Annotated in this window: 58 protein-coding genes and 1 other RNA gene (2 of these 59 cut by a window edge); 22 read left to right on the plus strand and 37 right to left on the minus strand. The window is 44.0% G+C overall.

What is annotated here, in order from left to right:
• The 3 genes from BW947_RS14485 to BW947_RS14495 all read right to left on the minus strand — a co-directional run.
• Positions 1-782 carry the 5' portion of a branched-chain amino acid aminotransferase gene (locus tag BW947_RS14485; RefSeq protein WP_076500734.1) on the minus strand. 310 nt of this gene lie to the left of the window's left edge, so the window shows 782 of its 1,092 coding nt (coding positions 1-782); the start codon lies at positions 780-782; the stop codon falls past the left edge of the window.
• A 193-nt stretch (positions 783-975) separates the two neighbouring features.
• The gene (locus tag BW947_RS14490; RefSeq protein ID WP_076500735.1) at positions 976-1,329 is read right to left on the minus strand and encodes a RidA family protein; all 354 of its coding nucleotides are present in this window, start codon (positions 1,327-1,329) and stop codon (positions 976-978) included.
• A 78-nt stretch (positions 1,330-1,407) separates the two neighbouring features.
• A complete protein-coding gene (locus BW947_RS14495; RefSeq protein ID WP_076500736.1) occupies positions 1,408-2,901 on the minus strand; it encodes a Na+/H+ antiporter NhaC family protein in 1,494 nt (497 codons plus the stop codon).
• 179 nt (positions 2,902-3,080) lie between these two features.
• Between BW947_RS14495 and BW947_RS14500 the strand changes: the two genes are divergently transcribed.
• Positions 3,081-3,302, plus strand: a complete 222-nt coding sequence (locus BW947_RS14500) for a cell division protein ZapB (protein WP_076500738.1) — start codon at positions 3,081-3,083, stop codon at positions 3,300-3,302.
• Between the two features lie 69 nt (positions 3,303-3,371).
• Here BW947_RS14500 and BW947_RS14505 read toward each other — a convergent pair whose 3' ends face one another.
• The 7 genes from BW947_RS14505 to BW947_RS14535 form a co-directional block, all read right to left on the minus strand.
• Positions 3,372-3,584 (minus strand): DUF1107 domain-containing protein, encoded by a 213-nt coding sequence (locus tag BW947_RS14505; RefSeq protein WP_076500740.1) that lies wholly within the window; start codon positions 3,582-3,584, stop codon positions 3,372-3,374.
• 483 nt (positions 3,585-4,067) lie between these two features.
• Entirely contained in the window at positions 4,068-4,676 is a 609-nt protein-coding gene (locus BW947_RS14510; protein ID WP_076500742.1) for a thiol:disulfide interchange protein DsbA/DsbL, read from the minus strand.
• A gap of 136 nt (positions 4,677-4,812) precedes the next feature.
• Entirely contained in the window at positions 4,813-5,838 is a 1,026-nt protein-coding gene (locus BW947_RS14515; protein WP_076500744.1) for a serine/threonine protein kinase, read from the minus strand.
• 1 nt (position 5,839) lies between these two features.
• On the minus strand, positions 5,840-6,157 hold the full coding sequence (locus BW947_RS14520) for a DUF3630 family protein (RefSeq protein ID WP_076500746.1): 318 nt from the start codon (positions 6,155-6,157) through the stop codon (positions 5,840-5,842).
• A gap of 13 nt (positions 6,158-6,170) precedes the next feature.
• A complete protein-coding gene (locus tag BW947_RS14525; RefSeq protein ID WP_076500748.1) occupies positions 6,171-7,625 on the minus strand; it encodes a protein adenylyltransferase SelO in 1,455 nt (484 codons plus the stop codon).
• A gap of 10 nt (positions 7,626-7,635) precedes the next feature.
• Positions 7,636-7,947, minus strand: a complete 312-nt coding sequence (locus BW947_RS14530) for a hypothetical protein (RefSeq protein WP_076500750.1) — start codon at positions 7,945-7,947, stop codon at positions 7,636-7,638.
• A 145-nt stretch (positions 7,948-8,092) separates the two neighbouring features.
• Entirely contained in the window at positions 8,093-8,944 is an 852-nt protein-coding gene (locus BW947_RS14535; protein ID WP_076500752.1) for a hypothetical protein, read from the minus strand.
• Positions 8,945-9,217: 273 nt separating this feature from the next.
• On the opposite strand from BW947_RS14535, the gene BW947_RS14540 reads away from it, so the two are divergent.
• The 4 genes from BW947_RS14540 (at position 9,218) to BW947_RS14555 (ending at position 11,863) form a co-directional block, all read left to right on the plus strand.
• Positions 9,218-9,577 carry a DsrE/DsrF/TusD sulfur relay family protein gene (locus BW947_RS14540; RefSeq protein ID WP_076500754.1) on the plus strand — a complete coding sequence of 120 codons (360 nt, stop codon included), beginning with the start codon at positions 9,218-9,220 and terminating at the stop codon, positions 9,575-9,577.
• A 137-nt stretch (positions 9,578-9,714) separates the two neighbouring features.
• A complete protein-coding gene (locus BW947_RS14545) occupies positions 9,715-10,113 on the plus strand; it encodes a nitrous oxide-stimulated promoter family protein (RefSeq protein ID WP_076500756.1) in 399 nt (132 codons plus the stop codon).
• Between the two features lie 107 nt (positions 10,114-10,220).
• Positions 10,221-11,105 carry a hypothetical protein gene (locus BW947_RS14550; RefSeq protein WP_076500766.1) on the plus strand — a complete coding sequence of 295 codons (885 nt, stop codon included), beginning with the start codon at positions 10,221-10,223 and terminating at the stop codon, positions 11,103-11,105.
• Positions 11,106-11,278: 173 nt separating this feature from the next.
• Complete coding sequence (locus tag BW947_RS14555; protein ID WP_076500769.1) at positions 11,279-11,863, plus strand: YSC84-related protein; 585 nt, start codon at positions 11,279-11,281, stop codon at positions 11,861-11,863.
• A 174-nt stretch (positions 11,864-12,037) separates the two neighbouring features.
• Here BW947_RS14555 and BW947_RS14560 read toward each other — a convergent pair whose 3' ends face one another.
• From BW947_RS14560 to BW947_RS14585, 6 genes are all read right to left on the minus strand, one after another.
• The gene (locus BW947_RS14560) at positions 12,038-12,583 is read right to left on the minus strand and encodes a hypothetical protein (protein WP_076500772.1); all 546 of its coding nucleotides are present in this window, start codon (positions 12,581-12,583) and stop codon (positions 12,038-12,040) included.
• A 93-nt stretch (positions 12,584-12,676) separates the two neighbouring features.
• A complete protein-coding gene (locus BW947_RS14565) occupies positions 12,677-13,714 on the minus strand; it encodes an acyltransferase family protein (RefSeq protein ID WP_076500774.1) in 1,038 nt (345 codons plus the stop codon).
• Positions 13,715-13,716: 2 nt separating this feature from the next.
• Positions 13,717-15,114 carry a hypothetical protein gene (locus tag BW947_RS14570; protein ID WP_076500776.1) on the minus strand — a complete coding sequence of 466 codons (1,398 nt, stop codon included), beginning with the start codon at positions 15,112-15,114 and terminating at the stop codon, positions 13,717-13,719.
• A 193-nt stretch (positions 15,115-15,307) separates the two neighbouring features.
• Positions 15,308-15,658 carry a YkvA family protein gene (locus BW947_RS14575; protein WP_076500779.1) on the minus strand — a complete coding sequence of 117 codons (351 nt, stop codon included), beginning with the start codon at positions 15,656-15,658 and terminating at the stop codon, positions 15,308-15,310.
• Positions 15,659-15,707: 49 nt separating this feature from the next.
• Positions 15,708-16,466, minus strand: coding sequence for a helix-turn-helix transcriptional regulator (locus BW947_RS14580; RefSeq protein WP_076500782.1), 759 nt, complete (start codon positions 16,464-16,466; stop codon positions 15,708-15,710).
• Between the two features lie 24 nt (positions 16,467-16,490).
• Positions 16,491-17,030, minus strand: coding sequence for a YbhB/YbcL family Raf kinase inhibitor-like protein (locus BW947_RS14585; protein WP_076500784.1), 540 nt, complete (start codon positions 17,028-17,030; stop codon positions 16,491-16,493).
• Positions 17,031-17,549: 519 nt separating this feature from the next.
• Between BW947_RS14585 and speFL the strand changes: the two genes are divergently transcribed.
• The 3 genes from speFL to potE all read left to right on the plus strand — a co-directional run bounded on the left by speFL (position 17,550) and on the right by potE (position 21,520).
• Complete coding sequence (speFL, locus tag BW947_RS19095; protein ID WP_224022194.1) at positions 17,550-17,633, plus strand: leader peptide SpeFL; 84 nt, start codon at positions 17,550-17,552, stop codon at positions 17,631-17,633.
• Positions 17,634-17,952: 319 nt separating this feature from the next.
• Entirely contained in the window at positions 17,953-20,115 is a 2,163-nt protein-coding gene (gene speF, locus BW947_RS14595; protein WP_076500786.1) for an ornithine decarboxylase SpeF, read from the plus strand.
• Between the two features lie 85 nt (positions 20,116-20,200).
• Positions 20,201-21,520 (plus strand): putrescine-ornithine antiporter, encoded by a 1,320-nt coding sequence (potE, locus tag BW947_RS14600; RefSeq protein WP_076500788.1) that lies wholly within the window; start codon positions 20,201-20,203, stop codon positions 21,518-21,520.
• Between the two features lie 179 nt (positions 21,521-21,699).
• Here the strand turns inward: potE and BW947_RS14605 are convergent, their stop codons facing one another.
• Positions 21,700-22,224, minus strand: a complete 525-nt coding sequence (locus BW947_RS14605) for a gluconokinase (protein ID WP_083948217.1) — start codon at positions 22,222-22,224, stop codon at positions 21,700-21,702.
• A 123-nt stretch (positions 22,225-22,347) separates the two neighbouring features.
• On the opposite strand from BW947_RS14605, the gene gntU reads away from it, so the two are divergent.
• A complete protein-coding gene (gntU, locus tag BW947_RS14610) occupies positions 22,348-23,691 on the plus strand; it encodes a gluconate transporter (protein WP_076500790.1) in 1,344 nt (447 codons plus the stop codon).
• A 39-nt stretch (positions 23,692-23,730) separates the two neighbouring features.
• On the opposite strand, the gene gntR is transcribed toward gntU, so the two are convergent.
• The 3 genes from gntR to BW947_RS14625 all read right to left on the minus strand — a co-directional run bounded on the left by gntR (position 23,731) and on the right by BW947_RS14625 (position 28,177).
• Positions 23,731-24,729: a gluconate operon transcriptional repressor GntR gene (gene gntR / locus BW947_RS14615; RefSeq protein WP_076500792.1), complete on the minus strand. Its 999-nt coding sequence runs from the start codon at positions 24,727-24,729 to the stop codon at positions 23,731-23,733.
• Between the two features lie 378 nt (positions 24,730-25,107).
• Positions 25,108-27,558: a YgiQ family radical SAM protein gene (locus tag BW947_RS14620; RefSeq protein ID WP_076500794.1), complete on the minus strand. Its 2,451-nt coding sequence runs from the start codon at positions 27,556-27,558 to the stop codon at positions 25,108-25,110.
• Between the two features lie 205 nt (positions 27,559-27,763).
• Positions 27,764-28,177: an MAPEG family protein gene (locus BW947_RS14625; RefSeq protein ID WP_076500796.1), complete on the minus strand. Its 414-nt coding sequence runs from the start codon at positions 28,175-28,177 to the stop codon at positions 27,764-27,766.
• A 157-nt stretch (positions 28,178-28,334) separates the two neighbouring features.
• On the opposite strand from BW947_RS14625, the gene BW947_RS14630 reads away from it, so the two are divergent.
• The 5 genes from BW947_RS14630 to BW947_RS14650 all read left to right on the plus strand — a co-directional run bounded on the left by BW947_RS14630 (position 28,335) and on the right by BW947_RS14650 (position 32,961).
• Positions 28,335-29,555 (plus strand): threonine/serine exporter family protein, encoded by a 1,221-nt coding sequence (locus BW947_RS14630; RefSeq protein WP_076500798.1) that lies wholly within the window; start codon positions 28,335-28,337, stop codon positions 29,553-29,555.
• A 181-nt stretch (positions 29,556-29,736) separates the two neighbouring features.
• Positions 29,737-31,374: a BamA/TamA family outer membrane protein gene (locus tag BW947_RS14635; protein WP_076500800.1), complete on the plus strand. Its 1,638-nt coding sequence runs from the start codon at positions 29,737-29,739 to the stop codon at positions 31,372-31,374.
• Between the two features lie 497 nt (positions 31,375-31,871).
• On the plus strand, positions 31,872-32,201 hold the full coding sequence (locus BW947_RS14640) for a DUF883 domain-containing protein (protein WP_076500802.1): 330 nt from the start codon (positions 31,872-31,874) through the stop codon (positions 32,199-32,201).
• 9 nt (positions 32,202-32,210) lie between these two features.
• Positions 32,211-32,759: a hypothetical protein gene (locus tag BW947_RS14645; protein ID WP_076500804.1), complete on the plus strand. Its 549-nt coding sequence runs from the start codon at positions 32,211-32,213 to the stop codon at positions 32,757-32,759.
• A complete protein-coding gene (locus tag BW947_RS14650; protein ID WP_076500806.1) occupies positions 32,713-32,961 on the plus strand; it encodes a hypothetical protein in 249 nt (82 codons plus the stop codon). The genes BW947_RS14645 and BW947_RS14650 overlap by 47 nt, the downstream gene beginning before the upstream one ends.
• A 222-nt stretch (positions 32,962-33,183) precedes the next feature.
• Here BW947_RS14650 and rnpB read toward each other — a convergent pair.
• Together rnpB and rsmI are read right to left on the minus strand one after the other, a co-directional pair.
• Positions 33,184-33,535: RNase P RNA component class A (gene rnpB / locus BW947_RS14655), an RNA gene on the minus strand.
• Between the two features lie 65 nt (positions 33,536-33,600).
• The gene (gene rsmI / locus BW947_RS14660) at positions 33,601-34,443 is read right to left on the minus strand and encodes a 16S rRNA (cytidine(1402)-2'-O)-methyltransferase (protein ID WP_076500808.1); all 843 of its coding nucleotides are present in this window, start codon (positions 34,441-34,443) and stop codon (positions 33,601-33,603) included.
• 87 nt (positions 34,444-34,530) lie between these two features.
• Here rsmI and BW947_RS14665 point away from each other — a divergent pair, with 87 nt between their 5' ends.
• From BW947_RS14665 to dolP, 4 genes are all read left to right on the plus strand, one after another.
• Positions 34,531-36,438, plus strand: coding sequence for a penicillin-binding protein activator (locus BW947_RS14665; RefSeq protein ID WP_076500810.1), 1,908 nt, complete (start codon positions 34,531-34,533; stop codon positions 36,436-36,438).
• Complete coding sequence (locus BW947_RS14670; protein WP_076500812.1) at positions 36,435-36,761, plus strand: YraN family protein; 327 nt, start codon at positions 36,435-36,437, stop codon at positions 36,759-36,761. Before BW947_RS14665 ends, BW947_RS14670 begins: the two co-directional genes overlap by 4 nt.
• A 109-nt stretch (positions 36,762-36,870) precedes the next feature.
• On the plus strand, positions 36,871-37,464 hold the full coding sequence (locus BW947_RS14675; RefSeq protein WP_076500813.1) for a phosphoheptose isomerase: 594 nt from the start codon (positions 36,871-36,873) through the stop codon (positions 37,462-37,464).
• The gene (gene dolP / locus BW947_RS14680) at positions 37,461-38,027 is read left to right on the plus strand and encodes a division/outer membrane stress-associated lipid-binding lipoprotein (RefSeq protein ID WP_076500815.1); all 567 of its coding nucleotides are present in this window, start codon (positions 37,461-37,463) and stop codon (positions 38,025-38,027) included. Before BW947_RS14675 ends, dolP begins: the two co-directional genes overlap by 4 nt.
• Before the next feature lie 72 nt (positions 38,028-38,099).
• On the opposite strand, the gene BW947_RS14685 is transcribed toward dolP, so the two are convergent.
• On the minus strand, positions 38,100-39,008 hold the full coding sequence (locus BW947_RS14685; RefSeq protein WP_076500817.1) for a DMT family transporter: 909 nt from the start codon (positions 39,006-39,008) through the stop codon (positions 38,100-38,102).
• Between the two features lie 120 nt (positions 39,009-39,128).
• Between BW947_RS14685 and BW947_RS14690 the strand changes: the two genes are divergently transcribed.
• Positions 39,129-40,001 carry a LysR substrate-binding domain-containing protein gene (locus tag BW947_RS14690; RefSeq protein WP_076500819.1) on the plus strand — a complete coding sequence of 291 codons (873 nt, stop codon included), beginning with the start codon at positions 39,129-39,131 and terminating at the stop codon, positions 39,999-40,001.
• Positions 40,002-40,058: 57 nt separating this feature from the next.
• On the opposite strand, the gene trpS is transcribed toward BW947_RS14690, so the two are convergent.
• The 3 genes from trpS to rpe all read right to left on the minus strand — a co-directional run bounded on the left by trpS (position 40,059) and on the right by rpe (position 42,487).
• Complete coding sequence (gene trpS / locus BW947_RS14695) at positions 40,059-41,057, minus strand: tryptophan--tRNA ligase (RefSeq protein ID WP_076500821.1); 999 nt, start codon at positions 41,055-41,057, stop codon at positions 40,059-40,061.
• Positions 41,058-41,129: 72 nt separating this feature from the next.
• Positions 41,130-41,810 carry a phosphoglycolate phosphatase gene (locus tag BW947_RS14700; RefSeq protein ID WP_076500823.1) on the minus strand — a complete coding sequence of 227 codons (681 nt, stop codon included), beginning with the start codon at positions 41,808-41,810 and terminating at the stop codon, positions 41,130-41,132.
• 2 nt (positions 41,811-41,812) lie between these two features.
• Positions 41,813-42,487, minus strand: a complete 675-nt coding sequence (gene rpe, locus BW947_RS14705) for a ribulose-phosphate 3-epimerase (protein WP_076500824.1) — start codon at positions 42,485-42,487, stop codon at positions 41,813-41,815.
• Positions 42,488-42,762: 275 nt separating this feature from the next.
• Here rpe and BW947_RS14710 point away from each other — a divergent pair, with 275 nt between their 5' ends.
• Together BW947_RS14710 and BW947_RS14715 are read left to right on the plus strand one after the other, a co-directional pair.
• Positions 42,763-43,128, plus strand: coding sequence for a hypothetical protein (locus tag BW947_RS14710; RefSeq protein WP_076500825.1), 366 nt, complete (start codon positions 42,763-42,765; stop codon positions 43,126-43,128).
• On the plus strand, positions 43,128-43,313 hold the full coding sequence (locus tag BW947_RS14715) for a DUF2970 domain-containing protein (protein WP_076500826.1): 186 nt from the start codon (positions 43,128-43,130) through the stop codon (positions 43,311-43,313). Before BW947_RS14710 ends, BW947_RS14715 begins: the two co-directional genes overlap by 1 nt.
• A gap of 19 nt (positions 43,314-43,332) precedes the next feature.
• Here the strand turns inward: BW947_RS14715 and BW947_RS14720 are convergent, their stop codons facing one another.
• The 9 genes from BW947_RS14720 to BW947_RS14760 form a co-directional block, all read right to left on the minus strand.
• On the minus strand, positions 43,333-44,172 hold the full coding sequence (locus BW947_RS14720; RefSeq protein ID WP_076500827.1) for a Dam family site-specific DNA-(adenine-N6)-methyltransferase: 840 nt from the start codon (positions 44,170-44,172) through the stop codon (positions 43,333-43,335).
• A gap of 48 nt (positions 44,173-44,220) precedes the next feature.
• Entirely contained in the window at positions 44,221-45,660 is a 1,440-nt protein-coding gene (locus BW947_RS14725; protein WP_076500828.1) for an AAA family ATPase, read from the minus strand.
• Positions 45,661-45,678: 18 nt separating this feature from the next.
• Positions 45,679-46,755, minus strand: coding sequence for a 3-dehydroquinate synthase (aroB, locus tag BW947_RS14730; RefSeq protein WP_076500829.1), 1,077 nt, complete (start codon positions 46,753-46,755; stop codon positions 45,679-45,681).
• A 9-nt stretch (positions 46,756-46,764) separates the two neighbouring features.
• Positions 46,765-47,280 (minus strand): shikimate kinase AroK, encoded by a 516-nt coding sequence (aroK, locus tag BW947_RS14735; protein ID WP_076500830.1) that lies wholly within the window; start codon positions 47,278-47,280, stop codon positions 46,765-46,767.
• Positions 47,281-47,496: 216 nt separating this feature from the next.
• Positions 47,497-49,548 (minus strand): type IV pilus secretin PilQ, encoded by a 2,052-nt coding sequence (locus BW947_RS14740; RefSeq protein WP_076500831.1) that lies wholly within the window; start codon positions 49,546-49,548, stop codon positions 47,497-47,499.
• Positions 49,549-49,569: 21 nt separating this feature from the next.
• Positions 49,570-50,097, minus strand: coding sequence for a pilus assembly protein PilP (locus BW947_RS14745; RefSeq protein WP_076500832.1), 528 nt, complete (start codon positions 50,095-50,097; stop codon positions 49,570-49,572).
• The gene (locus BW947_RS14750; protein ID WP_076500833.1) at positions 50,097-50,720 is read right to left on the minus strand and encodes a type IV pilus inner membrane component PilO; all 624 of its coding nucleotides are present in this window, start codon (positions 50,718-50,720) and stop codon (positions 50,097-50,099) included. The genes BW947_RS14745 and BW947_RS14750 overlap by 1 nt, the downstream gene beginning before the upstream one ends.
• Complete coding sequence (locus BW947_RS14755) at positions 50,717-51,301, minus strand: PilN domain-containing protein (protein ID WP_076500834.1); 585 nt, start codon at positions 51,299-51,301, stop codon at positions 50,717-50,719. The genes BW947_RS14750 and BW947_RS14755 overlap by 4 nt, the downstream gene beginning before the upstream one ends.
• On the minus strand, positions 51,289-52,368 hold the full coding sequence (locus BW947_RS14760; protein ID WP_076500836.1) for a pilus assembly protein PilM: 1,080 nt from the start codon (positions 52,366-52,368) through the stop codon (positions 51,289-51,291). The genes BW947_RS14755 and BW947_RS14760 overlap by 13 nt, the downstream gene beginning before the upstream one ends.
• Before the next feature lie 187 nt (positions 52,369-52,555).
• Between BW947_RS14760 and BW947_RS14765 the strand changes: the two genes are divergently transcribed.
• Positions 52,556-55,081 carry a penicillin-binding protein 1A gene (locus BW947_RS14765; protein ID WP_076500838.1) on the plus strand — a complete coding sequence of 842 codons (2,526 nt, stop codon included), beginning with the start codon at positions 52,556-52,558 and terminating at the stop codon, positions 55,079-55,081.
• 107 nt (positions 55,082-55,188) lie between these two features.
• Here BW947_RS14765 and argH read toward each other — a convergent pair whose 3' ends face one another.
• Entirely contained in the window at positions 55,189-56,562 is a 1,374-nt protein-coding gene (argH, locus tag BW947_RS14770) for an argininosuccinate lyase (RefSeq protein WP_076500840.1), read from the minus strand.
• Between the two features lie 120 nt (positions 56,563-56,682).
• Positions 56,683-57,671: the 3' portion of an argininosuccinate synthase gene (locus BW947_RS14775; RefSeq protein ID WP_006083550.1), read on the minus strand. 250 nt of this gene lie beyond the right edge of the window; the window shows 989 of its 1,239 coding nt (coding positions 251-1,239); the start codon falls outside the window, past its right edge — the gene reads right to left on this strand; it ends in the stop codon at positions 56,683-56,685.

Here is a 57,671-nt window from a genome sequence, read left to right on the forward strand (position 1 = left end):
ATCGACTTAAGAATGGTATCTGTGAAGGTAGGAATAATCACAGTGCCATCTTTCAAGATATGAAAATGGTTCATCGCGCCCGCTTCTTCAATCTGTTGATTGGTCGAGTCGAGATATAACACTTGCGATGCACCAAAGGCTGCCGCAGCTTTACCCGCACGCAACGAAGCCGCATAGTTACCCGCCGCTTTTGAGGCGCCAGTGCCGCCCGATACCGCGCGATGGAAAGTTTTGCTGATCAGTAAGCGTATGCCTTTGTTGACACCCGCTGCGTAATAAGCACCACTTGGGCTTAATACCACACAGAAGGTATAACGCGTGCTTGGGCTAACAGAGAGACGGTCTTCGGTCGCAAAAATAAAGGGGCGAATATACAGACACGCACCTTCTTGCATCGGGAACCACAGGCGATCGACATCGATCAACGCATTGATCGCATCCATCTGCACTTGTTCATCGATATTAGGAATACAGACGATATCGGCGGAGCGATTCATCCGCTCGGCATTCTTATTAATACGGAAAGTATAAATCTCGCCATCTTCGTGCATAAAGGCTTTCGCGCCTTCGAAGATCGACTGGCCATAATGCAACGCCATTGCACCCGGTGCCATTTCAAATGGACCATAAGGAACGATGCGCGGATCGCACCATTGTCCGTCATGATAATCCATCAAAAACATATGATCGGTTCTGAGGCTACCAAAGCCCACATTCCCCTCGGGCTTGAATTGCTCAGTACGGCGCTCGGACGCAGATTTTAAATTGTAAGTTATTTCCATCGCATACCACCTTATTTACTGAACAAGCAGACTAGGGAGCGACAGGAATAAAGTCAATAGAAGCGCATGCGCTTCAAGGCCTAACCGATAAAAAAATATTATTATGCTCATTTTCAACCATTAATAACTGGTCATAATCTCTCGGTATTAGCTATGTCAGCGCCACCGTACACTGCCCTTTAGCGCGTATTTCTTACTCCGCAACAGCCGCAATAACCGAGACTTCAACTAAATACTCAGGTTCTGCAATCGCCGCTTGTACGCAAGCTCGAGCAGGCGCATGGCCTTTAGGAACCCAAGCATCCCATACGGCATTCATCGCATCATAATCTGCCATATCTTTCAAATAAATAGTCACTGATAATAAGTGTTCGCGTGAACTGCCCGCCTGCGCGAGCAAGGTATCCACTTCCTCGAGCATAGTGACGGTTTGTTCCGTAATATTTTGGTACTTATCTTTCGCCACTTGGCCACATAAATACACTGCACCTTGGTGGATCACTACGCTACTCATGCGAGCACCAACATCTAAACGGGTAATACTCATATTAATCATCTCTTAAATCAGTACATTTGAATAAAGGGTTCAATTCAAACCTTAGGGCATTCTAGTGATATTTAAGTTTTATGTCTGCGTGATTAACTTAGGCCAAGGCGTGTAAAAACGCGCCATCAAGATAAATAAACCCACACCACAGCTAACCACTCCCAACCACACTAATGGTGTTGGTACGGCTAAATTCACTAATTGAAATCCAATCAAGGCCGAACATGCAGCGATTAACGCAAAGGGCAGTTGAGTCACCACATGGTCATGGGGTGCGCAACCTGAACTGGTGGCACTGAGCACGCTAGTATCTGAGATGGGCGAACAGTGATCGCCAAAAACTGACCCCGCCATCACAGCGCTCAATACCGGCAATAACAGATGAGGGTCAAGGTTATGCGCAATCTCAGCGCCAATAGGGATCATAATGGCGAACGTGCCCCAACTCGAGCCCGTGGCAAAAGCCATAATTGCACAAAGTAAAAACATTCCCGCTACCAGCAAGTGCGGAGAAAGATAAGCCTTAGCCCAAGCCGCCAATAATTTTGCGACACCAAGATCTTGGATCACAGCGCCAATCATCCAAGTGCAGAGTAAAATCGCAATGGCGAAGGCGATCATGCGCACCCCGTGGCTCAAATCCCCCACTAACGCCGTTAAACGTCGACCAGATAAGCCCAACATAATCAGAGTGACCAAGGTCGCCAACAAACAAGCATCACGCATAGAAGCGCCAATATCAGCTTTAGCCAGCCATAGCGACACATCCCAACCTGCGACTTGTTGAGCCCCAGACCACAAAGTTAGGCCCACAGATGCCAATAACAGAGTCAGCATCGGGATAGCGAGTAGCCAAGGATTACCCTTGGTCTCGACTGCACTAGAGGGCTCCACCACGGTCGCAGCAACAAAAGGTCGAAACCCGACGCCATACCAAGCAACCAGCACCGACAAACCTAAGGTAACGATGGCGTAAAAGTTAAATAAGGCCACTTCAATAAATGCTTCTAACGGCGATATAGGTAAAAAACTGATCCCTGCGATAAGCGCCATCACATAAGGGCCCCAACTGGAGAAAGGGAGTAACGAACATAGAGGCGAAGCATTTGAATCAACCAAATAGGCAAGTTGTTCATGGCGAATACCATAACGCTGGCTCAGAGGCTGGCAAACATGGCCAACTGCCAAACAACTAAAGATTCCGTCAATAAACACTAACCAACCAAGAAATACGACGCCAAGGCGCGCCTGACGCTCAGTGCGGATACGGCTATATAACCAATCACCAAACTGACCAACTGCGCCACCACGAGATAACAATTGTGTCATGCTGCCGAGCAGTAACATGGCTAACAGCACATTGAGGTGCCACGCTTGCCAAGCTCCTTGTGCATAAAATTGCTTAACAGCAATATCAAACAAATACCGTCCCGTTTGCAGCAGGTCAAACTGAGCAATCAATAGCGCGCCAGAAACAATACCGACACCTAAAGCCACCAGCGTTCGACGTAGAACTAAGGCTAAAATTAAGGTCAGCAATAACGGCAGTATGGTGAGCAGACTAGATGGCATGAACCATTCCGATAAAAAATAAAACCAAGAATACTAACGAGTTAATAACAAATGCAAAAAAATTTAATTTAGAACGCCGTAATAGTACGTTTTTTAATCAAACGACAAGAATTGCTATTCCTTAAGTTCAAGGCACTGCTAGAATCACAGTCCCATCCAGAAACCATAGGACTCTCCAGATGAGCCTTGAATTACTGTCCAAACTGGAAACCAAAATCCAGGCTGCACTCGAAACTATCGAGCTTCTAAAAATGGAGCTTGAAGAAGAGAAGCAAAAAGCGTCGACCTTAAATGAACGCAATCAGCAATTGAATGACCAAAACCAACAACTACAGGAAGAACTCACTTCTTGGAACGAAAAAGTGACTGGTCTTGTTGGTTTGCTAAACAGCGAAATCTAAACTGTGCGGCGCAAAACTGATACTGATTAAATGAGATATCGGTTAAGCGAGTTCTTAATCGAACCCGCCTTAAATCGAATGAGTTTGATAATTCTGCGCTTCAATGAGTTCGTTCAGTTCTAAAATAGCCTGCTTAACCTTTGGCAGGCTTTTTCTTGGTAGTAAAAACCGTCCCCGCTCAAATTCTAGCCGCCCTAAATCTTTAACCCAAATAACACCAGTAAGAAAAATACGCGCATGTTTAACGATTAGTTTAGGGGCGTAAACGGGGAAAACTCTCATATGACCACCTATAAACATTCTGATTGTTATTGATTCCCCATTTTAGACATGAGCTTTACCGTTTGAGTTGCATCGTTGGCTGACTATTTTTCACTTTTGAGTGCTTAAAATTTCAATCACCTGATTTAATTAAACTATCAATATTGAACTTAACTACAAAAAAGCTAAAAGCCATAAAAATGACACTTGCCAATTTTTTGACTCCCTGTTAAATTAACCATGTTACTCAGGGTGAAAAAGAGCCCCTTGGCTCAAGTCCGTACTTTCTGTTACAAGAAGTACGGTTTTTTTTGCCTATTTTTTATCAATATATTCAATAAATTATGTTCTTAAACGCTTAACTCGACGCCGCCAACTCGCGCAAGTACTCAATATTGGCTATTACGGCAATAAAAAAAGGAGCCATTAGGCTCCTTTAAACAACACTATGGATACGCGACTATCATCCGCTCGTATAACGGCGAAATGATAACGTCATTAGCACTATTTCTTCGCTAGGTAGAATGCGATATCTAATAGCTCATCGTAGGATTTGATTGAACCGGTTTCAACACGATATTTACCATTAACCACTAGAGCTGGTACGCCAGTTAACTTAGCGTTTTCAGTATCACGCTTCATCTTAGCCATTTGCGCTTTTACCATGAAGGATTCTGCAGCTGCATCGAAGGTTTTACCATCCACACCGTTAGCAACAAAAAGAGCGCGAACATCATCACGACTGGTGAAATGCTGCTTCTTATCATGGATAGCTGAAAAGATTGCGCTATCGATTTTATCATCGACATTTAATTGGTGCGCCACAGCAAATGCGCGTGACATTTCTACACCCATCTCTTTACCAATAAAATCAACGTGTGCTTGGTTAAAAGCTACGCCTTCAGGTTTATCAGCAATAATTTTTGGCACAACCGTTTTAGAAAAGTTATAACAATGTGGACAATAGAAGGAGAAAAACTCAGTAATTTCTGGTTTTGCCGTCGCAGGGCCGTCATTAATTACAGTGTAATGAACACCTTCTTGATAATCTGCAGCGAATACGGCCATTGGCGCCAGTAACAAGGCCGCAGCCATAAGTAATGCTTTTTTCATGAAAATTCCTTAAATCAATCTTATAAATAGGTTCACTAGGCTGGAGACTAACACATTCTCTTTTTTGAGTGTAACTCACGCCTAAGAGTTCAATTTAATATCACTGCGACGATTGTACATGGCTAAATATTGAACATTAATAAGGTACTAAACTCAAAGGGGGTTCGCCCAGTGCATATAGCTGTTCTTTGAACGATAAAATTTGCTGCTCCCAGTATTTCTCATCCCCAAACCAAGGAAAGTTCATCGGGAAAGCTGGATCGTCCCAGCGGCGGCCAATCCAGGCGTTATAGTGCACCATTCGCAGTGCCCTCAGCGGCCCAATCAAGGCAAGCTGCCTAGTATCAAACTCACAGAACTCTTCATAGGCCTCGAGTAAGATTTCAAGCTGCATTAATTGCTGCGCTCTATCGCCAGTTAGCATCATCCATAAATCTTGAATGGCCGGCCCCATACGCGCATCGTCTAAGTCGACAAATCCAGGGCCATCGGGCGTCCACAAAATATTGCCTGGGTGTAAATCCCCATGCAAACGAATTGCCGCAAAACTTTGTCGTTCCCAAATTGCATTCGCCTTAGCTAACACTTGCTCTACCACGGTAAAAAAAGGCAAACGTAAGCTGCTAGGCACGAGATCGGATTGTTTTAACCACGCCAGCGGCTCGGCCCCTAAAATCTGTGGATTTAAGGGTTCACGCTCAGCAAATGAGGTTTGCGCAGCGTACTGATGTATGCGACCGATAAATCGACCGACTGACTCTAGTTGTTCTAAATTATCGACCTCAAAAGCTCGGCCGCCCAAAGACGGAAACAGCGTAAATCGAAAACCTTGGTACTTATGCAATGTGCGGCCTTCGATAATCACAGGCACCGCCATTGGAATGTCCTCAGCAGCGAGCGCTAACGCATAGTCATGTTCTTCTTGGATCTGTGCGTCGCTCCAACGATCGGGGCGATAAAACTTCACCACATAACGTAACCCTTCATCACTACGAAACTGATATACACGGTTCTCATAGCTATTAAGCGCGAGCAAACCCGTTTCAGGGTACACACCTAAGCTTTCAATGGCATCTAAGATCAAATCAGGCGTTAACGCTTGGAAATGGAATGCTGCACCGCTGGTATTGGTTAACGTCGGCGGCGTCATATTCTGATTCATATTAGTTCACTCTTAGATGAGGTTTAAGCACAGAGGCGAAGTATTCTAACACCTCAAAATCAGCTTCATTTTCAGTTGAAAGCCAGCAAATATTGCCGTAAAACTCATAATTGAGCCATAACAGGCTCCCTTCAAATGCTAATAACCATTGATGCCTATCGGCGCCCCACTGACGCCCACCCACAGTGCAATCGAGTATCGCTGCAAGTGGCTCGGCAAAATCGACAAAACGATCAAAATCAATATCGGCGCTAATTGATAAACTTAACGCCTCTTTATCTAAGCGAATGGCTTGTATCTGAGTGCTAGCTAATTTCATGTTTTTTATCCAATCAACTACTACATGACATAATCAAACCTTGGCCCCAGTCCGGTGGACGTTTAGCTAAGTCTTCATCTTCTGTGTGTTCTGCAAAAGGCTGGCTTAAAATTTTCTGCAATCGGTGCAATGGCGCAAGATTACCCTCTTCCACCGCAATTATCGCCTCTTGGGCTAAATAGTTACGCAAAATATATTTTGGATTCACTGCATTACGCTCAGTTTGCCATTCATCCACATCAGCCACTGTACCTAATCGCTGTTGATAGGCTTGATACCAAGTATCAAATTGCGCCACATCAATAAAATCATCCCGTAAACCGCTGTGTTGACTGGTCGGGTCGACCTTACCTAATTGACGCCATGTCTGAGTGTAATCGAGTTGATTTTTTTCCATTAACACAGTCAAACGACCAATAAGCTCAAGGTCTTGCTTATCCTGCTCTGGCGTTGGTTTAACTAATGTTGGCAGACCTAATTTTGCGCGCATCAAATGTAAATAAGGCTGAACTAGCGCCTCTTGATACTGATTAAGGATGGCAATTAAATCATCAGATGGGATAACAGGTGTCAATGCTTGCGCTAAGCGTTGTAGGTTCCATAATCCAACACCCGGCTGCTGACCAAAAGCATAACGCCCCTCTGAATCAGAGTGATTACAGATAAAATCTTCTTGGAAGGTATCTAAAAATGCAAAAGGGCCAAAATCAAAACTGTCACCCAGAATCGACATATTGTCGGTGTTCATCACCCCGTGGGCAAAACCTACCGCTTGCCAATGGGCAATCATTTTGGCCGTATCTTGCACCACCTGTAAAAACCACGCTTTATAACCTGCGGCATCACAACTCAAATGAGGATAATGCTGAGTGATCGTGAAATTGAGTAATTGAATCAGTTTATCAGCGCGGCCACGTTCGCTATGGCAAAAAAACTCAAAATGACCAAAGCGAATGTGACTACGAGCTAGACGTACAGTAATCGCTGCCGTTTCTTGGCTCTCACGCCAAACGGGTAAGTCTGAGCCGATCACGGCCAAAGCACGCGTAGTGGGAACTTGCAAAGCATACAGCGCTTCTGAGACTAAAAACTCGCGTACCGCTGAGCGCATCACCGCACGGCCGTCACCACGGCGCGAGTATGGTGTTGGGCCGCCGCCCTTAAGCGCGACATCCCACGTACCGTTTGGGCCAACCGCTTCGCCGAGGATAATTGAGCGTCCATCGCCTAAGCGCGGCGTATAACCACCAAACTGGTGGCCGCTATATACTTGGGCGTAGTAAGTTGCACCATCGATAGCAGCATTGGCAGATAAACCGAGTAATAGCTCATCGGTTGGCCGGGTTAAGCCAATTAATTGCGCAGCATCGTCACTCCACGCTAGCCACTGGGGATTGGTGATCCCCTGCGGATAAACCTGCGAGTAAAACTCTGGCAGCTGGGTAAAAAAATCCTGTTTAAATTTCATCATTACCCACCTATTGGCTCAAGGTTTTGCAAACCAGCACCGACTTATCGTCAAATTCACATAAATGCCCACACTGGTAGACGCCAAGGCCAAAACCACTCACACCAGAGCTACTTAAACGCTGCATGCCGTGTGCCTTACTTTGGCATTGCTCTAGTGTTTCATAGTAACCATTAATCGCTTCAGCCTGTAAAGGCATCACCGGAATGGCACTCGCATCGGGATAATAAAACAGTGTCCATTCTGCCGTTTTAGTGCAACCACTGAGTAGCAGTATGCCAAGCACTAATAAGACATTTGCTAAGCTATAACCTAGTTTCATTTTCCCCTACTTAAGCCCATAAAATAGGCCCATAAAAAAAGCGAACCTTGGTTCGCCTTTTGCGCATCAGTTAAGGAGGATTCTACACTGCCTAGACGAGGTAAATAACCGCTTTTCGCCTAAGGGTTTAATCCACACACTTATGTTAAGTTGTAGCTGCTTTAGTCTGAGCTTTTTCTATTCGAGCAATACGACCTTCAAAGCCCGTTACCGTGCCATCGCTCAGCCCAAATTCTAATGCTTTACGGCATAGGGCAATTGCAGCATCGAACGCTTGAGTATCATTAAGCAGCGTCGCCAAATGGAGGAAACCTGTGGATTTAAGCTCAGCAGTTTTACCTTGCTCAGCAGTTACCGCTTGGAATAATGCAATATATTCCTGTACCAACTGAGCGCCATAATTACGATAATCAGCAGATTTACGCTGCTTGTAGCACTCACCCACCATATTTTGTAATGCACTGTAACGCTCGTTTACTGAGGTTGCCGCTTGGTACTCTTTAAAAGCGCGCATTAAAGTCACATTCGCCCAATCGCCGGGGGCCTGGGCGCCAGTCGCTACTGGCGCAGCAGTTTGAATTTCAGCCTTAAGTACGTCGGCACCTGCGGCTTCGGCTTGTTCATCTACATCTGTTGAACCTAAGATGATTACCGCTTGTTCGTTATGCGTCGCGGGAATATCGACTTCAATAATATCAGTATCAATATCGACCGAAATATTAATAGCACTCTGCACATACTCGGGGTCACGTGGCATCAATTCAGCTTCAACTTCAATCACCGTTTCCACCACTGGAGTCACTACTGCTAGATCAACAGGCTCCATCTGCTCGGGTTCTGCTGCAGGTGAGCTAGGTACTTCTTCGCGAGGAACAACCGGCGTAATTGGCGCCGATTTAGGCTGCGACGCTTCTTGCTCTTCCTTCGCCAATCGCTGTGTGCGACGAAATAAAAACACACCGATTGCGATCAGTATCAATATGACTAAAATCTTCATTGTTATTCACCTTTGATGACGGCTTCTCGACAGAAGCAATGTCAATGGGTATGCCAAAGCCCGTTAACATCGGAACAATGACAACCGAATCCACCTGAAATTGAGCAGAGATTAACCGCTATTAAAGTCCATTGTGTCGGTGTAAATCAAGTATTTATACTTTTTTATACGATCTAGCACTCAAATAGTTATAGCCAATTACGTTAAACTGCTACACACCAGTTCACTTATAAATCCCATGTCACTGTGAACTACAGATTAAGGACAACCCTAATGCAACGTATTCTTATTGTCGCCCACGCTAGCCCCTACGGAACAGAAAAGTTATTTAATAGCTTACGCATCGCATTAGCACTGAAGGATCAAGATGAGCAAACTATCGATCTTAAGCTGTTTCTCATGTCCGATGCGGTGTTTGGTGCGTTAAAAAATCAAACCACACCTGATTTAAGTTACAACCTACAACAGATGTTTGAGATCCTCTTGGCGCAGCAAGTCCCTATTTTATTGTGTAAAACCTGCGCGCAAGCTCGAGGTGTGACTGCAGAGATGATGATTGACGGAGCGCACATAGGTACGCTACAAGACTTAACTCGCTGGACACTGGCTGCAGACAAAGTGATGCATATCTAAAGCTTATTTTAGGTGCACGTTTAAGGTTATTTAAAGTTTCATTTTGTGCGCATCTTCATAAATTGATGCTTCTGTTTTGTCAGCACTAACTTCACTGCTTATGATGGGATATCCGAGTAACAGACTAAGGTATTCCAATGGATGCAGCGCAACTGCTAACGGGCAAACTGCTTTACGAGCACCAAACCATAGCTGCGATGATGAAGATACACTGTAAAGCAAAGCATCAAAACCAAGATATAACCGGTCTATGCACTGATTGTATTGAGTTATTGGATTATGCCGCAACTCGTCTAGATCGCTGCCCCTATGGACAGAGTAAACCGACCTGCAATAAATGCCCGATACATTGCTATAAACCCGAGCAGAAGCAAATGGTTAAAGAAATTATGATTTTCTCTGGCCCTCGAATGCTATTGCCACACCCCATCCGAGCAATCAAACACTTACTTGCCGAACGCACACCCGTTCCGAGTGTGGTACCAGAAGCAGCATCAAATCGCCACCAGCGTATTGCTATTCAGCAAAAAAACTAACGTCGTTCTTTTATCGCGTCCAGTTCCCTGATATAACAAGTCTCAAGATATGGGGTGCATTAAATTCCAGCAGCACGCTGCATCTTCAGGTTGTTTGGATATCAAATATGAACGAATTTAATGGCTTTTTTGCTCAAGCCTATTGGTGGTTATCACTATTTGGCGGTTTACATTGCCTCGCATTAGCGATTTATATTCGCTATTTTTACCAAGCAGAGACACATCAAAATTTGCTGGCTAGTTTTTTAAGCCTTATCGCACTGTATTTTCTTACAGGTTTAATTAACCGCGATAACGCCCCGATCCCGATACATATCTTGTTTAATCTTATTAGTCCGATTTACTTTTTACTTATGCCTTTACTGTATTTGTACTGTAAAAACAGCTTAAACCAAACCAATCAACCCATTGCTTTTTCCAAACATTACTGGCCAGCATTACTCACCTTACTCTTCGCTATTATCGATATTGTTATCAAATTAACGGGATATCAAACTGGCAAATGGCCATCTGTTGTTCTGATATTTAGCGAACTAAATATCAACCACTGGAGCGCTCTACTGCCCGCATTGTTATCGATACAAACCTGTTATTACTTTATTGCATTGTGGATGCTATTTCACCGGCATAAACAAAAACAAACAAACATGACATCCTCCCAAGAGACACTCGGCACCATTCGGTTTCGTTGGTTAATAGGATTAACGCTTGCCATGCTATTAAACTGGCTGATACGTGTATTTGTAGTGATTCTGCCTTTTTATTTTGGTGATAATTTATCTTTATTACCCAATGCACTACCAAGGCTCACTTTACTGCTTAGCATGTATATGTTGGCCGTATACGGTTTAAAGCAAATCACTCGTTCAGCCTATTTAAAAGGCCGTATGGCTAAACAACCGTCACAGCCACACGTAATTCATAATGTCCTCACTCCAGAGGAATATGAGTTTTTACACCAAGTCCAGCAAGACGATGGTGACCAAAAATAAAGTTCTTGATGATCTAAGAACTAATCAGCACATCAATACTCCAACAAGTACCATCACAAGGTTCCGACAAGTGAGTCGAACGCTGAACCTAAGCTGACACATAAACGGTTTAGGCTGTCATTTATTTCAATAACGACTAATCTTGATAAACTTAAAACTGAAGAGGCACCACTATGAAATCATTTTTAACAGCCATTGCGGCATCGACATGCCTAATCGTAAGTTTATTTACCGCACCAATAGCACTCGCTGACGAGAGCTACGAGCAGGCTGTGGTTAATTTTCAAAAAGCGAAAGAAACCAGTAAATTTTTCGACACCGCCTATGGCTACGCCTTGTTCCCTACTGTTGGAAAAGGTGGCATTGGTATTGGTGCTGCCTATGGTAAGGGCCGCGTTTACAAAGGCGGCGTCTATGTGGGTGACTCGAGCCTGACTCAATTATCTATCGGGTTTCAATTAGGTGGGCAAGCCTATAGCGAAATCATCTTCTTTAAAGATGCTAAAGCGTATGAAAACTTTACCAGTGGTAGTTTCGAGTTTGATGCTCAAGCTTCAGCAGTGGCGATAAACATGGGCGCGAGCGCACAGGCAGGCACCACAGGTAACTCAGCGGGCGCAGGCCAAGCTGGCAGCAATAGCTCAGCCAAAGGCTCTTATATCAACGGTATGGCGGTATTTACCGCAGCTAAAGGCGGCTTAATGTTTGAAGCTGCACTGGCAGGACAAGCCTTTAGCTTCGAGCCTAAAACCAACTAACACAAAGCGTTAAACATTTTAATCTAACGGCGAGCCTCAGTGCTCGCCGTTTTTGTCAAAATCTATCTTACTAAAACTGCATTCGATTTTCAGCCCACACAAACCACTTTAAACTTACTCGTGCCCCCAAGGCGCTGGCGGTAATATAACCGGCTGCGTGAGATCAAAGTCGACTTAAAAATCGCGGTTGGCCCGTGTGAGTTGATAGCTAAAAGTCGTTGGCGTAATTGCAATATGCCACACATTAGTGATCGACTGAGTTAAACCATTTTTAACAAAGTTATCAATTGAATCTTTATCAATAGGAAAGGACTGCTTTTGCAATGTTCCATCAGTAATCGTATCACCACCATACATAGTTACGGCATCTTCGCTTCCATCCTGATGACGGTGATCATGTTTCAGCTTTAGCCCTTGCAACGTCTTGGTCAGTACCCAAGTTCGCGAGTGATCATCACCCACATGAAACGGAATGTTAAGCTCTGTATCGCTGCATTCTCGTACGTGCATAATCAGTGGCTTACCACTAAAATCAGCGTCGGCGGCGTCACCCGATACCACTTTTCCAGCAAAGGCTTTGCCACAATAGGATGCGATATTCGTAAAGAAAGTATCTTGGGTTTTCATCGCCTGCGGGTAGGTTTGCGTTGCTACTGAAGGAAAGGTAATAAAAGATAAACTCATAAGTCCGAGGGTGAATAAGGTAGTACGAGGTTTCATGGTATTCTCCATTTTTTAGATAGAAACACCCTAACATAAGGGAATAAATTCAAACTGAATTAACCCTTATGTTAGTTTTAAGCAAATAATGGGTTACCAGCCAATATAAATCCGTGATCGGGTGCCTAAGCGTTTCTTAATAAAGCGCGCCGTGATAATACTGCCTACCATTAAGAAGATAAAAATACCCGCTGAAAATAGTATGCTAGTTACCCAAGAGCCTGGTGGTAAACGGAAACGCATTAAAGTCGCAGTGACGTTAAACATCATGTCGAAAAGTGGATGGATAAAGAAAATTGCAAAACTCATCTCAGCAATTTCAATTAACCAAGGTAGACGACTGCGCCCAGATAACCATTCACAAAAATTGAGCACCAACACACACAAGCTTAACTTTTGAATAAACTGCCAATCAATACCATTATATTCAAACGGTGCTTTATGGTAGTTACCAATATGCTGCACGACGTAACTCTGTTCGACCAAGCTGACGATTAAAAATATCACTGCTAATGCACTGATAATAGAGCCAAAACGTCTCAAAAAATGCTCATCTTGGGAGTATAGAATACCAATTAAATAAAAAGGCATAAAATACACCATAGAGTGGATAAAGTTAATATTCCCCACCGGCCTATGCAATAAAATAGCAACAATACAGCTCAGTACAAATAGCGTCCACCGCATCTGTTGCGAACAACGAATAAACCACAAAAAAATCGGTGAAAATAAAAACACTGCCATAATAAATGGAATATACCAATGTGGATAAAGGATATAACCATTTCGTATCGTATAAAAAACACTCATCAATAGTTTATCAAGCGACTGGTGTTCCATAAAAATCCAGCGCAAGCATAAACAGAATAAACCAATTAAAGACACAACTAAAAAAGGATAAAGTACGTTTTGTACTTTATTTTTCATAAACTTTTTATAGTCAAAATCCTTATAAAAAATTCGATGAAAAAAGTATCCAGAGATAAACACAAATAATGCCGTACCTCCTCGCAATAAATTTTCCAGTAATAGCGGGAAACCTTCCCCTGAGTTATAAATACTGTGGCCCAAGACGATAAAAATAATCGCAATGCCACGCATATAGGTAAATTCGAGCTGATTTTTTCTCATTATTAATTCATCGCACAGTAGAGGGTTCTTCCATCAACAACACTTGCAGAAACCCTAATAGTTCCATGGACTTCTGCTTCATTAAATACCAGATACTGACCCTCTCGTTGAAAAGGGAATGCCAAAGGTAACAGAGTTGCAGCCTCAATGCCCTCACAAAAATTTTGCATCGGCACATCGAGTAATGGACTGCCACTCACGGTCAAGTTACTAAATTGTGAACTCATGCCTAAATAGGCTTGAGTCATTTCATCTTGATAAGGCACAACATAAAACCCTGAACGCACCGCGCCAACATCAATAAAACTACTGCCATCACTCACGCTCGGCATCACCAATAACGGCACTTTAGGATCTTGCACATTGAGTAACAGCTGAGACAACTTCTCTTGCGTGGCGGGATAGTAAGCCAACATATCCTGCAAATATTTTTTCTGTTTATTATCTTTTTTATCTGCAGGTTGTACTGCTCTAATGGGATTTAACAGCATATCTACCGGCAACATCCCTGACATAACCGACTCTTTCCACAGGTAAGGATCTTGAGTACTATCCAGCAATATACCAGCCAGAGCACCTATATTTTCCGCTTCCGCAGTCCAACCAGCCCACTTTGCCTGCTGTTGATAATAATCATGCACATATTGAGTCAGTATTTGCTGGTAACCGAGTAAAGTTTGATTTCGGCTTAATAAACGTGCGCTAGCAACTAATTCGACATACTTGGCACTGCCTTCAATTAAATCATTGATATAGCTCACACGGTATTCATTGGGCGCCATTTGCCGCCACTGCTGCAACCAATAGGCTGCATGACCCAAAAACAAAGACTGCCGCTCAGGTTCTGCTAATGCCGCCATTAAGGCATCAAATAACTGTAAACGGTAATAACGAGCATCGAAGTTGAGTGGAAACACTTCACCTTCATAATGACGGCTATCTTCTAGTACCCGCCATTCGGATTGGGCATAAAAATGAAAAGCCTCATGTAAGGCACTACCCGCCCAGATGAGAAAAGTGAGATCTGTAGATTTAGTGTCGGCGTTAAATTGAATATTTGGTGTTTCAAGCTGGATCAACACCCCAGGTTGACCCTGATACTGCGGAAAGCCAAAGTTGACTGACAGACCCGAATGCAGGTTAACGGACTCCAAGACACTATTGTCTTGAATGACCTCTCCTCCAGGCTGACGCAACCAAACGTTACCACCATAGCTGAAAAGGTGTACTTTATCTTCAAGGCGAAATCCCGGCCACAAAGCTTCACTCTGGCGACTATTTTGCGCCATAAAATCGAGGTAAAGACGGGCGAGTTGTTCCGGAGATGCCTCATTGGTAAACGCGGGAGTAGCGGCAGAAACACCTAAAAACCATAGGATTACTACCATAATATTTTTCATTTATCTGCCTAAACAAACACAAGGAGTTTACAAAACAGCGCTAGCATATAGCGCAATCAAGCAATAGTGAAACGTTTGCAAAAAAATATTTTTACCCTCAAACATTTTAATAAAACCCCAATCGATGAGTCTTAATAAAATCATATTTTTAGCGTGACTTTATACCAATAAAACCATGGCATACGCAGGATCCTTAAATCTTAGGCTCAGGCGGTTTATCGCCAAACCACAGTGCGAGTTTATCCGCAGCACGAGATTTAACCTCATCGTCAATATATAAACTCACCATAGTTAGCGCCGCGGCAAGAGCCCCCAAATCGTCAGTAAAACCAACTAAAGGCGTCAAGTCAGGAATCGCATCTAAGGGGGAAATAAAATATGCCAGAGCACCAAAAATAACAGATTTAGCCCATTTAGGTGTATTCGGCTGCTGCGACGCATAATAAAGCCACAGAGCACGCTCAATGACTTCTCTGCCTGCCTGACGACTAAAGAGTTTAATCTTGTTCCAAAATCCGCTGTCGGTAAATTGTTCGTCCGCCATTATATTGCTCCTGCAACTTGATATTGTTTCAGTATCAATTTATTCCTTCTCACAGTGTACGACGATAAGCGGCGGGGGTCAGGCCAAATTGTTGCTTAAAACGTAGAGAAAACTTTTCCGCTGATTGATAACCACAGGCTAAGGCCACTTGCAACAATGGCTCGCCCGAGTTTTGCAGCAGGGCCAAACCATGACTTAGCCGGACTTCGACTAATAATTGCCTAAAACTCGTATCTTCTAACGCCAATTTACGCCTAAGACTAGCTGTACTCATGTATAACTTGTCGGCAACCTCTTCCTGCTGCCATGGCGCCGAAGGCCTCACACTCATCAAAGCCAAGGCGGCTTGAGTCACGCTGCGTTGCGTGTGGCCATACAGCCAGTTCACACTGCGTTTATCGGGCAAACTGAGCAGTAATGCGGCCAAATAATGCAGCTGAACAGAATCTGCCAGAGACAAACTCAAACTCTGCAATAACGCATTCCAAGCTAAGTCCACGGCTCGCGAGATGTTTTGAACCGGCATTGGGTCACGCCAATCTGCAGTGTTCGATAAAATGCCTTGGGGTAAATCGTGGGGGAGTAATAACTGCACCGCACGATAGCGCCCAAGAAAAGGTCGGTTTACAAAGCTAATATGCGAACCCGCAGGAATTAACAGTAACTGGCCTTGGCTCACCAAAACCGATTCATCTTGCCAGAGTAAAGACTTTTCCCCATGAATAACCCGAATAATCGACGGCTGGTGCACAGGCACTTGAGATAACGATTGTGCCTGCTTCGAATCATATTCAAACAAACGGATCATGACACCAGCCTAATTATCAGTGGGTTATCGGTTATATACAGCGGTCAACTTGGCGCTGCCTAATGCTTGTGCTCTGAGCATAAAGCCTAATAATGCAGGGCTAGCGTCCTTTGGCAGCTCTAATGCACTAGGCAATGCCCACACAGTAAATTCATACCTGTGCACACCATGACCTTCTGGCGGACAAGCGCCACCAAAGTCAGTGGTGCCAAAGTCATTTTTCAAGGCAATAGCGCCTTTGGGCAATGCATTAGCATGCGAACCAGCACCTTGCGCCAGTGATGTTTGTGCTGCGGGAAAGTTATATACGGCCCAGTGCCACCAACCGCTGCCCGTTGGCGCATCAGGATCATAAACCGTCACCGCAAACGCTTTCGTCCCCACAGGTATTTCAGTCCAAGTCAGTTGCGGCGAAATGTTTTCACCTTGGCAACCGAACCCATTAAATACTAATTGCGATGTGAGTTTATTGCCCTCGCTCATATCTTTGCTCGTTAACGTCATAGCATGTGCTTGCCCAAATAAGCACAATACTAAACTCGCCCCTAGCCACCATTTATTCATGCCTAATCTTCCATTAATGTTTCGACCTGACTAATCTACCTCAATCCAAAAGATAACATCTGCCCTAAAATGGCAACTTTCTGCCCAAAATGCTCAAATTTTAGAAAAAAACTATCATTTTTGCAATCTCTGAGCATGCCGGTGATTTTGTAAATAGAATGAATGCATAACCATGCAAGTGCACCATGCGGTATAAACCAAGATACTTATTACCACAGCCTTTTAATTAAAATCATAGGAAAAATAATGTTAATTATGCAAATGTAATATTTTAAATAATATTGACAATATTTACTTTCATAATTTAGATAACGATACTTAAGTGCGATTGACTCGATTTAATATTTATTAAACAGGTTAAATTTTAATGTCGGATATTAAAAAGTAAGACATAGATCATGATTTTATTTACAACTCACATATAAACTTCTCTTTGTAATAAACTTCTCTTTGTAATAAAAACCTAATTGTTTTCTCTAAGTCATAATGGAGTCGTATATGAAGAGGAAATCTAAAATCATGGCGCATATCCGGCGCACACGGCATATCATGATGCCCAGTCAACGTGACTATTTCGATCACTCCTTTATCTTCCTTCGCTAATTTCAGCGCAGTTAGTAGGCCAACGAACAGGTCTAAAGTGCTATTGCTCTAATTTTTGCAAACACTTAATGCACTGTCTTTGTTAGTTTATTAACTTGCATCACTATCAAAGTATTCTTTTATCAGTGCAGTTTACTGCGGCTAAACTATTTGCGCGGCTAATAAATATATTTTAACTTTTATTTATCCCGCCAAATAAGCAAAGCCACATCTAATCTGCGCACGTAATAGCTATATCTAATTTTTATGCCATTAATGTTTTTAATTAAGCATAGGCACTCTTGTATCTATTTTTTAAAAAGTAAAAGGGAAATTAACTATGAAATCATTAAAAGTAGCCGCTAGCTTATCTGTTAGATCTTGTTTCGATATCGACAGAGAAGTCGTCAACGTATTAACCACAGATTTTTGCGATGTGGGCGCGGCTGTAGTCTCTGTTGATGATGTTAGAAATGGTATTGTTGAAAAGATTAAAAACACTGGGTTGAAACTACCGATTTTCGTTTCAGTTTGTTGCGAAGAAACTTTCCCAGATGATGTTTGTTCATCTATTACTGGGGTATTTGAACTCTGTGGCGATAACACTGACTTCTACGGAAAACAAGTTGAAACCGCCGTCGATAAATATGAGCAAGCACTGTTACCTCCTTTCTTCGGCACATTGAAAAAATACGTTGAAATGGGTAATTCCACCTTTGCTTGCCCAGGCCACCAAGGCGGACAATTCTTCCGTAAGCATCCTGTTGGTCGTCAGTTTTTCGACTTTTTTGGCGAAACGATTTTCCGTGCCGATATGTGTAATGCCGACGTAAAATTAGGTGATTTACTGATCCATGAAGGCGCGCCGCTTGCAGCACAAAAATATGCAGCCAAAGTCTTTAATGCTGATAAAACCTACTTTGTACTTAACGGGACTTCATCTTCAAATAAAGTGGCGACCAATGCGCTATTAGCTAAAGGCGACCTGGTATTATTTGACCGCAATAACCACAAATCAAATCACCATGGCGCGTTAATTCAAGCCGGTGCAACACCCGTTTATTTAGAAACCGCACGTAATCCCTTCGGTTTTATTGGTGGCATTGACGCTCATTGCTTCCAAGAGTCCTATTTAAGAGATCAAATTCGCGAAGTAGCCCCAGAAAGAGCCGATGAAAAACGCCCATTCCGCTTAGCGATTATTCAACTCGGCACCTATGATGGCACTATCTATAATGCTCGCCAAGTTATTGATAAAATTGGTCATCTGTGTGATTACGTCTTGTTTGACTCGGCTTGGGTTGGTTATGAACAGTTTATCCCTATGATGAATGACTGCTCGCCACTCTTGCTCGAACTGACCGCTGAAGATCCTGGCATTATCGTGACTCAGTCAGTACATAAACAGCAAGCGGGCTTCTCACAAACATCACAAATCCATAAAAAAGATAAACATATCAAAGGTCAAGATAGATACTGCAACCATAAACGCTTCAACAATGCTTTTATGATGCATGCCTCTACTAGCCCCTTCTATCCTCTATTTGCGGCGCTAGATGTGAACGCGAAAATGCATGAAGGCGCAAGCGGACGTTACCTTTGGCGCGAAGCGGTAAAAGCCGGTATCGAAGCACGTAAGCTACTGTTGAAAAAGTGCAAATATATCAAACCATTCGTTCCGACAATGATAGATGGCCGCCTATGGCAAGACTATGAAACTGAACAAATGGCCGATGACTTACGCTTCTTCGAATTCGAACCCGGTCAGAAATGGCACTCCTTCGAAGGTTATGAAAAAGGTCAATACTTTGTTGACCCTTGTAAGTTCCTATTAACAACACCAGGTATAGATGCAGAAACCGGTAGATATACCGACTTTGGTATTCCAGCAACTATTTTGGCTAACTTCTTACGGGAAAATAATATTATTCCGGAGAAGTGCGACTTAAATTCGATTTTATTCCTGATGACGCCTGCAGAAGATATGGCCAAGATGCAACATCTGGTCTCGCAAATATCTCGGTTCGAGAAATTAGTCGATGAAGATGCGCCATTATCTGAAGTTTTACCTAACGTCTATAACGCAAATAAAGAGCGTTATCAAGACTATACCATCCGCCAACTCTGCCAAGAAATGCACAATCTTTATGTCAGCCATGACGTAAAACAACTGCAGAAAGAAATGTTCCGCAAAGCGCATTTCCCAATCAAAGTCATGGATCCACAGGAAGCAAACCTAGAATTTATTCGTGGCAAAGTTGAATTAGTCCCGCTATCTAAAATTGAGGGAAGAATTGCCGCGGAAGGCGCACTGCCTTACCCACCAGGAGTGCTATGTATGGTACCAGGTGAAATATGGGGTGGATCTGTTCAACGTTATTTCCAAGCTCTCGAAGAAGGTATCAACTTATTACCTGGATTCTCGCCAGAACTACAAGGTGTTTATCTCGAAAATACTCCTGACGGCAAAGTTCAAGCAATGGGCTATGTACTAAATAAATAATGAAGACTGACTGCAGAGTTTATTAACCCGCTCTGCAGTCAATTTCATACTCTCTATAATAAGTCACCTACATTAGGTTATTAGTATGAGTAAATCAGAAAATAAAATTGGCGTCGTCCAATTAACTATTATCACCATAGTCAACATGATGGGTTCGGGCATTATTATGCTGCCAACCCAATTAGCTCAAGTCGGTACTATTTCGATTTTATCTTGGTTAGTCACGGCCGCGGGTTCAACTGCCCTCGCCTACGCCTTTGCCAAGTGCGGTATGTTCAGTAAGAAATCCGGTGGTATGGGCGGTTATGCCGAATATGCCTTCGGCCGCTCTGGCAACTTTATGGCTAACTACACCTATGCCGTTTCGCTGCTCATCGCCAACGTCGCCATTGCGATCTCAGCCGTGGGTTATGCCGCCGTGCTGCTCGATGTAAACCTAAGCCCAATGGCCATTTGTCTTGCAACCATTGGCGTACTTTGGCTGGCAACGATTGCTAACTTCGGTGGTGCTCGGATTACAGGTCGCGTGAGTAGCGTGACCGTGTGGGGGATTATTCTGCCCGTGATTGGCGTGTCGTTAATTGGTTGGTTCTGGTTCGACATCGATCTCTATAAAGGCGCATGGAACCCGCATGATATGCCATTCTTCAAAGCGTTAGGCGGTTCTATCGCCATGACTTTGTGGGCATTCCTTGGTTTAGAATCGGCCTGTGCTAACTCAGAAGCCGTCGATAATCCAGAGAAAAACGTCCCTATCGCAGTAATGGGCGGAACTTTAGGCGCGGCGGTAATTTATATCGTCTCTACCAACGTTATTGCCGGCATTGTGCCAAATGCCGAACTTGCTATGTCAAACGCGCCCTTTGGTTTAGCCTTCGCACAAATGTTTAACCCTGTGGTCGGTAAAATCGTGATGGCGTGCGCCATTATCTCTTGTACTGGTTCACTGTTAGGTTGGCAGTTCACTATTGCCCAAGTGTTTAAAGCCTCTGCCGATGAAGGATTCTTCCCTAAAATCTTCTCTAAAGTCAGTAAAGCCGATGCACCAATTTGGGGTATGACCATTATCGTTTGTATTCAAACCGTTTTATCTCTGATGACCATTAGTCCATCACTGAGTAAACAGTTCGAAGCACTCGTTAACCTTGCCGTCGTCACCAATATTGTGCCTTACATACTGTCGATGGCCGCCCTTGGCATAATGCAAAGACAGCAAAAAGTACCTTTTAATAAAGCCCGTATTGCCAACGTGATTGCCGTGATCGGTGCCTTGTATAGCTTTTATGCCCTGTATAGCTCAGGCGAAACCGCAGTAATGCTTGGCGCTATGGCCACCTTCTTCGGCTGGACTATCTTCGGCGTAATTTCAAATAAAGCGCCCGTTGCCGATACACGTCCAGCCTAAATACGGTTAATACATTATCGAAAACAAATAATTAGGGGTCATAGGCTAGCCTATGACCCCTAGAGAATACCTGCTTATGGGTTATCAATAAGACTCGCCTCGCTTTTTAAAGCAAAGATCAATCCCCAAACGTCATCACCAATAACAGGCCTTATGCTCTACTCCAATGTTAGGTATTACTATTTCTCGCCATTTATCGCCTGAATACAGCGCTGCACCACTTCTGCAAAAGAGCCATCAATGCTCACTTGAATAACATCAGCTTCATCAGTAGCGGGCATTTCAAGCGTGTCGAACTGACTTTTGAGCAACTCAATCGGCATAAAGTGAGCTTTTCTCGCAAACATGCGTTCTTTAACCAATTCAAAATCCCCGTATAGATGAATGAATACGACCTTACTGTTGTTCTGACGAATTAAGTCACGGTAATGGCGACGCAGCGCAGAGCAGACAATAACCCCCCGTTCAGCTTTTTGCTCAATGCTATACACAGCGTCATTAATACGCTCTAGCCAAGGGGCACGATCCGTGTCGTTAAGCGCAGAACCTGATTTCATCTTGATAATATTGGCTCTAGGGTGCAGGTCATCACCATCAATAAATTTCGTCTCTAACGCTTTTGCTACCGCTGCACCAATCGAAGATTTACCACAACTAGAGACGCCCATAAACACATAGCTATTGCCTTCTTCTATCTTAGTCATTTTTATTAACCTCGGGCTCATTTTCAATTTTTGTTACTTCCCACCTTATCATATTACGGGTAACATGTTACCGGTAACCTCTAAAGATGTGGACAACTTAACGAACAAGGAAAAGTATCTATTATGTCCGATATGTCATTGATCCTAACTGCGCTCGGTTCAATCGCCTTACTACTATTCTTAGTGATGAAAGTAAGATTACATGCCGTGGTATCACTGATACTGGTATCGATAGTGGCAGGGCTTTTCTCTGGCATGAACCCCGCCGATATCACTAACACGATTCAACAAGGCATGGGAGGCACCTTAGGTTTTGTTGCTGTTGTGGTCGCTTTAGGTGCGATGTTTGGACGGGTAATGGAAGAAACCGGCGCGCTGGATCAGATTGCCCATACTCTGCTAAATAAATTTGGTAACGACAAAGCTCACTGGGCGATGACCTTTACGGGCTTTATCTGTGCGCTACCCCTCTTTTTTGACGTTGCGGTGGTACTGCTGATTGGCATCGCCTTTGCTGTAGTTCGTAAAGGTGGTGGCAGCGTGGTTAAAATAGGGATTTCGCTACTCGCGGGTATCGCAACCTGTCAAGCGTTTCTAATTCCCGCACCAGGGCTTATTTTGGTCGCATCCCAACTCAATGCTGATTTTGGTTACATGATAGTGTTCGGGTTGTTGGCATCCATTCCCGCGATGATTTTAGGCGGCCCACTCTTTGCCAGTCTTATTGCCAAAAAAGTCCATGTTGAGCTGCCAGCCAACGAGCAACTTGATAAAGGTGAACGAGAAGGTGGGCCGACTCCTTCATTTGCTCTATCAATCAGTATTGTCGTTTTTCCACTGCTGCTTATCGGCTTAAAAACGATTGCTTCACGCTTTATTGATGAAAAATCCGATCTACATAATTGGCTCGCATTAATTGGCCATCCGTTTACCGCCATTTTGCTCGCCTGTTTAATCGCATTCTATGTGCTGGGTGTTAGGCGTAATATCCCCAATGACCGCATTATGGAAATCTGTAGTAGTGCGCTCCAACCTGCTGGAGTCATTATTCTAGTAACGGGTGCTGGCGGCGTGTTCAAGCAAGTACTGATTGATTCTGGTGTGGGTGATGCCTTAGGGAATATGCTGGCAGGTTCGGGTTTACCGATTGTCATACTGGCATTTATTTTGTCGGCTTCTGTGCGCGTTATTCAAGGTTCGGCCACTGTGGCGATGTTAACCGCTTGTGGCCTTATCATCCCGATACTTGAGCCATTGAGCTTAGGTGGCGCTCAATTGGCGGCAATTACGATTGCCATTGGCGGTGGATCGATTGTGCTCTCGCACGTCAATGACTCCGGCTTTTGGCTCGCTAACCGTTTTCTCGGATTATCAGAAAAACAAACGCTGCAAACGTGGACTGTGATGGAAACCATTATTGGTACGACGGGCGGCATAGTCGCAGTCATCATCTCTGCATTTCTTTAATCGCAAATAGATACATTGAATCAAAAACTCTAGGGGTGACTACAAGGTTTCCCCTAGATCAATGCGATAACCTAGCTCGATGACGGATTGTTCGATCTCTTTGCCATTTAACCTATCTAATAACTCAGTTGCTGCTATGCGACCAATATCATTTCTTGGGGTAATAATACTCGCCAATTTGGGCGTCATGGATTGGCCAATATCATGGCCATGAAACCCCGCAACACCTATCTGCTCAGGCACTTTAATCCCTTGTCTTTGGCACTCAAAAATAACCCCTGCGGCCAAATCATCGTTAGTGCAAAAAAAACTGTCCACATAGGGGTATTTCGCTAAGGTTTGTTGCAATAACGACGCTCCCAACGAAAACGACGAAGCATCATTGGTGGTCATAGCCAAAGGTGTGAGCTTAGCTTCTGCCATTGCTAACTCGTAGCCTTGCATCTTAAGTTGGGTGCGTACATCCATGCGAGCACCTAAGTAGGCAATGTGTCGATGGCCTTGTGCAATCATGGCTTGCACCATCTCATAAGCGGCAGCTGTGTTATCAAAACCGACACATTGCTGAATCGCAGGCGACACACTATCCATCATTTCGATTACCGGAATACCCGCTGTTTCAATCATGCGTACGGTACGTGGGGTGTGGTAACTCTCAGACAAAAGTAATCCATCAATATTATAAGAGAGCAATGATGCAACCCGCTCCTCTTCTACTTCAGCCTGATAACCGTAGTGAGCCAGCATGGCTTGATAACCGCGTTGACCAGCCACATTCTCGATACCGCGCAGCACCTCTGCAAATACTTGGTTAGTTAAAGAAGGCACTAACACACCAATGGCGCGGCTAGTTGATTGAGCCAAGATTTCTGGCGCACGATTAGGGATATAGCCTAATGTTTCTAGCACGATAGCGATCTTTTCTTGAGTGCTTTGTGCCACCCTTGTTGGATTTTTTAAATAGCGGCTCACCGTCATTTTGGTTACACCAACTTGATCGGCAACATCTTGAAGAGTGGGTCTACGCTTTTTATTCATAGTATCTAATGTTAGTTAACGAACTACAGATGTGGGTGAGATGTATAGCTAAAATATCGAGTATAAACAAACAGTAGGCATAATCATCACTCAGAGATCTTATAATAGTTCATCTAGTGATACCAGCTACGGACTATTTTATCGTCTGCTTCTCGTTTTTGATAATTTACCGATAAATAGTAACTGGTAGTATTAAGCACAAAGCTCAGACGATAACGCGCCTGTATCTGCTTATTTAAGGCAAAGCATGGACATATTTCAGCAAGGCAGACTCGCGGTAAAAAAGTGATTAGATAGGGTGTTGCGGGATAATCATGCTACAAGGCCACTCCACGTTCTGGAATGGCCTTGTTATATTGGTCGGCAGCTAAAAAGTGATTACTTAACCTGTTGATTACCTTGAGAGGGTTTACCCGCAGCTTTACCACCACTTCTTGATGGATTTATACCTTTTATCCCTGCACCGCTCTGGGCTTGAGTACCGCCTTTAGCTTGGGAGTTTGACTTAAAACCTGACTGACCAAAGGGCGCTTTAGCGCCAGGACGGCCCGAATTGGCTCCGATGGGCTTAGATCCACTAGGTTTAGATCCCGCAGGCTTAGCGCCATTCGCGGCGGGTTTTCCACCTTTAATGACAGGTTTTGATTCTGCGTTAGCCTGAGCACCACCTTTAGCCGAACCTTTAGATTTACCATCGCCTTTACGGTCATCAAACTGATTACCCGAAAAGCGCGTGAAGGCTTTTTGACCTTGGTTAGCGTCTTTCATCCACTTAGGCCCGCGTTCATTACGACCTTCTGGTGGCACTAATTGATGCGGACTATTACCTATTAAATCCTCACGCCCCATGGCGGTTAATCCTTCACGGATCAATGGCCAACCCGCCGGATCGTGATAACGCAGCAAGGCTTTGTGCAAACGACGTTGGCGACCTTTTTTCGGCACTGGGACTACTTCACTGGTGTGCTTGACGTTTTTCAGCGAGTTTAACTCGGTATGATAAATCGTGGTCGCATTGGCCATGGGTGACGGATAAAAATTTTGTACTTGATCGAGCTTGAACTTACGTTCCTTCAACCACAGCGCTAAATTCACCATATCTTCGTCAGTCGTGCCCGGATGCGCCGAAATAAAGTACGGGATTAAAAACTGCTCTTTGCCCGCTTCTTTCGAGAACTTGTCAAACAGTTCTTTAAACTTATTGTAGGCGCCCATGCCAGGTTTCATCATCTTATTGAGCGGCCCTTCTTCGGTATGCTCAGGGGCAATTTTTAAATAACCGCCAACATGGTGCTGCACTAATTCTTTAACATACTCTGGGTTTTCAATTGCCAAGTCATAACGCACACCCGATGCAATTAACACCTTCTTAATACCTGGCACAGCGCGCGCCGCACGGTACAAGTCGATAGTGTGTTTATGATCTGTGCCTAAGTGGCCACAAATTGATGGGAATACGCAAGATAAACGGCGGCAGGTTTTTTCAGCTTTCTCGCTAGTACAACCTAAGCGATACATGTTAGCAGTTGGACCACCTAAGTCAGAAATAACACCTTTAAATCCCGGGATTTTTTGCTGAATATCTTTGATTTCTTTAACAATCGACTCTTGTGAGCGACTTTGAATAATTCGGCCTTCATGCTCGGTAATCGAACAGAAAGAGCAGCCTCCAAAGCAACCACGCATGATATTAATTGAGGTTTTAATCATGTCGTAAGCAGGGATTTTATCCTTGCCATAAATCGGATGTGGTACACGTTGATAGGCTAAATCAAATACCGCGTCCATTTCATCGGTATTAAGCGGCCATGCAGGCGGATTGACCCAAACAGCGCGGTCGCCGTGGGGCTGAAATAGCGCACGAGCACAGCCTGGGTTTTGCTCTTGATGTAAAATCCGCGAAGCATGGGCGTATAAATATTTGTCTTCAGAGACTTTTTCAAATGCAGGCAGCAACACATAGGTTTTATCCCATGGCTTAGGGCGCGGAGGTTGTACACTAATAGCTCTAGGCGCTTCGTTGTCAAAAATCTTTACATCCGATGGGCCAGATAAGTTAGTACAACCTACATCATCGCCACCATAAGGGTTTTGCAGTGGTTCGATTTTATGCAGTTGGTCAATCTTGCGCGAGTCCATACCACGCCATTCTGGTAATGGCTCTTTACGGATAACGGCTGTGCCACGCACATCGTGCAGCGAACTAATCGGTTCACCAGCTGCTAAACGACGCGCGACTTCAACTAAAGGACGCTCGGCATTGCCATACATCAGCAAATCGGCCTTTGCATCAAAAATCACACTACGACGCACTTTGTCAGACCAATAATCGTAGTGGGCGATACGGCGTAAACTAGCCTCGATACCGCCGATGATCACCGGTACATCTTTAAAGGCTTCTTTACAACGTTGGGTGTATACGGTCACAGCACGATCGGGGCGCTTACCGCCAATATCTCCGGCGGTATAAGCGTCGTCAGAACGTAAACGGCGGTCAGCGGTATAACGGTTGATCATTGAATCCATGTTGCCAGCGGTTACGCCGAAAAACAGGTTTGGTCGGCCCAGTTGCATAAAGGCATCTTTACTCGACCAATCGGGCTGAGAAATAATTCCCACACGATAGCCCTGCGCTTCTAGCATTCGGCCGATCACTGCCATACCAAAGCTTGGATGATCCACATAAGCATCGCCTGTGACTATGATAACGTCACAGCTATCCCAGCCTAGCTTATCCATCTCCTTGCGAGACATAGGTAAGAAAGGCGCAGTACTGTCGCCTGTAGCCCAATACTTGGGATGACTAAAGAGTGTGGATTCAACTTGCATCGTGTATGACCCGAAAACGTAATGTCAAATAAAGGCAGCACAGAAAGAGCGATGCCAATTTAGGGACGCGGAGTATAGCAGGCAACGAAGGATAAGTACGATTAAAAAAACATCAACCAAGGTGTGCTGGAGGGTATTTAAGCCCTAAGTGCAATACCCTTAAATCCGCTATGGATATGGCCTAGGGCGAATCCCCCCTGTAAGACTACCATCCTCCCTTTGCCAGCCCTTGGATAAAATACACCATATCCACCAACGCTAAACTGATAATCACTAGCCAAGTGAGTAACACGCCCCAAAAACGACCAAAATGATAACCACCTTGGCCGTGAGTTAACCCAATAGCATGCAGTAAGCGTGCGACTATCCACACAGTACCAAAGCAATGCAAATAGAATACAGGCAAACCAGCCGACTCAGCCACCAGCATTAAAATCAATACAATAGGCGCATTTTCCATCAGGTTAGCATGGACTCTGCATGCCAAGGAAAGCGCGCTATTACCACTATCCCCAAGGCCAATCTTGTGGCTTCTTCTTAATTTTACGACTCGATAAGCTAAAGCTACGGTGAGTAATCCCGTAAGGCCAGCGTAAAGGCCAGTTACCATCATCGACATAGATATCTCCCTGTATCAAAAAACAGACTATAGCCCGAGCGGTAACAATTCAGTAATTTATTTATATTTTCGCTAAAAGGCATTAACCTTTTAACGAAAATATCGGTTAATATGCGCGCGTCATTCCCGACAATTTTTTATACAGTGAATACCCCGATTGGATAACGACGAGTTTATCGAAAAACGCAGATTTATCATCAAGCTAGGCAAGGCTTTACATAAATTTGGCACCCCCGCCTATCGGCTAGAAACCCATTTACAAACCGTCGCCCGCACCTTAGGTATCGAAGGCTATTTTTTGATTTCGCCCACATCGATGACTTTTGTATTGCAACACGATACCGATCAAGAATATAACCACGCGGCTCGAGTCAAACCCGGCGAGCTCGATCTCGGCTCACTCGCCCGTACCGACGAGTTAGTTGATGAATTGACGTCAGGCAAACGCACCTTAGCAGAAGCCTTAGATCGCCTCGAAGAAATTGCCAATAAGCCTAATCCCTATGGCCCAGTATTAACCTGTTTTTCTTTTGGTACGGCAGCCGCAGCCTTTGCCATGTTGATGGGCACTGGCTGGAACGATGTGTTTTGGTCAGGACTGTTAGGTTTGTTAGTTTATGGCTTGGTATACCGCGCCGAACGTTCAGCGCGCATGGCCGAGGTGCTCGAACCCTTTGCGACTATTCTTTGTGCCGTTGCCGCCTGTGGTATAGCGCGAATCGATCCCAATATTAATATCCCAGTGGTGATCCTCTCCTCCATCATTATTTTTATTCCCGGTTTGGCATTAACCCTAGGTTTAGCCGAACTCGCCGCCCGAGATTTAATTTCAGGAACTGCACGCATTATGGATGCGACTATGCAATTGTTTAAGTTGTACTTTGGTGCAGTACTCGGCATGGCAATCGGTATCGCCGCATTTGGTGAAGCGATTCATACAGAACCAGAAGGCTTGCCACGTTGGGCGATTTGGTCAGCGGTGCCGATTTTATCGATGGCATTAGTGTTTATCTTCAAGGCGCGGATGCAAGATTCGCCTTGGGGCGTATTAGCGGGAATTGTCGCGTTTTTCTCAGCCATGCTGGGGGGACATTATTTTGGTGATTCGGTGGGGATTTTTTTTGGCGCTTTAGCCGTAGGGATATACTCCAACCTTTTTGCCCGCTGGATGAAAGCGCCCGCCTCCATTGCATTGCTGCAAGGCATCGTCATCTTAGTGCCTGGCAGTAAAACTTATATCGGACTCAATGCGTTGATTTCTGGTGAGACTATGCTCAATCAATCACACATTGGATCGCAAATTTTCCTAATTTTTATGTCACTGATTGCGGGGCTTATCTTTGCTAATGTCGCCGTACCACCTAGACGAACCTTGTAACAAGTTTGAATATAGCGGCAGCGTACTACCCTGCAACATTCTTAAGCTAACATTAAGTAAAATAAGAAACTTATTTTACTATTTCCTTGACGAGCTGCCACTTTCCGTGTGTTATTAAATTGTAAATTGCAGAGTAAAATTATTTTTACTGCAGTCGCCAATTTCATCGGAGTGGCCTTTTATGCAGAAATTCGTCCAGTATGCATGCATTCTACCTTGCTGCATTAGCAGTTGTCTCAATGTAGCCCTAGCAGAAGCCATTAAGTCTGAATCAAAAATTCCAGAAACTAAAAAAATCAGCAAAATAGTCGTGGTTAATAACCCCATTTTTGATGAATCGGCTCCCGATGCTTTTTTTATCCACCGCTGGGCTAACGCCTTACATATTAATACTAAAGAATATGTGGTTCTCGATAATCTGACGTTTAACGAAACTGATAGTATCAGCCAAAAAGATCTCGACGAATCCCAACGGCTTCTACGTGCGGTTCCCTACATTCGCGATGCTAAAATTTATGTTGCCGAAAAAGATCCCGAAGCCGATACCGATCCGGCAGTTGAATCTGTTGTCGTCGAAACCTGGGATAACTGGTCTTTACTCCCTACAGCAAGTTTGAGTAGCTCAGGCGGTGATACTCGTTATTCTTTTGGCGTCAAAGAAGATAACTTATTTGGAACAGGTATACGCACCCGCCTCAAATACCAATCGAATGAATCCCGTAACGGCTATGCCTTTGCCTTTGAAGCCCCACTCAGCATTATCAAGCACGGTATCCTTGCAGCCGAATTTTATGATAATAGTGACGGCCAAGCCAAACACGTTTATGTCAGTAAGCCATTCTATTCACTTAATACTAATACCATGTATTCAGCAGAGTTTTTAGATGAGAACCGTATCGATACGCTGAAGCAAAATGGTGAGGATGTGAATGAATTCGAGCACACCATTGATTATCTAAATCTACAATATGGCTGGTTAATTAATAAAAATAGTGAACATCTGTCCCGCATTATTACTGGCGTGACACAAGATAAACATGAGTTCGCCAACACTGAACTCTATCCTGCATCCATGCTCCCCCAAGATAGGGACTTTATGTATCCTTGGGTCGGCTACGAGTTTATTCAAGACGATTTCTATGTACTCAATAACGTGCATCTCATTACTAATAATGAAGACTTTAACCTAGGATGGCACCACTACGTGCAACTCGGCCTAGAAACCAATGACGTTGACAACAATAGCCCCGTTGGCTATCACTTTAAGTGGCAAAGTACTGGTGGTTATAAGTTTGATGATCAGCTATGGCTATTAGAAATGGGCGGTACAAGTACCATCGCTACCAGCCAAAAAGACACTTACACAGTGGATATTCAAGCTGAATATTTCTATCAAATTCATCCTAAGTGGACGGCTTACGGTAAAGCTTGGGCTAGCCTTTCACAAAATACTTATCTGGATCTCACCAAAGGACTAGGAGATGAAACTGGCATACGCGGTTATCCTAATGAATATCAACAAGGGGATAATCAATGGTTGCTCACCGCTGAGATACGCAACTACCCCAATATTAATTTATACCAACTGGCTGAAATCGGCTGGGCAGTATTTACCGATTTTGGCCAAGCCTCTGGTGGTCAACTCGCCGATAATAATGAGGTCAGCGGCCCACTGGGTAGTATAGGCATTGGTGCACGGATTTATTCTTCACGGTCTAGCTATGGCAACGTTGCACATATTGATTTCTCAGTCCCTTACACTGGAGGGGAGGCAACCAATAGCTGGGAATGGCGATTCTTAGTAAAGCAGAGTTTTTAAGTATTAACGCGCCCTGCCTTAATCAGGCCGACAAAAACTGTCTGATTAACAGCTAAAACATTAATTTTAAAGCATTAAATTAACTGTAAATAAAAGCACTGCATTAGCACACTATGCCAGAGGCACGACCGATTCTCTTAAATTAATAAAGCAAAACATTGCTGACATTTTTCACGATAAATGGTGATCGCAGACGAGATATTGAAACTGACCCAATTTATAAGCATGCCTTAAGCAAAAAATTGAACATATTGTCGTCATGTCTTAGTTACAGTACAAAGTACAACCATTATTGATGACGTCCTTCACTTATCATTCGATAGGTAAAAATTACTCAAAATAGGTAACTTCTACAGTAACAGTGCAACATCCATCAAGGGAAAACCAAGCTAAGCAACTGTTATTAAACACTTATATAATATGGCACATCGATTGCTATTATTAAAGTCAAGTACAGTATGTTGCTGTATTTTTAAGTGTTTTCCAAGGAGGCTCCTATGGCCAGCTCAAAAAGTACAACAAATGACGCTAACACCACTGCCACTGTAGATTCACTCGTTACCGCACCCGTTACAGCAAAAGCCACTGAAGCAACGCACCATGCCGTTGATGCTGTAGCAGTAAAAGCCGCCTCCGCTGAAGATGCGTTGCGGAAAACAGCCGCGAGCTCACAAGAAACTCTTGCTCATAAGCAAGAGGAAATCAAACAACAGCTACACGATTCATACAGTAAAACACGTGAGTTTGCCGTACAAAACCCACTCGCTACTGCAGGGATCGCATTTGCAGCAGGTGCGCTGTTAACAGCTTTATTACGTCGTCGCTAAGATTACATTATGCATAGCCGTGAAAGCTCTACCGCTCCTGCGCAAAAACCAACCCAACCTATTTATACGGGTACGGGGCAGGCTGCACCTACGCAGTCGCCCCAAAATAGCACGGTAGAGCAAGCCATAGAGCAACTATCATTGATAGCTGCGCTAGGTCATTCAGTAAAGCAAAACTATATTAATCAGTTAATGCTGGTTGAGAAAATAGCTAGCGCAGAGTGGCAACTTAGCGGCCGCAGCCTTATCATCGCTGCAGCATTAGTAGTTTGCTTTGGTGCTGGCATAATCCTATTTTGGGGCAGCATATTGTTAGTGCTAGGTTATTTGCTATTTCAGCTAAGCCACTCAGTATTAATCACCGCGTCTACTTTAGTGATATTGCAATTTATTCTATTATTCTGGTGCTGGCGCAGCCTTAGCTATGTGCTTTCACAAGTCGGCTTTTCAAATACTTGGCAGCAGCTACGCCTTTTGTTCTTTACCACACCACAAGAACAGGAAACTCAACATGCTCATTCAACGCTTACTGAAAAAGCAGCAGGTAACACTCGCTGAGCTAACAGAGCAAAGCCGGCTGCAAAATGAACAGCTACAGGCAAATAGCCAACGACTGACGCACCATATTCGTACTTTTATGGGGTCAACGCCTGGTTTAGTGATGAGTTTTGGTCTTGGTTGCTTGTTTCAGCTGCGCCATAACAGCACCGTCAAGTTAGTACGTAGCCTGTTTGGTTTGCGGTGGATAACCAAACTCTAAACATCTAACAAAAAGTATCTCAAAAATATGTGAATACGGTTCTAGGGAAGGCTTTTTGAAGTATCGCTGTATTAAAATAGGTATACAGCACCAGTCGCATAATTGTGACGATAGGTATAATAGGCTGGAATGATCCCGCTAAGATATTGAGTGATATGAATTGTTATTTAAGTAATAAAAAGCCCGTTTGTCTTTAAAAGACAAACGGGCTTTTTATTGAATGAGGTGAGTTGGCCGATAAGCCGGGTCCTGTCTTGGACAGTCATTCATCTAGGCCTGCAATCGCTCACAGGCTCAAGCGACCTACCCGGTTCCAACGCGAGCCACGCCATACGGAACCCTATTTGGTCTTGCTCCGGGTGGAGTTTACCTTGCTACGAACTATTGCTAGCCGCACGGTGCGCTCTTACCGCACCCTTTCACCCTTACCGACCTGATAAATCAGGCAGGCGGTCTACTCTCTGTTGCACTTGTCGTCGGTTCACACCGCCCAGGCGTTACCTGGCACCCCGCTCTTTGGAGCCCGGACTTTCCTCCCCGTTCTATTGAACGCGGCGACTGTCTGGCCAACTCGGCGCGGATTATAGCCTAAGCCACCCTGATGCACCACAGATAATCCGCTTGCGGTAGTTTTAGCGCTTATAAATCAGACTCTAGGCCATATTTATACAGAGCATTCTTTTTAAGTCCATGAATTTGCGCGGCAATTGCAGCGGCTTTCTTCAGCGGCAATTCTTCGCACAAGAGTTTAAGCGTATTAATTGCCACCGTAGGGATGCCTTCGTCATCACTCACATGGTGACCATGCACCATCAGCACGATTTCTCCCTTCTGCTGGTTAGGATCTGTGCTCACTTTAGCGAGCACTTCTGACACTGGGCCAGATAAAAAAGTTTCAAAGGTTTTAGTCACTTCACGCGCCATCACCACATGGCGATCGCTGCCCAGCACTTCAACCATAGTCGTTAAGCTATGCTCTATGCGATGTGGTGACTCATAAAAAATCAACGTGCGTGGATCTTCTTTTAATGCCAATAACTTATCAGCACGGGCTTTTTCTTTTGATGGCAGAAAACCTTCAAAGGTGAAACGATCTGATGGTAAACCAGATGCACTCAGGGCGGTAATCGCCGCACAAGGGCCAGGTAAAGGGATCACATTAAAGCCTGATTGACGCACATGGGAGACTAAATGGTATCCAGGATCGGAAATCAACGGCGTACCCGCATCTGAAATTAGGGCGATCGATAACCCAGCGGCAAGCTGATCCACTATCCACTGCGCGCGCGCGCGCTCATTGTGATCATGCAGCGCCGTAGTTTTTGTGGTAATACCGAAATGACTCAATAACTTACCGCTGTGGCGAGTATCTTCACAAGCGATCAATGAAACCCGATTCAGCACCTCTATTGCCCGTGAGCTCATATCGCCCAAATTACCTATGGGAGTAGGAACTATGTAGAGTGCGACGCTTTGGTCCATATATACCTCTGTAATGACATGCCAAGACTTTCGTCAAGCGCGAGAGAAGGTTAAACTAGAGGCCGCATCTTACCAGAGTGAAGCCCAGTGTTAAAAAGCCTGAATACAACTAAGTTCGTTTCCGTGGCCATTTTATCGGTAATCTTGGCGGGTTGTGGTGTTTCATCGCCCAATTCCACTGGAACGACCACAACGGTTGCGACCTCATTAGCAGCTGCACCCTTGGCGGCAAATGTCTATTTAGCTCAAGCAGCTAATAGCAAGGAGGCGCAGCAACGCGATACCAACTTACTGCTGGCGGCTCATGCCTATATAAATGCCAATGACTACGCCGCGGCGCAGAAACTGCTTAAATCAATACAGCCAAGCTTGACTCAAAGTCCAACACTACTGGCCGAACATAAATACTTAACGGCGCGTGTGCTTGAACACACATCTACCTATAGTGATGCTCTTAAAATCTTAAATTATCCAAGCAATTGGAGTCTACCAAGCTGGCAGATGACGGCCTATCACCAGTTTAAAGCGCATTTATACCAATTAAATAAACAACCAATTGAACAAGTGCGTGAGTTGAGTTTACTGGCGACTTACTTACCCCCTGCCCAAGCTAGCGAAGTGAACAATACTATTTGGCAAGTGCTGCAGCCGATGCACGAACAAACACTAAAAGCTTTTACCCAAGAGGCTAAAAATCCGGTATTTACCGGTTGGTTACAACTGGCTTATATCGCTAAGCATTACGCCGTTGACCCCTCTCAATTAGTGCGCTACTTAGGCGAATGGCAAAAGCAAAATCCTTATCATCCTGCTGCAGCCAAATTACCTGCCGATTTAGACCGAGCTTTAAATGCGAAGCCGTTTACACCGAAAAACATTGCTGTGCTATTACCACTGACTGGTTCAAGAGCTAACGCCGCCAATGCGATTCGCCAAGGCATACTCGCCAGTTATATGGCGAAGCAAAACGATCACGTCGCTGTTAACTTTTTTGATACCGCCGACGATGCCGCCAGAGCTTATCAACAAGCTGTTGCTGCAGGTGCCGAGTTTATTATTGGCCCATTACTACCAACTGAAATTGAACAACTGCAAGTGATGAATGCGACGAACGCTGCCACCATTAATGCAGCGGCCAACGCCGCTAATACTACCAATCCAGAAAAAATAGCCAATACCGTGGCTATCGCGCCGCCGGTGCCACAATTATTTTTAAATCAAGTGGATAAGTTTACCCCAGATCCAACGAAGTTTTACTTTGCACTATCACCCGCACAAGAGGCGGCCGATGCGGCGGAGCATTTATATCAAGATGGCGTAACAAAGCCATTACTACTCGCCAGTAATGATGCACTGGGCAAGCGTATGGCCGAGAGCTTTATTCAAGCGTGGAAAAAGAAAAGCGACAACGCGGTCGAAGTCTATTACTACGATGGCGGCGACCAAATGAAAACCACAGTGCAAGATGCCCTCGGTGTGCGTGAGAGCCAAGCCCGCATTGCCCGCATTAAAGAACTGGTGGGTAACTCTGTACAAGCAGACTTCCGCTCGCGCCAAGATATCGATGCCATTTATATGATTTCGACGCCGCAAGATCTTACCTTATTAAAGGCATTTATTGACGTTAATTTCAGTGTGTTCACTCAGCCTGTACCGCTATACACATCAAGCCGCAGTCGAGTTGAGAACGAAAGTACCCAAACAGCACAAGATTTAAATAATTTAACCTTAAGTGATGCGCCGTGGTTGATGCAGAACGGCGAAGAAAACCTGATGGTCAAAACTTTATTCCCTAGCTGGAATAACAACCAGAAGCGTTTGTTTGTAATGGGTTATGATGCAATGGACTTGATTGGCCGTTTGGCACAAATGCGATCCTTTACAGGTTACCAATACAATGGCCGTAGTGGCGCATTATCGGTGAGCCCTGATGGCATAGTTAACCGTCAATTAAGCTGGGGACGTTACCAAAGAGGCAGTTTTCGTCAGTTATGACACTCGGACAGCAAGCAGAAGCACACGCCCAACATTACCTTGAACAACAAGGTTTAACGTTTGTCGAACGCAATGTCCGCTATCCGTTTGGCGAAATTGATCTCATCATGCGCCATAAAAGCCATTGGGTATTTGTCGAAGTGAAGTATCGCTCGGCAAATCTATATGGCGGTGCATTACAAGCATTAAGTCGTGCACAAATGACCCGAATTCGTAAGGCTGCTAGCCATTATTTACAACTTAATCGGCTCGATGTGCCCTGCCGTTTTGATGTCATCGCGATAGAGACCGAGCAAATTCATTGGCTGATTGATGCTTTTTAAACAGCAAAAGCCAAAGAGTGATAATACAAATTATTTTTAACGTCTGTGCCTCAACTCCCGCGCGGAAATATGGCATGATAGCAACACTTTATCCCGAAAGGATTTATCCATGTTAGAACGCATTAAAGACAGCTTTACTGAATCTATCCAGACAAAAATCGATGCAGCCGAAGCACTGCCAGAATCTATCGCCAAAGCGGCAGAGATGATGGTGCACTGTCTTTTGGGTGGCCATAAAATTCTTGCCTGTGGTAACGGCGGCAGTGCTGGAGATGCACAGCACTTTTCTGCTGAGCTACTCAATCGCTACGAGATTGAGCGTCCACCCTTACCGGCTATCGCCCTGTCTACCGACACATCGACCATTACAGCCATCGCCAACGACTATAGCTATGATGAGATTTTCTCAAAACAAATCTTAGCCTTAGGTCAACCTGGTGACATTCTGCTGGCAATTTCTACCAGCGGTAACTCAGGTAACATAATTAAAGCCATGGAAGCCGCATTAAGCCGCGACATGACGATTGTTGCGCTAACGGGTAAAGATGGTGGCGCGATGGCGGGCCTGATGAGCGTGGGTGATGTGGAAATACGTGTACCCTCAAACGTCACCGCACGCATTCAAGAAGTGCATTTATTGGTGATCCACTGCCTGTGTGACAATATTGACCGCACACTCTTCCCGCAGGACGAGCAGCAATGAGATACGCTGCCCCACTGTTAATAGTTTGCTTGCTGCTACAAGGCTGCGCCGGTGCTGTTATGGTGGGCGCAGTGAGTGGCGCTATGATGGCCAATGACGAACGCACCGTTAAGACTCAGATCGATGATACCAATACGGATTTTAGGATCACTAGTGCACTGCTAGAACAAGAAGATCTTAAAAAACAAACGAATATCACTGGTGTGTCAGTCAATGGCAATGTGCTTATGATAGGCCAAGCGCCCAACTCTACGTTAAGAGATAAAGCGATTAAGGTTGTACAAGATCTAAAGCTAGGCGGCAAGATCCATAATCAGATCCGTATCGGTAACCCGACTTCGTTCACCACACGCAGTAACGACACTTGGGTTACGACCAAAGTAAAAGGCCGCATGCTTAACGAAAAGGATTTAGATGTAACACGGATTAAAGTCATTACTGAAAATGGAGAAGTTTTCTTGCTCGGTGTTATCCATCGTTCGCAAGCAGACTTAGCCGTTGATATTGCCCGTAATACCGCTGGTGTACGTAAAGTGGTTAAAGTATTTGAATACACAGAGTGATTTAATAATTTGGTACTTTTAAACTTAGCCTAAGTGCTGAGCTTGCTCACGTACTTAGGCTTAGTACGCTAGTCATGATTTTAGCGTAATGGTATCTGCCACTTTAGGTACCGAGGTTAATACTTTAGGTGGCGACTTTAAAAAAAGTGAGCCTAGCCAAGGTAAAAATAACGAAGGTAATACAATTAAAGCCGCGCCGAGCCAACTTAAGTTATCCAACCATTCATCAAATAACAGCCAGCCTAAAAATACGATAAATAATAAACCCGTATATTCAGCAATAGCGATATCGCTGGCCTGTGCCTTACGATAAGCCAGTACGCACAACCAATGGTATATGAGTAAAAAGACATTGCTCAATAAAGCCACGCCCACCAGCTCCCAACTTAAACCCGCAACGCCTTGAAATGCCACAATCACTAACGTTGCCGGAATACCCAGCAAGTTATATAGCATTAGTGTTAATACGGGATGCTCGGTATGAGGAACCTTTTTTAGGGCTAACTGGTTTACCGCAAAAGTAAAAGCAGAAAATAATACCGCAACGCCATACCAGTTCATTTCGCTCGGACGCAGGATAATCAAAATACCCACAAAACCTAAGCCAGTACAGATAGTTTGAGCGGTGGTGATCCGCTCCCTCAGGAAAAAATACCCCATTAAGATGATCATTAAAGGTGCCGAGTAAAATAACGAACTCACGGTTGCTAGCGGCAAAGCCATTAAACCAATAATTAAAAAAAGCGCGCCAACTGAGCCTATGTTGGCACGCCAAAGGTGAACTGAAATATGTGTCGTCATCGGCCGCTGTGAATATAGCCACACTGGTAACAACATAAATACTGAGGAAATCTGTCTCACAAGGAGAAAAGTCGAAGCACTGGTATCGCTTGGTAACCACTTGATCGACACATCATAGAAGGCACTAAATAGATTACCCACTATCAATAAAATTAAACCGATCACGACTGGGCGCTGCATTATTTAACATCCATAAATCTCAATGGCCGCATAATAAAGCTCGCAAGACTTAAGCTAAAGTGATGCTTTCTCATGCTAGATGAATTAGATTCATACTAAAGCCTTTAGATATTGAAAATAATGAGAAAGCTACCACCACTGCGTGCACTACAAGTGTTTGAGGCCGCCGCCAGACAACAGCATTTTTCTAAGGCCGCCGATGAGTTATGTATTACTCAAAGCGCCGTTTCGCACCAAGTGCGAGTATTAGAAGAATATTTTGGCGAGCAGCTGCTCAACCGCCAGGGACGTAAGCTCCAGCTAACCCCTAAGGGACACGGATTATTTCTAGAGTTAGAACGGATATTCAATGAATTAAGCGACCTTAATTTTAAGGTTGCCGATACGCACAATCAACAGCTCTGCCTAGCCGTTTATAGCTCATTCTCGGTGAAATGGCTGATCCCACGACTGGCCGATTTTCGTCGCCAATATCCGAGCGTGAAAATCCGCCTCGAAATGATTACCCAAGATCCGGACCTCAGCACCAGCACGGCAGATATCTTTATCGCCGGTAAACTTAATCAACGCGGTTATTGGCAACAGTTACTGCATAAAGAACGACTAATTCCTGTGTGCAGCCCAAGCTTTTACCTTAAATGGCGTGACATTAATCTGAATAATTTTCAGCAGCAAGCCCTGCTCGTTGTCGATGAAGGGCCGTTAGGGCTCGACTGGCACAAATGGTCATCAGCACATCAAATCCCACTTGATAATGAACAACAACATGTGTTTAGCCATATTGTGATGGCAATTGAAGCTGCGATTGCAGGCCAAGGTTTAGCTCTAGCGCCAGATTTTATGGTGACTGGCGATATCGCCACCGGACGTTTAGTCGCCTTAAATCTCCCCGATGTACATACCGGATTTGAATTTACTTTCTTTTGTAAACAGCGCCGTTTATCGGAACCTGCAATTGCAGCCTTTTCCTCTTGGCTTAAATCACAGGCCTAAGGGAATTTTTGAGCATAAAAAAGCCGACGCAGGCGTCGGCTAAATAATTGATATAAATTAAATTAATAAACCAATTTTTTCATAAACTTTTTTCAGTGTCACTTCAGCGCGTGCTTGAGCATTTTCGGCCCCCGCCCTCATCACTTGGTCCAAGTAAGCGTTATCGCTACGAATTGCGCGATAACGCTCTTGCAGTGGCTCTAACATGCTCACAACCGCTTCGCCCGCGGCGCCTTTTAAATGGCCATACATCTTGCCTTCAAATTCGGCTTCTAAACTTGCAATACTCTGGCCCGTCACACCCGACATTAAACTGAGTAGGTTAGATACTCCTGGCTTATTGCCCACATCAAAACGTACCACTGGCGGCTCTTCGCTATCTGTCATAGCTTTTTTCAGCTTCTTCAGCACTGATTTAGGATCTTCCAACAGGCCGATAACATTGTTACGGTTCTCGTCTGACTTCGACATCTTTTTCAGCGGCTCCTGCAGTGACATCACTTTAGCGCCATGCTCTGGAATAAATGGCTCAGGGATAGTAAAAGTATCACCATAGGCATTATTGAAACGAGTGGCGATATCACGGGTTAACTCAAGGTGTTGCTTTTGATCTTGACCTACGGGGATTTCGTTGGCTTGATAAAGTAAAATATCTGCCGCCATCAGTACCGGATAGTCAAACAAACCCACGTTAATGTTACTTGCGTGCTTTTGTGACTTATCTTTAAATTGAGTCATACGGCTCAGCTCACCCATTTGGGTGTAACAGTTTAATGCCCAAGCTAATTGAGTGTGTTGCGGCACCTGTGACTGAATAAATACTGTGCTTTTTTTAGGGTCAACTCCACAGGCTAAATAAAGGGCTAAGGTATCTAAACACGCCTCGCGCAGTACTTTAGGATCTTGGCGTACGGTAATGGCATGCAAGTCAACCACACAATACAGACAGTCATGACTATCTTGCATCGCAACCCATTGACGCAATGCACCCATGTAGTTACCTATGGTTAATTCGCCGGACGGCTGCGCACCGCTAAATACTATGGGTTTGGTCATTACGTCATTGCTCCACTATTGTATAAATGATAAAGAAAAAGGCACTAAAAAAGACTAAAAACGGGTCAACACTTATTGCTTAGCAGGATTTACCCAGTTCAAAATGTCGCTAAACTGCTCACATACGGCGTCTGGGCCGCTGAGCCCAATATCTTCACCGTAGTTGTAGCCATAGGTCAAGCCGATTGATGCTATCCCCGCCGCTTTCGCGGCTAAAATATCATTTCTAGAGTCACCTACCATCAATAACTGACTTTTCTCTAATTGCCATTCACGTAATACATGCTGCAGCGGTAAAGGATCAGGTTTCATTTTAGCGAGTGTATCGCCACCTAACACTAAACTGAAAAAGTCGTTAATACCAAAGGCATTAAGTAACGGTAAGGTAAAACGGTAGGGCTTGTTCGTCACCACCGCCAGCTTATAACCAGCATCGAACAAAGTTTGTAGTACTGAGTGTACATCAGCATAAAGCACACTGTGCTTTTCAAGATTCTCTTGGTAATGATGCATAAAAGTTGGCATCGCAGCATCGAGAGCGGTTTGCTCAACATCCAATCCCAAGGCATGAGTCATAGCACGGCGCATTAACATTTCTGCGCCATTCCCCACCCACGTCCGTACCTGAGCTTCTGTGCAACTACTTAACCCCAACTCTGCCAAGGTCGCTTGAGTTGCCACAGCTAGATCGGGCACGCTATCAATCAGCGTGCCATCAAGATCAAATGCAATCGCTTTAATTTGATCCCACATATTTACGCCCCGACTTTAGCAAGTTCAGCGCGCATTTCATCTACTACGGTTTTGTAATCAGGCTGACTAAAAATAGCCGAACCCGCGACAAACATATCAGCACCAGCGGCAGCAATTTCGGCAATGTTATCAACTTTAACGCCGCCATCGACTTCTAAGCGAATATCAAAACCACTAGCATCAATGCGCGCCCGCACTTGGCGTAATTTATCTAATGTTGATGGGATAAAAGATTGCCCACCAAAACCTGGATTGACTGACATCAACAAAATAACATCAAGCTTATCCATCACATGATCGAGGTAATGTAGCGGAGTCGCAGGATTAAACACCAGACCCGCTTTACAGCCGCACTCTTTAATCAACTGTAAAGTACGATCAACGTGTTCGGAGGCTTCTGGATGGAAAGTAATAATAGAGGCTCCGGCTTTAGCAAAATCAGGCACGATACGGTCAACTGGTTTCACCATTAAATGCACGTCAATATCAGCGGTAATACCGTAATTACGTAACGCTTGGCACACCATAGGGCCAATCGTTAAGTTAGGAACATAGTGGTTATCCATCACATCAAAATGCACTACGTCAGTTCCCGCATCTAACACGGCTTTTACATCATCACCTAAACGGGCAAAATCGGCAGATAAAATCGATGGAGCGATCAAGAATGGACGCATAGGGCACTCGCTGCTATTTGAATAAAAGTACTTTATTTTACCCTGAGCTAAGCTAAGCCTCTATAGCTAAAGCCACATTTCGAGTAATTGATACGTTATCGCAATATAAGCAATACTGCATTTTTTGTAACGGTGGGAGTCGATTGTGATCTCTATTAGGTTATACAGGCTAATTTTCCATCGCGATTTAGAGAGTATTGCTAAATTTTTGTTCATAAACTAAACGAGTTTGTTATACTCGAGGCGCAGTAACTGGTAATTTGAAAGGAAATGTTATGAATGGGCGTTTTAGTCAACTTTTACACTATGTTAAGTCAGTGACATTTAAATCATCGATGATGCTAGCCTTTACTGTCGCGGTGGTGGCAACATTAGCCTTTGGTGTTGAAAAAATCACCGAAAATACCGAAACAGCCTCTTGCGCTTGTAACCCTGGGACACGTTACAACACGACTCTACCTAGTAGTCATCCCAATAATCGCTGCACCGATCAAGCACAAACCTTAAGCTGGAAAACATGGTTTACCGGTAAAAACCGTTCGAGTCAGTTCCACTTCGTTGATCTACTTGAGTTATTACAGGGTCATCAGGATAAACCGATGGATGATCTTAAACCCACTACCTCACATCTTGCCTATTAATGCTTAACCGTCTTTGGCGAGTATTTCACAGTACCCTTGCCGCCTTTTTCGGTGTGCAAACTCACAACAATCGCCAGAAAGATTTTCAAGCTGGGTCGCCAATACCTTACATCATCATGGGTATTGTGCTGGCTATTATCTTAGTCGCGAGCCTAATGTTCCTCGTAGGACAAGTGCTTAACTAACCGCATTAATCTGCCGTAACTAATCCTCTTTAGGATCATAATTCTCATCATACAATGCCATCAATTCATCCACCTTATGACGACCACTGCCATTTTGGCTAATATTACGCTGTACCTGAATTTTAGCTAAGTGGGCACCACGATATAATTCACGGGTTAATGGAATATCATGATTGCTGATCAATACTGGAATACCACGCTCTAAAGCGGTATGACGAGAATGACGCGCCAGCAATGCTTGATCATCTAAGCTAAAACCCGCGCCGACATAAGTCGTAAAACTGGACGTTGTCGATAATGGCGCATAAGGCGGATCGCAATAAACAACATCGCCACTGCGCGTCTGCTCAAAAGCTTTTTCGTAACCAATGCATTTAAACTCGGCACGTTGAGCTTTTTCAGAAAAAGCCCAAATTTCTTTTTCAGGAAAATAAGGTTTTTTATAGGAGCCAAAAGGTACGTTGAAGCCGCCTTTACGGTTATAACGACATAGACCATTAAAACCATGACGATTTAAATAGAGAAAATACACGGAGCGCTGGAAGGGATCGCGACATTGATTAAAATCGCTCCGTACTTGGTAGTAAGCTTCTTTTTGATTCATCGAATCCACAAACAAAGCCTTCGCTGCGGCAATGTAAACTTCTGGTTGATGCTTCACAATTTGGTATAGCTCGATCAAGTCTTGATTAATGTCACAGAGTAAATAGTTAGCGTAATTAGTATTTAAAAAAACCGATCCTGCACCCACAAATGGCTCAACTAAACGGTCTCCGGTGGGTAAATAATTGGCCAACTCATCCACCAATTTAAATTTACCGCCTGCCCACTTGAGGAAGGCTCTGTGTTTTTTTATCATTTAACTTGATGAATGCCGACAAAAATAAAGGTCATGATTGTACTCTGTTTATTCTGAAATTTCACGACTTGGGAGGCTTTCTTGTAATCGATAATCTTTCAAATCGGCCCACTTTCGAACCCAAGGCTGGTCGAGGTGATACGTTTTAACCAGTTGAGTTGCCGCATTTGACGCTAATTTACTGTTGCTATAGTTGCCGACGAGGATCACCCAACGTTGTTTATATCTAGCAATCCGAACGCCTTCGACATTACCAATACTATTTAATGTAGTGCGCAAAGTATCAATCTGAGTGACGCTCGCAATCTGTATGGTGTAACCTTTTGTTGGTTTTTTCGTATCAAAAACAGCTTTAGATATCCGTCTGCTAACCTTTTCTGCCCCCGAAGTTAAAGGCTGAACATCAGTTATTTTTGCTGGCGGCGCAGAGTCTTCAACCGGTTTATTCTCAGTAAAAGACTTACTGCTCACTTCGCCAATGTGTGTGAGGGCTGCAGCATCAGGCTCTGCATTGGGTGCTTCACCGTGGAACTGGCTCAGAGGATCAACAACTTGGTCTGCTTTTACTTCAGCTATATTGAGAACCTTCTCAATCTCAGCCTTCTTTAGTCGCTCAGCTCGCAGGGTAAAATAGGGCGCTAACACTTGCTGCCCAAAAGATAAAAACGCGGGTGAATCTATTGCCGGAAAAGTCACTGTTTCTAGCGCAGGCCGTTTAGAGAAAGGCTGAGTCACACCAAGCCATATAGCAAGGGCCAATAACACACTCACTGCGGCAATAATTATCGTCTTATATTGCTTCCAGGAAGAAACTTTCTCCGGCGGATGATGCAGGGCTTTTTCTAACAAAGTGACCACTTCCTGTGGCGTCCCCGTTTGTTTTTCAAGCTGACTGCGTACGATTTCCCTTGGGGTAAAAGGGTTTTCATCGCTATATCTCAGTAAAGTTTGATACAGTGCCTCACGTTCAGGCATGCTCAGTGGCTCAATACTGATGGGTAATATTTGTCGCCGTAATTGCTCAGGTAATTGTGGTAATAAGTCAGCTAGAAAACTTGGTGGCACCGTAAGCGTCACCGCAATATTCTTACCCGCACACTGAATTTGATTGAGGATGATGCACTCAGCCCACAGGGATTTTGGCAATAAATGCGCATCATCGATAATGATGTGTAAGGGTTTAGTTTGCGTGCTGGCAAGCCGCAACAGAGTATCGGCTAGTGGAATATCATCATCAAAAATGGGCGATGAAATTAGCTGAACCAAAATTTTACGCCGGATCTCAGCGTTATCGGCATGCATAGGACAAATCACGAATGCCGCATTGGACTCATCAAAATCAGTCGTTAATCCAGTGACTAAAGTGGTTTTACCTGAACCGCTGACACCAGAAAGCACCAGTAACTGATCACTATAGCTGGCAATATGATGCATTCTTTGTATGATGGCTTCCTGAGAAGGAAGTAAGACAGAACCTTGAAATGTCACTCGCTCACCACACAATTTTTATGCGCTGCGAATAACCTGCTCAAGAGTCGATTCAGTGACTTGGCTAAAAACATCCGCACTACCTATTGCCGTTGGAAGCACCAGTCGAATCTGACCGCTTAATACTTTTTTATCGCGTCGCATATGTTGAATGAAACTGTCGAAATCCATCGATTTCGGCGCTCTCACTGGAAGATCAAAAGCTTGCAATAACTGTATGATACGACAAACTATTGACTCGTCGATAAGCCCCAGCGTCTTAGCTGTTTGAGCAGCAAGAACTGTGCCAGCTGATACCGCTTCACCATGCAACCAATTACCGTAGCCCATTTCTGCTTCAATCGCATGACCAAAGGTATGACCCAGATTCAATAAAGCACGTACTCCCTGCTCAGTTTCATCTTGGCTAACCACATCAGCTTTAATTTCACAGCAACGAGAAATAGCATAAATTAATGCTTCAGTATCTAACGTTTTTAGTGCCGTTACATTATTTTCAAGCCATTGAAAAAAATCAGCATCCCACATGATTCCATACTTAATGACTTCCGCCATTCCCGCTGAAAATTCGCGTGCAGGTAACGTATGTAAACATTGGATATCGATAAGCACGATTTGTGGCTGATAAAAAGCCCCTATCATGTTTTTACCAAGCGGATGATTTACAGCAGTTTTACCGCCAACCGAAGAATCTACTTGCGACAATAAGGTTGTCGGAATTTGAATAAAATCGATCCCACGCTGGTAACATGCCGCTGCAAAGCCGGTCATATCACCAATCACGCCGCCACCCAAAGCCACCAGCACAGAATCTCGACCATAGTTTTGCTGCAGCAATGCAGTGAAGATAGTATCTAGATGCGCTAAGTTTTTGAATTGTTCGCCGTCGGGGAGGATAACACTCTCTACTTCACCAAACGAAGCCATCGTCTCTTGTACCTGTTTAAGATACAAAGGCGCGACAGTTTCATTGGTGACGATAAGAATACGTTTTTTAAGCAGGTAGCGAGACAAGGTCTCGCCATCACTCATCAAATTCTGGCCAATATAAATGGGATAACTACGTACACCTAAATCAACCTGAATTTGCTTCATAAAGTCTACCTAAAAACCTAATTGCTCAATGATTTGATTGGCGACAATCTTCGCGCTTTGATCATCGGTTTTGACAATCACATCAGCAATTTCTTCGTACAATGGATTACGGATCTCTGCAAGATTCTCCAACACTTCTCGAGGATCATCCACTTGCAATAATGGGCGTCGCTTGTCTCTTTGAGTACGAGCAACCTGTTTGTCGATAGTCGTTTCCAGATAAACCACAATGCCACGTGCAGACAGATGATTACGGATATCTTTGCTTTGTACTGAACCACCACCGGTGGCAAGGACGATACCTTGTTTTTCAGACAAATCAGCAATAACCTGAGCTTCACGAACACGGAAGCCTTCTTCACCTTCGACGTCAAACACCCAAGCAATATCAGCGCCCGTGCGTTGTTCAATCTCTTGATCTGAATCGTGGAATTCTAAATGCAGCATTTGCGCCAGATGACGACCAATTGTGCTTTTACCTGCGCCCATAGGGCCTACCAGAAAAATATTACGTTTTTCAGCCATTTCTTGTACGTCGGAATCTTATTGAAAAGTATGCCTATATCGACTTAATATCAAGCCGACCTATATGTTACCTTGCTCTTATGAGACTAGACCGTGGATTATCTCAGTTTAGGGTCTACTATGGCAAGTCATGTGCGCTATTTATGCAAAGAATTGTATAACTTCAAGAATAAAGCCAGCATCTATTGCTGGCTTTATTCAATACATAGCAAGTGCTTAGATCTTTTCCCCAACTATTTTGGGGGTGACAAAAATAAGCAGCTCTTGACGCTCATTTTTATCAGTAGTATTGCGAAACAGGAAACCGACTAATGGAATATCACCCAGAATAGGTACTTTACTCACACGGCTGATCAGGTTTTGTTGATAAATACCGCCAAGGACGATGGTCTCACCATTATCTACCAGCACTTGAGTACCGATTCGCTGGGTATCAATTGCAACCGCAGGACCCGTTGGTGTATCGACCGTCTTCCCTTGAGAATCTTGCGTAATTTCGAGATCTAAAATAACACGATTATCAGGGGTAATTTGCGGTGTGACTCGCAGCGATAGCACGGCTTTCTTGAAGGTAACCGAAGTTGCACCGCTTGACGTTGACTCGACATAAGGGATCTCAACACCTTGCTCAATATAAGCCGACTTCTGGTTAGACGTGGTAATACGAGGGCTGGCAATAATTTCACCTTTGTTTTCTTGCTCAAGTGCACTCAGCTCTAGATCAAGAATAGTGCCGTCAGCAAGCTTAGCCACGTGGAAAGCGATACTTGCAGGATTAGTCACTGCCGCAGGTAAGTTAACGTTTAAGCGTTGATCTGGTGTGGGAATAATGCCATTAGCAATATTTTGCGCCCCTTCCAAAGTCCCTGAAGTTCCTTTACTACCCTGTTGATCGGTTACGCCCCAACGAATACCTAAGTCTTCTGAAACGTCATCTTTCACCGTTACCATGCGCGATTCAATCAACACTTGGCGTATAGGGATATCAAGCACTTCGACTAATCGATGGATATTTTCAATCGTTTCTGCAGTATCTTTTATCAACACGGTGTTAGTACGTTCATCGACGGCGACAGAACCTCGCGGTGACAGTAGACTCGAGTCGGCACTTTTAAGTAACTCAGCGATATCGACGGCTTTGGCATAGTTAATTTGTAAATATTCAGAATATAGCGGTGCTAATTCTTTAACGTCTTGCTTATTCTTAAGGTTTTGACTCTCGCGGATTGCTAACTCTTCACTAGGCGCCACCATTAAGATGTTACCTTCGATACGCTTATCCAAGCCCTTGGTTTTAAGAATCAGGTCTAGCGCTTGATCCCAAGGCACATCATCTAATCTTAAAGTAATATTACCTTCCACTGTGTCACTGGTGACTAAGTTAAAGTTGTTATAGTCAGCAATAATCTGCAATACGGTACGTACTGGAATATTTTGAAAATTTAGCGACAAAGTACGACCATTGTATATTTTAACATCTTTCTTAGTGGCAGCTCTCACAACTTTATTCATTGAAAGCCTGAATAAATTGTCCTCTTGCTTATAGCTAAATTCATACTCACCAGTAATATCGACTAAAATACGTGCAGTTAAGCCTTCTTTATATGTCTCAAAGCTTTTTACCGGTGTTGAAAAGTCTTTCACATCCATCACATATAACAGGTCGTTATTAATGTCCGTGTTATAGAGTTTCACCTCGAGTTTAGCACCGACTTGCTCAACGTTTGCAGCGACCGAACGATTATTTAAATAGATTAATAACTCACCACCGCCATTGTCATTACGGCGAAAATCAATATTTTTAATACTATTAACAAATGGGTTTTCTGCCTGAGTTTGAGTGCCGACGACTTCATCATTAATGGTGAGACGATAAGTATTACCAATAACAGCACCTTGATAAGGTTTCACCTTGGATAAACCTAACGTCACTTTTAACTGCGTATCTTGTTGCTCTGTAGTAATGTCATTAACCCCAACCTGATTAATGGGTAAACGATCCTTAGCTAAGCTCGAAATGCTGTTATCAAAAGTAAGTACCAACTCTGCTGGTGAGGCGTGGGAGTCAATTACGGGTGCAATGGCTTCATCTTCAAAGACTAACTCTAGCTCCAATTGGTGGTCAACCAACGCATGATATTTGACATCTATTAATCTATTTGCCGCAAAACTTGACGGCAAAACTCCAAATACCAGTGCGAAACCAATAATAGACTTAATTAAACCTGAAGCTATTAATGGCATTTTTATCGCGGCAGAAGATCTCATTATTTCCTCATCCTTCGCTTGTTATTCTCCAGAAAGTTCTAAATTGCTTGTCCTTTCAGACCAACAACCTGAACCATCTGGAATTAGTTCTACTACTTCAACATTTAGTGAAGTAACCTTAGAGATCCGTCCATTGAAAAAACCTAAATATTCACCCGCTCCCATTCGATAAACGTTACCGTCATTGGTTTCAATTAACGCCCACGTTGTATCGCCTTGGCTTAAAGTGCCACGCATTTTTAAATTATCTAATGGATAGGTCTCTAACCGTCCTTTTCGACGTTTTAAATCTGGCTGCAAACAATCCTTACTGGTATCAACAACTTCTTCGGTTAACTCACGAGAAGGCGGTACAAATGGACTACGCAATAATTCGGCTTGATAAACAAAGTGTTCAAATTTTGGTGGTTCTTTTAAAGGTTTAATATGAGCCACATGCTCTGCTTTGGTTGTAGTAACAAATAGCTCTAAATCACTACGATCGCCAACACATCCCATTAAAAAAAGACTCAAGGTTAATACGGGTACAAATTTAAGTAGAAATTTCATTATTTCGCCCCCTGACTAACAGGTTTTTCGGGCGGAAGTTCAGCACCTTCTTTAAATCGATAGGTTTTAGCAAGAATATCCATCGCTAAGTTGCCGGCCTCATCTCGCTTAATGGTGAAATCATGAAGACTAACAATGCGCGGCAGTTTAGCGACACCACTTACCATATTACCAATTTGATGATAATCCCCGGTTACCGACATTTTAATGGGAAATTCAATGTAAAAATCCCGCTGAATCTCAGGCTCCCAATCTAAACTTTGTATCCTAAGACCGGCATCGGTAGCGACAAAAGTCAAATCATCGAGCAGCCCTGGCATTTCATTCTCAGAAGGTAACATTTTTAGCAGTTCTGCAAATTGGATTTCCATCGTTGCTAATTGCTCTCGATACAATTTTAAATTTGCAGCAAGCTGATATTTACTGTGGAAATCATCTCGAAGTTGAAGCTCTTTATCTTGCTCAGCAACATAAACATCTATCGCATCAGAAACAACGAGAAAATAACCCGCAATAAAAACACACAGCATCAATAGAATTGCGAAAAAAGTTTTAACTTGTTTAGGCCAACCACCGATATTTTCAAAATCGATATCATTAAACTGACTGAGATCGAGCTTCATTTACTCGCTCCTTTGGTCACTTTTTCAGGCTCATCTACATTCGAGCCTTTAATTGTAATTCTTAAACTAAATTGCTGTAGCTGACGTAACTCTTCATTCTTGGTCACAATTGACTGCATATTAGGATCGGTTAGCCATTCGGAAGTTTTAACCTTGCGCATCATATTAGCGACGTTATTGTTCGATTCACTACGCCCTTCAATTAACAACAAACTGCCTTTTTTCTCTAGGCTAGAAAGGTATATTCCAGGGGGAACGATGCGCACCAGCTCATCTAATACATGGGTGGGTAAATTACGAGATTGCTGCAAATTCAGAATAATATCTGTGCGCCGTTCAATATCTTTTTTACGCACATTAATCTTTTGAATTTCGGCAATTTGCGTTTCGAGTAAACTAATTTCCGATTGCAAATAAGCATTACGCGCTTGTTGCTCCTCCGTCATCATCTCCAACAAAGAGACTGCAACGTAGACCAGTATTGCAGACGCTAAAAAAACTGCTGCTAACACACCAATGTAATCGCGTTTTTGTTTTTCTCTGGCTTCTTCGCGCCAAGGGAGTAGGTTTATGTTCGCCATTGACCGTAACTCCTTAATGCTAAGCCACATGCAATCATATATTTACTTATGCTAGGTTGCAGAGCGCTTTTAACCGATTCTTCAGCATGCAAACATCCTTGAAAAGGATCGGCAATAATCGTATGAACACCTAATTCATTAGTCAGCAAATTAGCCATACCTTCTAACTTAGAGGTTCCACCACATAATACGAGGTAGTCGACCTTATCTTTACCACTCGAGGTGCAATAGATTTGTAAAGTACGCTTTATTTGTTGTAATAACTGAGTTTGGAAAGGTGACAATACTTCGAACATATAATTTCGAGGTAAATCACCTTCTATTTTAGATTTTTCGGCTTGCTCGTAGGTCATACCGTAAAAAGACGATATTGATTGTGTAAATTGCTCACCACCAAAGGCTTGTTCCCGAATAAAGGTTGTTTCACCCGATTCCACCACTGAAAATGTGGTCATATTCGCACCAATATCAACCATGACAACAGCTTTGTACTTTGCTCCTTCGGGTAGCTGAGCCAAAATTAATTCAGCAGAACGACCCAAAGCATAACCCTCGACGTCAACAACCTTAGCTTCAAGCTCTACACTATCGAGCGCATCGACTCTGACATCAATATTGTCAGTACGGCAGGCACTCAGTAATACATTGACTTTGGTAGGGTCAGTGCCATTTGCACTTAGGGTTTCAAAGTCAATACTGACTTCATCAAGTGAATAAGGAATAAGATTATCTGCTTCGATTTCTATCTGCGCTTCCATCTCTTCTTCACTAAGAGAAGCGTCCATATAAATCACTTTGGTCATCACAGCAGAGCCTGAAACAGAGACTGCCGCATATTTAACTGATTTAGGTAAAGTACGTTTTATGTGTCTAAGGCATTCAACAACAGAATCTGCATCACGAATATCGTGATCGTTAACGGCACCTTTTTTAATCGGCACCGCTGCATGACTCAATATTTTATATCCATCAGCAGTCTTACTGAGCAAAATGGCTTTAACTTCATGGGAACCGATGTCAATTCCTACCATTTGCGGAGCCTGACGCTTCCATAAATTAGAAAGCATATCTATTGTCGCTTGTTATTAATATTTCAGTTATAGAGATTAGCACAAAATCAACTTGTTATACGTACTTGTATAGAATGTTTCGTCATTTTACAAATGCTATTTCATAAGTCGAACTTTTTTACTTCACCAAGACGTATGCGCCTTATATACTGTTGCACTTAACGGGACATTAGGATCAATTTTGGTGAAGTGGTTAAAACGTATTGTCATAGCAATATTCAGTCTAGCCTTTCTGGGAATAGGCGCCATTGTGGTAGCTTACTTTTATGTTTTGCCAGATCTTCCTGATGTTTCAACGCTTAAAAATGTGCAGTTACAAACGCCACTCCGCATATACAGTAGTGACGGCAAACTAATTTCTCAATTTGGCGAGAAACGTCGTATCCCATTAAAATTGGATGAGGTTCCAAAACCGCTACTACAAGCCTTCATTGCCACTGAAGATGCGCGCTTTTATGAGCATGGTGGCATCGATCCTATTGGTGTACTTCGTGCCGCATTAGTGATGTTAACAACAGGTGAAAAAAAGCAGGGTGCCAGTACTATTACCATGCAGGTCGCGCGCAACTTCTTTTTAACTCGCGATAAAACAATTATTCGTAAAGTGAAGGAGATTTTCATCTCTTACCATATCGAAGAATTGCTTACTAAAGATGAGATTTTAGAACTCTACGTCAATCGTATTTACTTAGGTCAACGCGCCTATGGTGTGGGGGCTGCTGCCCAAGTCTATTTTGGCAAAGATGTTAAAGATCTTACATTGTCAGAAATGAGTATGATCGCAGGTTTACCTAAAGCACCTTCTACACTCAATCCTGTGACCTCACCTTCTCGTGCTGTCGCTCGCCGTAATGTAGTCCTAATGCGGATGAATGAAGTAGGCTACATTAGCCAAGCAGAATACCAAGCGGCGCTACAAGAACCCTTAATCGCTAAATATCATGGCGCTGAAATAGATCTGTATGCTCCGTATATTTCTGAAATGGCACGGGATTATATGGTGCAAAAGTATGGCGAAGAAGAAGCCTATACAAACGGCTATAACGTCTACACCACCATTTCATCGGATATACAACTGAAAGCCCAGCAAGCGTTACGCAATAACGTTTACGCCTATGACGAGCGCCATGGTTATCGTGGTCCTGCCGCAGTATTGTGGACGGATAAAAAACTGGATCTCGTTGAAATAAAAACTGAACTGGCTAAGGTTATTCCAGTACAAGAGCTCTACCCAGCTGCAGTAATTGGCATTGCTGACCAACAAGTTAACGTAATTACAGCCAAAGGCGAGACCAAAATTATTGCTTGGAATGGCTTGAAGTGGGCACGTAAATTTATTAATGATAAACGTCAAGGCAGCCCCCCTAAATCAGCTGCGGACATACTCAAAGTGGGTGAGCGCATTTGGATCCGTGATAACGGTGAATATTTACAGCTATCACAAGTGCCTGAAGTTGCCAGTGCAACTGTGTCACTTGATCCACAAAATGGAGCGATTCGCTCGTTAGTCGGCGGATATAGCTTTAGCCAAAGCCAGTACAATCGCATTACGCAAGCAAAACGACAATTGGGTTCAAACATTAAACCGTTTATCTATGCTGCCGCATTAGAAAAGGGCTTTACCTTAGCAACGTTGATAAACAACGCCCCGATTAATCAACCCGATATCAGCCAAGGCACTGCATGGCGACCCAAAAACTCACCAGATATATATGGTGGTCCAACTCGCTTACGAGTGGGCTTAGCCCAGTCTATTAACGTGATGTCGGTACGAGCCATGCGCCATGTTGGGCTCGATGCCACTATTGCGCAATTAATTAAGTTTGGTTTTAACCCGAACGATTTACCTCGTAATGAATCCATCGCCTTAGGTTCATCCTCTGTCACGCCACTGCAAGTAGTTACCGCATTTAACGTGTTTGCCAATGGTGGTTTTTTAGTAGAGCCTTTCTATATTGACCGAGTCGAAGACGCCTACGCAAATGTGATTGAAAAAGCCAATCCAACCTTAGCCTGCAAACCTAGCTCAAACGTTAGCCAAACGCTGGTATCAAGTAATCCAATGACATTTGGCGAAACAAGTACACAACCTAACGAACCTGTTGCCCAGTGTTTTGAGCAAACGGGTCGCTACGCACCGCAGATTATTTCAGAACAAACGGCCTTTTTAATTACCGAAGCATTGAAAAGCGTAATCTGGGGCGGGGGTGATTGGAGCCACGGAACAGGTTGGCAAGGCACAGCTTGGCGTGCGGCAAAACTGATTAAACGCCATGATATTGCAGGTAAAACAGGTACAACCAACGAATCTCGCGATACTTGGTTCAGTGGTTTTAGCCCTATTATCACTAGCACCTTCTGGGTAGGCTTTGACGATCACGGTCGTCAGCTTGGCCGCACCGCATGGAATGCCAACGGCGAACCAGATCAAATAACGGGTGCAGAGGCGGGCGCTAAAACAGCAGGTCCTGGTTGGAACGAGTTTATGAATAGTGTATTAAAAGGCACGCCTGAAATTATCTTAGCTCCACCACAGGGTATAGTTTCAGTTCGTATTGATTTAGCTACGGGTAAGTTAACCCGTAAAACAGACTATACCAGTGCGTTTGAATACTTTATCTCGGGTACAGAACCCAAGGAATACACCAGTGAAACACAGGATGAAAACAGCCTGTTCATTGATGCCCCTGCCGATGATTTATTTCAATAAATCACTATTGGGTTAAATTTGATGGTTTAAACAACATTGATAAAAACTCATAAAAAACGCGACCATTGGTCGCGTTTTTTTATTAAGTTTACTTTATTTTTAATGGTTTATTTTAGCGCACTTTTTTTGGCAGCAATAGCCTGCTGAATTTGCGGTAGTGCAGTGCCACCAAGCACATCGCGTTTCGCTAAACAGGCTTCAATGGTGAGGTTAGGATAAACGTCATCTTCAATGATGGCGGCAAAGGTTTTTAACTCGGCCAAAGAGAATTCCTCCAGCGGAATTTGCTTCGCTATCGCGGCAACCACCACTTCACCCACAACATGGTGGGCTTCACGGAAAGGCATGCCCTTAGACACCAAATAATCAGCCAACTCAGTTGAATTGGCATAACCTTGCTGCGCAGCTAACAGCGCATTAGGACGATTAACTTTCAGACCCGATAACACTAACGCCGCCATATCAAGGCAAATTGCCCAGCTATCGACCACATCAAACAGGCCTTCCTTATCTTCCTGCATATCTTTGTTGTACGCCAACGGCAGCGCTTTCATGGTGGTAAGAATGCCCACTAAACTGCCATAAACTCGGCCGGTTTTACCGCGGATAAGCTCTAGTGCATCTGGATTTTTCTTTTGTGGCATCAGCGATGAACCCGAAGTCACTTCATCACTCAGAGAGATAAAGTTCGCTTCACCCGAGTTAAAGAAAATCAAATCCTCAGCCATACGGCTTAAATGCATCATGCTGATCGATGCCGTTGAACACAGTTCTACCACGTGATCTCTGTCTGACACACTGTCTAAACTATTGAGCGTCGGCGAGGCAAAGTTTAGCGCTGCAGCCAGTGCATGCCGATCCATTTTATAGGCTGTGCCAGCAAGGGCGCCTGAACCTAATGGACAGGTGTTAGCGCGGGTTAACGCATCGGCTAAACGGCTGATATCGCGCTCAATCATTTCCACATACGCTAAACACCAGTGGCCAAATGTTATTGGCTGTGCGCGCTGCAAGTGAGTGTAACCTGGCATAACAGCATCAAACTCACGTTCAGCTAATGCTAATAATTCAGCATGTAAGCTTTCAAGGCGCGCAAGTAATGCTGCGCCTTCGGATTGACACCAAAGCTTTAAATCGGTGGCTACTTGATCGTTACGGCTACGACCGGTGTGCAGTTTTTTACCGAGATCGCCTACTTTAGCAATCAAAGCAGACTCAACGAAACTATGGATATCTTCAGCGCCCGAAGCGAGAATAATCGCTGGGTCACCATTCACTTCCACCAGCAATTCATTGAGCGCTGTTTTTAAGTCACTGCATTCCGTTGCCGTAATAATACCAACACTGGCAATCGCATCAGCCCAAGCGATAGAGCCGACCACATCCTGTTCAAACAGGCGATAATCCACGGGTAGCGAATCGTTGAATAATTTGAATAGTGCGCTCGTTTCACCCTGAAATCTTCCACCCCATAAAGCCATGCTAACTCCCCTTACTACTGCTGATTTGAAATCGACTCATTTACATCAAAAACTAAGTCTAAAAACTGCATCAAAATCTAGAAACAAAAAAGGGCGCTAGGCGCCCTTTTAAACGACCGATTATTTAGACTTAACGTCATTAGCGTTGAGTGCGCGGATGCGGCTCGCTAATGAGTACAGGCGTATAAAGCCTTCTGCATGTTTTTGATCGTAAACTTGATCTTCACCGAAGGTGGCAAACGCTTCAGAATACAAGCTGTTGGGTGAACGTTTCTTTACTGCCGTTGCTTGTCCTTTGTAGAGTTTAACCACCACTTCACCGTTAACTGACTCAGCCAATGATTCAGATGCTGCCAGCAGTGACTTACACAATGGCGTGAACCAACGGCCGTCATACACTAAATGCGCCATTTGTGCGGCAACTTGCTCACGCCAGTTACGGCTAGTTTTGTCGAGGACAAGTTCTTCAATCGCACGCAGTGCAGCGAACATCACAGTGCCGCCCGGTGTTTCGTAACAGCCACGAGACTTCATGCCGACTAAACGGTTTTCAGTGATGTCGATACGACCTACACCGTGCGGAGCAGCAATCGCGTTTAATGTCATCAGTGCAGCATAAGGCGTTAGTGCTTCACCATTCACTTTAGTGATACGGCCATGTTCCACTTCTAGCGACACATATTCAGGCTTGTTCGGTGCATCTTCAGGATCAGCTGTCAGAGTCCATACGCCTTTGCTTGGCTCGTTCCATGGATCTTCTAACTCACCACCTTCATGGGAAATATGGAAAGCGTTGGCATCACGGCTATAGATTTTAGTCGCTGATGCTGACGTTTTAATGTCACGCTCGGCTAAATAGGCCAGCAGATCTTCACGGCTCTGCATCGTCCATTCACGCCATGGTGCAATCACTTTTAAATCAGGCGCTAATGCTGCAAAGCAACCTTCGAAACGCACTTGATCGTTTCCTTTACCAGTACAACCGTGGCACAAAGCATCGGCGCCCACTTTACGGGCAACTTCAACCTGTGCTTTGGCAATAATTGGCCGTGCCATTGAAGTACCGAGCAAATAAGTACCTTCGTAAATCGCACCACTGGCAATTGTTG

The organism is Shewanella morhuae (assembly GCF_900156405.1).
GTDB classification, from domain to species: Bacteria; Pseudomonadota; Gammaproteobacteria; order Enterobacterales; family Shewanellaceae; genus Shewanella; species Shewanella morhuae.

Excerpts from the sequence above, each read along its gene's own strand:
- BW947_RS14490 (WP_076500735.1), bottom strand. The coding sequence starts at position 1,329 with ATGAGTATTACCCGTTTAGATGTTGGTGCTCGCATGAGTAGCGTAGTG.
- BW947_RS14495 (WP_076500736.1), bottom strand. The coding sequence starts at position 2,901 with ATGCCATCTAGTCTGCTCACCATACTGCCGTTATTGCTGACCTTAATT.
- BW947_RS14500 (WP_076500738.1), top strand. The coding sequence starts at position 3,081 with ATGAGCCTTGAATTACTGTCCAAACTGGAAACCAAAATCCAGGCTGCA.
- BW947_RS14505 (WP_076500740.1), bottom strand. The coding sequence starts at position 3,584 with ATGAGAGTTTTCCCCGTTTACGCCCCTAAACTAATCGTTAAACATGCG.
- BW947_RS14510 (WP_076500742.1), bottom strand. The coding sequence starts at position 4,676 with ATGAAAAAAGCATTACTTATGGCTGCGGCCTTGTTACTGGCGCCAATG.
- BW947_RS14515 (WP_076500744.1), bottom strand. The coding sequence starts at position 5,838 with ATGAATCAGAATATGACGCCGCCGACGTTAACCAATACCAGCGGTGCA.
- BW947_RS14520 (WP_076500746.1), bottom strand. The coding sequence starts at position 6,157 with ATGAAATTAGCTAGCACTCAGATACAAGCCATTCGCTTAGATAAAGAG.
- BW947_RS14525 (WP_076500748.1), bottom strand. The coding sequence starts at position 7,625 with ATGAAATTTAAACAGGATTTTTTTACCCAGCTGCCAGAGTTTTACTCG.
- BW947_RS14530 (WP_076500750.1), bottom strand. The coding sequence starts at position 7,947 with ATGAAACTAGGTTATAGCTTAGCAAATGTCTTATTAGTGCTTGGCATA.
- BW947_RS14535 (WP_076500752.1), bottom strand. The coding sequence starts at position 8,944 with ATGAAGATTTTAGTCATATTGATACTGATCGCAATCGGTGTGTTTTTA.
- BW947_RS14540 (WP_076500754.1), top strand. The coding sequence starts at position 9,218 with ATGCAACGTATTCTTATTGTCGCCCACGCTAGCCCCTACGGAACAGAA.
- BW947_RS14545 (WP_076500756.1), top strand. The coding sequence starts at position 9,715 with ATGGATGCAGCGCAACTGCTAACGGGCAAACTGCTTTACGAGCACCAA.
- BW947_RS14550 (WP_076500766.1), top strand. The coding sequence starts at position 10,221 with ATGAACGAATTTAATGGCTTTTTTGCTCAAGCCTATTGGTGGTTATCA.
- BW947_RS14555 (WP_076500769.1), top strand. The coding sequence starts at position 11,279 with ATGAAATCATTTTTAACAGCCATTGCGGCATCGACATGCCTAATCGTA.
- BW947_RS14560 (WP_076500772.1), bottom strand. The coding sequence starts at position 12,583 with ATGAAACCTCGTACTACCTTATTCACCCTCGGACTTATGAGTTTATCT.
- BW947_RS14565 (WP_076500774.1), bottom strand. The coding sequence starts at position 13,714 with ATGAGAAAAAATCAGCTCGAATTTACCTATATGCGTGGCATTGCGATT.
- BW947_RS14570 (WP_076500776.1), bottom strand. The coding sequence starts at position 15,114 with ATGAAAAATATTATGGTAGTAATCCTATGGTTTTTAGGTGTTTCTGCC.
- BW947_RS14575 (WP_076500779.1), bottom strand. The coding sequence starts at position 15,658 with ATGGCGGACGAACAATTTACCGACAGCGGATTTTGGAACAAGATTAAA.
- BW947_RS14580 (WP_076500782.1), bottom strand. The coding sequence starts at position 16,466 with ATGATCCGTTTGTTTGAATATGATTCGAAGCAGGCACAATCGTTATCT.
- BW947_RS14585 (WP_076500784.1), bottom strand. The coding sequence starts at position 17,030 with ATGAATAAATGGTGGCTAGGGGCGAGTTTAGTATTGTGCTTATTTGGG.
- speFL (WP_224022194.1), top strand. The coding sequence starts at position 17,550 with ATGGCGCATATCCGGCGCACACGGCATATCATGATGCCCAGTCAACGT.
- speF (WP_076500786.1), top strand. The coding sequence starts at position 17,953 with ATGAAATCATTAAAAGTAGCCGCTAGCTTATCTGTTAGATCTTGTTTC.
- potE (WP_076500788.1), top strand. The coding sequence starts at position 20,201 with ATGAGTAAATCAGAAAATAAAATTGGCGTCGTCCAATTAACTATTATC.
- BW947_RS14605 (WP_083948217.1), bottom strand. The coding sequence starts at position 22,224 with ATGACTAAGATAGAAGAAGGCAATAGCTATGTGTTTATGGGCGTCTCT.
- gntU (WP_076500790.1), top strand. The coding sequence starts at position 22,348 with ATGTCCGATATGTCATTGATCCTAACTGCGCTCGGTTCAATCGCCTTA.
- gntR (WP_076500792.1), bottom strand. The coding sequence starts at position 24,729 with ATGAATAAAAAGCGTAGACCCACTCTTCAAGATGTTGCCGATCAAGTT.
- BW947_RS14620 (WP_076500794.1), bottom strand. The coding sequence starts at position 27,558 with ATGCAAGTTGAATCCACACTCTTTAGTCATCCCAAGTATTGGGCTACA.
- BW947_RS14625 (WP_076500796.1), bottom strand. The coding sequence starts at position 28,177 with ATGTCGATGATGGTAACTGGCCTTTACGCTGGCCTTACGGGATTACTC.
- BW947_RS14635 (WP_076500800.1), top strand. The coding sequence starts at position 29,737 with ATGCAGAAATTCGTCCAGTATGCATGCATTCTACCTTGCTGCATTAGC.
- BW947_RS14640 (WP_076500802.1), top strand. The coding sequence starts at position 31,872 with ATGGCCAGCTCAAAAAGTACAACAAATGACGCTAACACCACTGCCACT.
- BW947_RS14645 (WP_076500804.1), top strand. The coding sequence starts at position 32,211 with ATGCATAGCCGTGAAAGCTCTACCGCTCCTGCGCAAAAACCAACCCAA.
- BW947_RS14650 (WP_076500806.1), top strand. The coding sequence starts at position 32,713 with ATGCTCATTCAACGCTTACTGAAAAAGCAGCAGGTAACACTCGCTGAG.
- rsmI (WP_076500808.1), bottom strand. The coding sequence starts at position 34,443 with ATGGACCAAAGCGTCGCACTCTACATAGTTCCTACTCCCATAGGTAAT.
- BW947_RS14670 (WP_076500812.1), top strand. The coding sequence starts at position 36,435 with ATGACACTCGGACAGCAAGCAGAAGCACACGCCCAACATTACCTTGAA.
- BW947_RS14675 (WP_076500813.1), top strand. The coding sequence starts at position 36,871 with ATGTTAGAACGCATTAAAGACAGCTTTACTGAATCTATCCAGACAAAA.
- dolP (WP_076500815.1), top strand. The coding sequence starts at position 37,461 with ATGAGATACGCTGCCCCACTGTTAATAGTTTGCTTGCTGCTACAAGGC.
- BW947_RS14685 (WP_076500817.1), bottom strand. The coding sequence starts at position 39,008 with ATGCAGCGCCCAGTCGTGATCGGTTTAATTTTATTGATAGTGGGTAAT.
- BW947_RS14690 (WP_076500819.1), top strand. The coding sequence starts at position 39,129 with ATGAGAAAGCTACCACCACTGCGTGCACTACAAGTGTTTGAGGCCGCC.
- trpS (WP_076500821.1), bottom strand. The coding sequence starts at position 41,057 with ATGACCAAACCCATAGTATTTAGCGGTGCGCAGCCGTCCGGCGAATTA.
- BW947_RS14700 (WP_076500823.1), bottom strand. The coding sequence starts at position 41,810 with ATGTGGGATCAAATTAAAGCGATTGCATTTGATCTTGATGGCACGCTG.
- rpe (WP_076500824.1), bottom strand. The coding sequence starts at position 42,487 with ATGCGTCCATTCTTGATCGCTCCATCGATTTTATCTGCCGATTTTGCC.
- BW947_RS14710 (WP_076500825.1), top strand. The coding sequence starts at position 42,763 with ATGAATGGGCGTTTTAGTCAACTTTTACACTATGTTAAGTCAGTGACA.
- BW947_RS14715 (WP_076500826.1), top strand. The coding sequence starts at position 43,128 with ATGCTTAACCGTCTTTGGCGAGTATTTCACAGTACCCTTGCCGCCTTT.
- BW947_RS14720 (WP_076500827.1), bottom strand. The coding sequence starts at position 44,172 with ATGATAAAAAAACACAGAGCCTTCCTCAAGTGGGCAGGCGGTAAATTT.
- aroB (WP_076500829.1), bottom strand. The coding sequence starts at position 46,755 with ATGAAGCAAATTCAGGTTGATTTAGGTGTACGTAGTTATCCCATTTAT.
- aroK (WP_076500830.1), bottom strand. The coding sequence starts at position 47,280 with ATGGCTGAAAAACGTAATATTTTTCTGGTAGGCCCTATGGGCGCAGGT.
- BW947_RS14740 (WP_076500831.1), bottom strand. The coding sequence starts at position 49,548 with ATGAGATCTTCTGCCGCGATAAAAATGCCATTAATAGCTTCAGGTTTA.
- BW947_RS14745 (WP_076500832.1), bottom strand. The coding sequence starts at position 50,097 with ATGAAATTTCTACTTAAATTTGTACCCGTATTAACCTTGAGTCTTTTT.
- BW947_RS14750 (WP_076500833.1), bottom strand. The coding sequence starts at position 50,720 with ATGAAGCTCGATCTCAGTCAGTTTAATGATATCGATTTTGAAAATATC.
- BW947_RS14755 (WP_076500834.1), bottom strand. The coding sequence starts at position 51,301 with ATGGCGAACATAAACCTACTCCCTTGGCGCGAAGAAGCCAGAGAAAAA.
- BW947_RS14760 (WP_076500836.1), bottom strand. The coding sequence starts at position 52,368 with ATGCTTTCTAATTTATGGAAGCGTCAGGCTCCGCAAATGGTAGGAATT.
- argH (WP_076500840.1), bottom strand. The coding sequence starts at position 56,562 with ATGGCTTTATGGGGTGGAAGATTTCAGGGTGAAACGAGCGCACTATTC.